Below are 57,671 nucleotides of genomic sequence, written 5' to 3' on the forward strand. Positions count from 1 at the left end.
AGCACGATAAGGTCAACAACAGTGACTACTTGGCTTTTTTACGCGCGTTATGACCGGCTTGCGCTTTGGCGAATACCGCCAATTGCTCTTCACCCCAAGCTTGTGCAGCTTGTTCAGACTCAAACCCTGTTTCACTTTTTGAAACGTGAGTTTTACGTGATGTCACTTGGCGAGTGATTGTCGCACTCCACTGTGACTCTTGTTGAGTAACATGCAACGCATATTTTTTATTGGCATTCATAAATTGTTTCCTCAGACCAAGCGACCCTAATGATTGGGCCCTTCGCAAAAAAGTGCGCTATTAGAGCTTAAAAAAGCATCGCTGGCTAGTAGTTTTTTCGCTAAAAACACATTTCGCCAAAAATAAAAAAGCGCAGCGAATTCACGCTACGCTTTTGACTCGATTAATCAGGCTTAGCCGATGTTCTTACGAGCGTTTTGGAACATACGCATCCAAGCGCCGTTTTCACCCCAACCTTCTGGTGCCCATGAGTTGGCAACCGTGCGGAATACACGCTCAGGGTGTGGCATCATAATGGTCACACGACCGTCTTGTGTGGTAAGACCGGTAATCGCATTTGGTGAACCGTTCGGGTTGTTCGGGTATTGCTGTGTTGGGTTACCGTGGTTATCAACGTAACGTACTGCAATCGTACCAGACGCTTCAATCGCTGCTAGGTGGTCTGCATCACGTACTTCAACGCGACCTTCGCCGTGAGAAACCGCGATAGGCATACGTGAGCCTGCCATACCATCAAAGAACACAGAATCCGATTTCTGTACTTCCACTAAGCTAGAGCGTGCTTCAAAACGCTCAGATTCGTTGCGAACAAAACGTGGCCACAAATCAGCGCCAGGGATCAGCTCTTTCAGGTTCGATAGCATCTGACAGCCGTTACATACACCAAGAGAGAAGGTATCGTCACGGTTGAAGAAGCTTTGGAACTGCTCACGTGCTTGTGGGTTGAATAGGATAGACTTCGCCCAACCTTCACCAGCACCTAGTACGTCACCGTAAGAGAAGCCGCCACACGCCACAAGACCTTGGTATTCATCCAACGCTGCCTGACCCGTTAGGATGTCGCTCATGTGGATGTCGGTCGCTTCAAAGCCAGCACGGTCAAATGCCGCTGCCATTTCAACGTGAGAGTTGACGCCCTGCTCACGCAAGATAGCCATTTTCGGCTTCGCACCTTTTGCGATGTAAGGCGCAGCAACATCTTCGTTGACATCAAAGCTTAGATTAACGTTCAGACCTGGATCAGAGTTGTCTTTCTTCGCTTCAAACTCTTGGTCAGCACAGGCAGGGTTATCACGTAGACTTTGCATCTTATGTGTGGTCTCAGCCCAGATAGTACGAAGTTCTGTACGAGAGCGCTCAAGGATAACCGTCTCACCCGCGGTGATAACAAAGCTGTCTGTTGCTTCTACTGAACCAATAACGTGAGAACATGCCTCTAGGCCGTTGGCTGCTAGGACTGCTTTCACTGCGTCTAAGTCATCGTTCTTCACCTGAACAACCGCACCGAGCTCTTCGTTAAATAGCGCGGCAAGCGCATCGTCGCCTAGGTTTGCGATGTCCGCTTTCACGCCACAGTGACCCGCAAAGGCCATCTCTGCCAAGGTCACGAACAGACCGCCATCCCCTTTATCGTGGTAAGCCACCAGCTTGTCATCACGAACTAGCGTTTGCATGGCGTCAAAGAAGCCTTTTAGCTGCTCTGCGTTATCCACGTCCGCAGGCTTATCACCCAGTTGTTTGTAAACCTGTGCGAGTGCTGTCGCGCCTAGACGGTTCTTACCGTTACCAAGGTCAACGAGAACCAGTGACGTCTCGCCTTTGTCAGTATGTAGCTGAGGCGTTACTGTCTTACGAACATCTTCAACACGACCAAATGCGGTGATCACCAATGAAAGTGGTGAGGTCACCTCTTTGCTTTCACCATTATCTTCCCATTTAGTCTTCATCGACATGGAATCTTTACCCACCGGGATAGTAAGACCTAGCGCTGGACATAGCTCTTCCCCGACGGCTTTCACTGCTTCGTAAAGACCGGCATCTTCACCTGGGTGACCTGCTGGAGACATCCAGTTCGCTGACAGTTTAATGCGCTTGATATCACCGATATCTGTCGCTGCAATGTTTGTTAGAGACTCACCTACTGCTAGACGTGCTGATGCACCAAAGTCGAGAAGAGCCACTGGTGTGCGCTCACCCATAGACATCGCTTCACCGTGGTAAGAGTCGTAGCTTGCTGCGGTTACCGCGCAGTTTGCCACTGGAACCTGCCAAGGACCAACCATCTGGTCACGCGCAACAAGACCAGTTACCGAGCGGTCACCGATAGTGATCAGGAAGGTTTTCTCTGCCACTGTTGGTAGGCGTAGAACGCGATCAACCGCTTCGTTAATTTCGATGCCATCGCGTTCAATCGCTGGGCTATCGACTTTAAGTGTTTTCGCATCACGGTGCATCTTCGGCGTTTTACCCAACAAGATGTCCATTGGCATATCGATTGGCGTGTTGTCGAAGTGAGAATCTTCTAGTGTTAGATGACGCTCTTCAGTAGCCACACCGACCACCGCGTAAGGCGCACGTTCACGCTTACAGATGGCATCGAATACTTCCATATTCTCTGGCGCCACTGCCATTACGTAACGCTCTTGAGATTCGTTACACCAGATCTCAAGTGGGCTCATGCTCAGCTCGTCGTTTGGTACGTCGCGTAGCTGGAATAAACCACCACGTTCGCCATCATCACACAGCTCTGGTAGTGCATTTGAGATACCGCCTGCACCCACATCGTGGATAAACGCGATTGGGTTGCTCTCACCAAGCTGCCAACAACGGTCGATCACTTCCTGACAACGACGCTCCATCTCTGGGTTTTCACGCTGTACAGAAGCAAAGTCAAGATCTTCCGCAGACTGACCTGACGCCATTGAAGAGGCCGCACCACCGCCAAGACCAATGTTCATCGCAGGACCACCCAGTACGATGAGTTTTGCACCCACAGGGATCTCTTTCTTCTGAACGTGCTCGTCACGGATATTACCCATACCACCAGCAATCATGATTGGCTTGTGGTAACCACGGATCTCTTCACCCGCATGAGAGGTCACTTTCTCTTCGTAAGTACGGAAGTAACCCAGTAGGTTTGGACGACCAAATTCGTTGTTGAACGCCGCGCCACCTAGAGGGCCTTCTAGCATGATATCAAGGGCGTTAACGATACGACCTGGCTTACCAAAATCGGTTTCCCATGGCTGTTCAAAACCTGGAATACGTAGGTTAGAGGTAGTAAAACCAACCAGACCGGCTTTAGGCTTGCCGCCAATACCCGTTGCACCTTCGTCACGAATCTCACCACCAGAACCGGTAGACGCACCTGGCCAAGGCGAGATAGCGGTTGGGTGGTTGTGCGTCTCAACCTTCATTAGGATGTGCGCGTCTTCGTGGTGGTAGGTGTATTGACGAGTATCAGGTTCTGGGAAGAAACGACCTACTTTTGAACCCGTCATGACTGCTGCGTTATCTTTGTAAGCAGACAAAACATGATCAGGTGTCGTTTCAAATGTGTTCTTGATCATCTTAAACAGCGACTTCTCTTGATCAACACCGTCGATCGTCCAGTCTGCGTTAAAGATTTTATGACGACAGTGCTCTGAGTTTGCTTGAGCAAACATCATCAGTTCGATGTCGTTCGGGTTGCGACCCAGTTTAGTGAAGTTTTCTACTAGGTAGTCAATTTCATCTTCCGCCAGTGCCAAGCCCAAGGAAACGTTTGCCTCTTCAAGCGCAAGACGACCGCCCGCAAGAATATCAACGTGAGCAACAGGCTTAGGTTCAGCAACGCTAAACAGTGCAGAGGCAGCATCAAGCTGAGTAAATACGGATTCCATCATGCGGTCATGGATGAGTGCTTTCACCGCATCCACTTGTGCGTCGTTTAACGCCACCGATGATTCAATGTAGTATGCCGTACCACGCTCTAGACGCTTAACGCTTGAAAGGCCACAGTTATGGGCAATGTCGGTGGATTTAGAAGACCAAGGAGAGATGGTGCCCGGACGAGGAGTCACAAGCAACAAAAGACCTTCAGGTGCGTGCTCTTCGATCGTTGGGCCGTAGGTCAACAACTTTTCTAGCTTTGCTAGTTCAGCGTCAGACAGATCTGCGGTAAGGTCAGCAAAGTGCATAAACTCAGCGTAAATACCTGTCACAGGCAGGTCTTGTTCACGACAAAGTTCTACTAGTTTGTTAACACGAAACTCAGAAAGAGCTGGGGAGCCACGCAAAATTCTCATGTGCTTAGGTCTCTTATGCAATTGATTAAGATGATATTGGAATAAATTCAATACGTTATAAAAAACAGTTCAAACCTATGCCAATCGCACCTCTGCGTTTGCGAGCGCATTATATAGCAATTGGTTTTGTGATGTAACACCAAACGCAACCGTTTGCGTCATTTTTTTTCATCGGCATACCGCCAGCACAATCGCCGCAAAGCCTTTCTTTCCTGTCCCGTCCACAAGCTCACCCTGTACGGAAGAGCATGAGCCATCATGGCCGGTGAACATGATGATTTTTTGAACTCTGCGGCTTCGCCGTCGATAGTTTCTTGCCTTGTGATGACACTTTGATATAAATGCCCTACTGGAAGTATGAGACTCTCTTTAATGAACAAGTATGACTTTAGCCCGCTGAAAGCCTTGTGCGCGCTGCTTTTTTCTGCGCTTTTTTTGACGGGATGCCAAATTGAATCTAAGCCGAAAAGCGAATTAGACCAAATTCGCGAACGTGGAGTGCTTCGCGTTGGCACCCTCAATAACCAGCTCTCCTATTATATTGGTCCTGATGGCCCGGCAGGCCTTGATTACGAAATCGCCCGTGAATTTGCCAACGAGCTTGGTGTGCAATTGGAAATGAAACCGGCCTATCGCATTTCGAGCCTCTACCCAGCGCTGGAAAAGGGTGAGATCGATATTATCGCGGCGGGCCTCAGTCAATCACCTGAGCGCATGAGCCGATTTCGCCCTGCCCCCGCCTATTATTACGTCAGTCAACAACTGGTGTATCGCAAAGGGCAGTGGCGACCACGAAATCTAGAGCAGTTGATTGAGCGACAGGCCGAGCTCATTGAAGAGAACGACGGCAAGCCCGTTTTAAGTATTGTCAGTGACTCTCACTTCAATACGACGTTAGGAGAGATTCAAATCGACTACCCGGAGTTTACCTATAAGGTCGACGCCAATGTCGATGTCAATGACCTGCTCAAGCAAGTCTCTGATGGTGAACTGCTATTTACCGTCGCAGACTCGGTCGAGATCTCGCTATCACAGCGGATTTATCCCGATGTGGCACTGGCGTTTGAGCTGACCGAAGATCAGCCCATCTCCTGGTTCTTACGACGCAGCCAAGACGAAAGCCTCTACGCCTTGCTGATCGAGTTCTTTGGTCATCTACAACAATCCGGGCATCTCGCCTCACTGGAAGAGAAATACATCGGCCATATCGACAGCTTTGATTACGTCGATACCCGCGCCTTTATCCGCGCGTTGGATTCCACGCTACCGACGTGGTCGCCACTGTTTAAGAAATACTCCGATGAATTTGATTGGCGATTGGTCGCAGCACTGGCTTATCAAGAATCACACTGGAACCCTCGCGCTAAATCACCAACTGGGGTTCGTGGCATGATGATGCTGACGCTGCCGACGGCCAAAAGTGTAGGTGTGACCAACCGACTCGATCCCGAGCAATCGGTCAGAGGTGGTGTTGAGTACTTGCGGCGCATGGTGGCGCGCATTCCAGACACCATCGAAAGCCACGAGAAAATTTGGTTTGCGTTGGCGTCGTACAATGTCGGCTATGGTCATGTAATGGACGCCCGCCGCCTGACGAAAAAACAAGGCGGTAATCCCGATGCCTGGTCAGATGTCAAAGACAGACTGCCCCTGCTTCGCCTTAAGAAATACTACAGTACCACTCGCTATGGCTACGCGCGAGGTGATGAAGCACGCAACTATGTGGAGAATATTCGTCGCTACTATCAGAGCATTATTGGTCACGTTGAACAGAAGGAGTCCAGCATTGAGGACTTGACCGTTGACGATCTGGTGGTGATCGAACTGCCAGATGAAGAAGAGCCGGAAGGCGAGGCCGTCATCGAACAAGAAATCGAAAGCGCCTCTTCCGCTGACAGCCATCTCGATCAATAATAAGCCGAGCACAGAGCTTAGCGTCGCGAACTCTCGCGCGCTAAGCCCATTTCTATCCTGTGCCTAATCACTCACGTAACATTCTTAAAACGGTAACATTGGACGGTTATAAGAATCGACACCTAGGACAAAGTATCCTTAGGTGACACATGAGTGTCTGTCGTTAACATTAGCTAGGAGGTTGTTTTATGCGTCGACGTAAACTGCAGTCAAAACGCCTTAACAAGACTGTATCAGCGAATCGCCGAAAGCGAATGATCAGCAACAACAAGAAGAAAGTCATCGCACGTCACCGTGCATTTATGCAACTCATTTGTGCATAAACCCTACAGAGCAAACATCTTACTTAAGATGTTTGCTTAAAAGCTCCCCCACCTACTCCATCGACTCTGACGCATCGTCATGTTTTAACGCTCGCTTGGCCGCTTTTTTCTCTTTTCTACGTCGGCGAAAAAAGGCCTGAAGCTGCTCTCGGCACTCCGACTCCAACAATCCATGCTCGACGTCTGCGTAATGGTACGCTGCTTGATGTTCAAACAAGTTTAATACCGTACCTGCAGCCCCCGCTTTTAAGTCCGGTGCGCCAAACACAATCCGTTTAACGCGGCTGTGAAGCAGGGCTCCTGCACACATAGGGCAAGGCTCTAGCGTGACATATAACGTGGTGTCTAATAAGCGGTAGTTGCCAAGCTGTTGCCCTGCTTGGCGCAACACTTGAATCTCCGCATGTGCGGTTGCATCGTGTTGACCAATCGACTGATTCCATCCTGTCGCGATAACCTTCCCCTCCTTGACCAGCACCGCGCCAACGGGGACTTCACCTTGCTGTTCAGCCAGTTTGGCTTGTTCCATCGCAAGACGCATAAAGTGTTCATCTTGGGGGGTAAATGTGTCGGTAGACAATGGAGAATCCTCGATAGTGATGAAGAGGCTTGATCCTAGTGGTTTGTGGGTGAAATGGGAAGTGGGTTGTGGGTTGTGGGTTGTGGGTTGTGGGTTGTGGGTTGTGGGTTGTGGGTTGTGGGTTGTGGGTTGTGGGTTGTGGAAAAGAATACGCCAGCGGGATCGCTGGCGTAAATATTTAATTTAGGAGACTTGGCTTATAGTGAGACCAAGTCGCCGCGCTTACATCACGTAAGTGTAAGGCGCTTGAATACCAAGAGGAATGCCAACAGCCCAGTACGCTAGCAAGAAGATAGACCAGCCAATCAGCATCGCAATCGAGAATGGCATCATCAACGATGCTAGAGTACCGATACCCGTCGACTTCACGTAGCGTTGACAGTACACCACCACCAATGGGAAGAAGACCATCAACGGTGAAATGATGTTAGACACTGAGTCACCAACACGGTACGCCGCTTGAGACAGCTCAGGAGAGATGCCTACAGCCATCAACATTGGCACAAGAATTGGACCAATCAATGCCCATTTCGCCGACGCAGAGCCAATCAACAAGTTCACAGCGGCTGTCAGTAGAATCATACCAATAATGGTCGCTTCACCCGGCAGGTTCATCGCTTTCAGGCCTTCTGCACCGTACAACGCCAACATAGTACCGATGTTCGATTGTGCGAAAGCAGAAAGGAATTGAGCACAGAAGAACGACATCACAATGTACGCGCCCATGGTCGCCATGGTGTCGGACATCGCTTTAATAACGTCGTTACTGGTCTTAAACGTACCGGCAACCTTACCGTAAACGTAACCAGGGATGATAAACAAAATAAAGATCAGTGGCACGATAGACTTCATCAGCGGCGCTGAGAACGCAGTAATTTCACCCTCTGGTGAGCGCAGTGCAGAAGACTCCGGAATAATCGCTGCAATCAGCAGTGCAATACCCGCCATCATCGACCAACCGGCATAACGAAACGCTTTCGATTCCAGCTCTGTAAATGAACCGAGATCCGGGGCTTTCTCCGCATCGTCATCAATCGGTGTTTTTGCTAGGCGAGGCTCGATGATTTTCTCTGTCACGTACCAACCAATCGCAACAATGATCACTGATGAAAGCCCAGTGAAGAAGATGTTGGCCAGTGGGTTGACGACGTATTGAGGATCAAGCACCTGTGCGGCAGTTTGAGTGAAACCCGCTAACAGAGGGTCAATACCAGAAGGGATAAAGTTAGCAGAGAAACCACCTGACACACCCGCAAAAGCAGCAGCGATACCCGCAAGTGGGTGACGGCCAGCGGCATGGAAAATAATACCACCGAGAGGAATAACCAAAACATAACCCGCGTCTGCCGCCGTATGCGACACGATGGCAACCAGAATCAGCATTGGCGTCAGAAGTTTTGCTGGCGTGAAGTTCAGCATCTTCTTAAGACCTGTGGTGATGAAACCAGAAGAGTCAGCCACACCCACACCCAACATCGCCACAAGCACGATACCTAAAGGTGCGAATCCGGTGAAAGTCGTCACCATATTCGCGAGGAAACTGGCTAATGCCTCCCCCGTCAACAGGTTGTTGATCGCCAATGCCTCACCTGTACGAGGATTGATCAGATCAAATGACACATTAGACAACAGCGCTGATGCTGCCCAAGTGATCACCAATGCCCAAAAGAATAAGATCGCCGGATCAGGAATTTTGTTGCCTGCGCGCTCGATAAAGTTTAAAAAGCGATCCATCCCACTCGGCTTAGCAGGTGGCGCTGAATTGATTGCTTGGTTACTCATGGTAACTCCATAGTTTGATGTTGTTGCCCTAGACCTTGTTATATTTTTTGACGGTCTATTATCAGCCAAGCATTCTATAAAACCCGCTTACAAAAAGCACAAGATTCTAAGGTTTTTTCCATAATTGGAGACATGTTTTGCAAAAACGTCAAAGACGTGCAACACAAACACCACAAAAAACCCACCAAATACCTCACAACTCGTTCACCAATTAGAAATTTATTTGGATTACCTATCAATTAACACCACCTATCCATGAGGGCTATTTAGTCATTAGTAAACTCACTGTAGCTTGACATCATAGTGGTCACGGATAGGGTTTGAGCGGCATCCAACCTATCTCGCCATTCGGTTGTCACTGTGATGGTTTTCAATGCGTTGGATAAGGTTGCAGTCGGCTCACTGGTTTGCCAACGCACGGTAAATGGAGCGTATGTGATCGCGTCACTGCCACTGGTTATGCTCGTAAAATCGGCGGGAGGTATGCTAGACAACGCCGCTGATGCGCCGCGACTGCGAAACCACTCCAACTGACTTTCTGCGATATTCAGTGCTTGAATACTCTTGACGGCAAAATCAGAGCGCTGCTCAACGTATGCTTGCAGCTTGATCAGTGACAACGAGGCGACACCAATCAAAATAAACGCAATCATTACTTCCACCAAACTAAAACCACGCTGGCTATTTTGCATACCAACCTCCATTGTTCCACATTAGGGTTTTCGGCCGTTGGTAGAGACTATTGGCTGACGAGTAGTCGAGGTCGTACGAGCCATTGAGCACCACTTCACCATTGGGTGAATCGAAATGCATCCCCCCTTTTGGGTGAAACGCGCCATTGTCGAAGTAGACGGTGTGGGTGGAGAGCAGGCTTTCTATGGCGCTAAAAAAGCTCACTTCAGACCAGTAGCTCGCCAAATTCTCATCGGTAAAGGCGGGACTGGTACGATCCACCATATGAAAAAACGAGCCGGAGTAACTGGCTGAACCCGTTGACGCAAATATGCCATTGGCGACGACCAGTGAACGCGGCCCTGTGACAGTGAGCGGCGCACTGAGGACGCAGTGGCCTTCTACCCACACTTTGTCATAACTGGCAAAAGCATCCGCCAGTTGTTGATGGCAAGTCTGACCGTCCGAGACTTCGGGATTCGTGATGACGTAGTAATCCGCTTTAATATTTGAGATGTTTGACGTCGTTTTGGTGACACCAAAATAGTTATAAAACGGGTCAAGATCGTCGTCTTTGAGATAATCCTGCGCAAAGAGGTCTGGGTCATCGGTGGTATTACCCCCTTCAGTGGTCGAGGTTTTGTAGCTACTGGCACAGTCACCGGAGAACCCAGGATAAGGGCCATTTGGCATAGGGTCTTCGGTGCTCAATGAAGCACCTGTGGGTGACTCAAACGTCACACGGTGTTTATAGCGAATCGCAACGCACTCATATTCGCCTTCTCCATTCGGCTTTTTAGGCGCATCGGCTGCGATCGCCGCACTGCCACGGATACGCAGATCTGCGGTGGTTTGAATCGCGCCAAGCCCCGTCATGCTGCCCCAATAAAACGACTTTTTAAGTTCGTGAGTTGGGCCTTGTGACTCAATCACATAATCGGACGCGGTTAAAGCGCGCAGGTACAAGTCATCGAGCGCTAACGTCTCTTTACAAATTGAATCGAGCAACCCATGCCCCGGCGCCGTCAAATCGGGCACGAGGTTGGGGCTTCCTTTTAAATAGGCATAGACGCACTCCATTCCACCTTCTGCTCGCCAATGAGCTTGTCTAGCTTTGACTTCATTGTGTGAGCGCTTGATCTGGTAAAAGACATGTCGATAAGAAGCCAACACCATCACCAGTGCGATCACCAACAAAATCGATGTGACGAATAGAGTCACCACCCCACGCTGTTTGTACCTACTCATTGCCAATTCCTCTGCAAAGTCACCGAAGAAGTGTCGAACGTCACGCTCGTGTCACCCACCAACTGCGCGCGCAATATGACATTGACCTGTTGGCTGCGTGTCGAGCCTCCTTGAATCGTCTCTGTGTTGACGGTTAACGCGGTGAGGGAAATCTGTTTTGGATCAAAAACGTTGTAACAGTTTCCATGCAGTCCAGAGTCAGTTGCGTCACTGACAGAAAGTGGCACTGGCGTGTGTTTCTCACAGATTTTGAGCGAGTGGCCGAGCGTCCCGGATGAACTTGGCTCACGCTTGTAGACCACGTTGCGAAACGCACTCGCGCCAGACGAGGCAACGCGGTACACATACCCCACCAACTCCGGTGAAGACTGGGTATGAATGACACCCGAAGCGCCTGACAACTGGTGATAGGTATCCGTGAGACCGTCATAGCCTGCGCGCTGCATGTCCTCTTTCATTTGTGCCATCGCAGTCGATAGGTTTTGGGCTAACAGCAACGCTTTGCCTCGCTCGGTTGCCACCGCTTGGCTGCGAATAAACACGCTGCCCACCAGCATGATGGCAATCAATCCAAGGGCCGATGCGATCAGCAACTCGACCAATGACGCACCGCGCTGAAAATTGCCCCTCGGTTTAGCATTGCGCATAGCCATAATGACCGCCTCCTACTGCGCATATCATCACTCGGCTTGCACCATAAGCACTTTTCAGTTTCAAGTTCTGATTGGTGGTATTGACAATATAAAACTCCAAATTGCCATCTTTCACTTTGCCACGCACACCATCGAATTTTATTTGATCAGAGGTATAGTTAGAAAGGATCACCACATCTCGAAAGCTTGCGCCATCAAGGTAAAGAATGGGCGCTCCTCCCGAGGTGTCGGAGTCTGTGAGTATCAGTCGCCACTGACCGGGCAAGCTTGGAGTGACAGAGGATTCAATGTGAGCCCACAGATCTTGGTTGCGCCACACTGCTTCCGACTTCGCTTGAACAAGAAAGTGCTCTAGCTCACCCGCGACGCGCTTCATTTGATTGCTTGCACTCATGGTTTGAAAACTCGGCGCGGCCACCGTAAGCACAATTCCGAGCACCACTATCGTGCAGAGCAGCTCAAGCAAGGTAAAGCCGCGAGTCATTTCCCATTTCATTATGTAAACCATCGCATATGCCATTTTTATCTTGCGCACATGCTATCAGCCCATAAAAATAGTTTATAAATCAAAGAGGAAGCATTAGAAATGATTCGAAAAAATCGCTGCAACAACCGAAAAAATCACTTACATGGCATGACATTGCTCGAATTACTCATCGCAGTTGCGATCGTGACGATATTGGCCATGATTGCCTATCCCGCGATGCAGAGCTATGGCTTAAAAGCGCATCGCACTACAGCATTAGCCGATTTGAGCCGCATCCAACTCGCGCTTGAGAAAGGTTACGATGGCAGCTACCTCACCTTGGCATCATCGATTATGTCAGGGTCGAGCTGTACGGTGTGCGAGTCCGACACAGCACGTTACTCACTCAGCATTGTCGCGAGCGCCGCCTCCTATACGATTACGGCAACGCCCAGTGGCGCACAAGCGAGCGATGCATGTGGCGGTGCAACTTACACCGCGCTGACACTCAATCAGTTGGGTCTGCGCTCACCCGCTAGCTGCTGGAAATAAGGGCAATGTTTGCAACTCAAAGGCATAAAGAGCACAGAATGGCGTTGCGTGCTTGAACTCTTTGGCTTTCGCCCATATGTTGCCTATAGACATCGCCACTACGAACATCATCTACCAGCAAGGAATGATCACATGCAATCACCCTATATCGTTGAATTAAATGAGCATAACTTTCGACAAGTATTGGAAGGCTCAATGCAAACGCCGGTGTTAATTCACTTTTGGGCATCGATGAGCCAAGAGAGTGCGCAAATCATTCCGCAACTTCAGTCGCTAACCCAGGAGTACAACGGCGCCTTTACCTTAGCGCTCCTCAATTGCGAACAAGAGCAAATGATCGCCTCGCAATTTGGCGTGCAAGCGCTCCCGACCATTGCCCTGTTTATGAATGGTCAAGCCGTCGACGGCTTAGGTGGCCCGCAGGGTATTGAAGCGATTCAAGCCATGCTGAGCAAGCATTTGCCAAGCCAAGAAGAGTTGGCGCTCAGTGAAGCGCTGACTCTGATTGAACAAAAGCAGTACACTCAAGCACTGCCGATTCTTCAAAGTCTTGGTGAAGAGTGGCAACAAAAAGGTGAGGTGAAACTCGCCATCGCAGACTGCTTACTCGAGACCCAAGCGTTTGATGAGGCAAAAGCCATGCTGAGCCATATTCCGCTTGAGTATCAGGATAACTACTACAAAGGCTTAGTCGCAAAATTTGAGTTGTATGAGCAATCCGCCAACAGCCCAGAGATTCAATCTCTCGAAGCCGACTTAGCGAATGACCCAGGCAACGCCAAATTGGCATCCGAATTGGCACTTTGCTACCACCAAGTTAAGCGCGATGAAGAAGCCCTTGCGCTACTTTGGACATTTCTTAAGAAAGACCTCAACACCGAAGGCGGTGATCTGAAAAAGATCTTTATGGATATCCTGTCGGCATTAGGCCAAGGAAACGCGATCGCCAGTCAGTACCGCCGCCAATTGTATTCGGTGTTGTATTGATTTTTGATTTTTGATTTTTGATTTTTATAAAAAGCATCGAAAAATCGCACCTATAAGGTGCGATTTTATTTTGAGTTGCGATTTAGAGGCCAACTAAATGAGACAGTATCTGTTTTCTTTCTTCACTGTTAGATTTGTTATACCAATACCCTAACATCTGAACAGGTTGACTCGCCGACTCAGGCATCACTATTGTATTGTCTTTTCTGCCTCTCAAGGCAATATCAGTAAACTGTTCGATTTCTTCTTGATTTGCTTGTTCTAGCCAATATTTGAACATATTCGGCTCGGTGTTTTCATTAGCGTGAGCATCAACTTTGATATTGGCAGCACTGCTGACTTCTGTAACGGCTAAGGTTGACGTCAATAAATCCGGGTAATACTCAGCATTAAACTTTGCTAGTTCTTTTTCATAGTCTCTTTTGATTCCACCAAGATTCGGTAACTCGGCGACCTCATGCGCTAATTGGTTGCCCTTCTTATCAGAGATAATAAAACTAGGACTTTTATCAAAGCGTTGCGCTTGTTCAACTCTCACAACTTTTGAGCCAGGTTCGATAAATAGGACAGCATTTTCTGAACTAAACGTTAGCACAAACGTTTTAGAGTTGAATTTCTCCTTTTCTCCCAGTTTCTCAACCAATTTCGACATTCTAAGAACGACTTGGTTCTTACCATCAGGAAGCGAGAACGACGACTTTGAAAAAAAAGAATAAGGAATTTCTTCGCCTGCAACCATGACAGGGTTGATATCCGAGTGAAAATCCACAGTGACCTCAGCCCTAGGAGCAAATGAAGCAACCATAGACCCAACAACCAACAACGCTTTCATTACTTTCATTTTTATCTCCTTAGTAAAAAGAGCATTCTAGACAGAATGCTCTTCAAACGATGGTTAAAGACTGTACTCAAAACAACTTGAGATTAGAAGTAGTATTCCATACCTAACAGGATTCGGTGCGCCCAGTCACCACCATCGAATTCATAGTTGCGTGAGTCGATGTACCAGTATGAACTAGGTAGCAAGTAACCAAATCTCGCAGTAATTGCTTGGTCAGCAGTATCTGTGGTGCCATCTGCATCATCTGTTGCCGCGTAGCCAGCTTTTAAAACGTACTTACTATCAATAACATATTGAGCTGTCGCTGAGTATGCATTCTGACCTACACTTCCCACTTCCATAGCTTTATATGCACCAGTTAGTGTCAAGTCACCCAAAAATAGCGAGCCACCAACAATTGCGTAATTGCGACTTTCAACGGTCTCTCTTTGATTTTCTCCACCGTTATCACGCCATGCCACCCACTCAGGGTTCAGGATAACGTTGTCATTACCGTCAACAGTAAACTTCTCCGGCTCACCAACACCTTGTTCGTAAGAACCTTGATGGTAGTAACCTGCGTGAACACTAAACTTCTCTGTTGAGTAAGAGGTACCGATGCTTGAAACCATTTGGTCGGTATCTTTGGTCATTCCACTTAACGTAGCTTGGAAGTTAAACCCACCAAAATTTGCGGAATCAAAGCGAAGAACGCTGTCCGCGCGATCTTGATAACCACCATCAATGTCATTGTTCCAGTCGAAGACGTTACCTAAACCAGGGTTTGAGTGTGGCCAGTCAACGTAGTTGTATGCTGCCACGAGCTGACGACCATACTTGAATTGACCAACACCTTCAAAATCAAGACCAAGATAAGTATCACGAGCACCTAAGCCTCCAGTGTTCGTACCGTTATTAGCATTCCCACCTTCGATCTGCCAGATAAAGTTTGGCGCAATGTCATCAAACTCAACAACACCACGGAAACCAATACGAGATTCGATTTCTGTACCAATGCTCGTCGTATCACCAGCATCGATTAAAGTAATGTTACCCGCAGCTTGACCGTAAAACTGAACGGCATCACCCGCAAGTTGAATCGCTGCATTTGCAGATCCTGACATCGCTACAGCAGCAACTGCAGCACCTACGAGTGAACGTTTAAACATTTTGTCCATGGAAAAACTCCTAAAAATGGATATAGCTGTCTTTTGTTTTCTCACCTTAAGTTGGCCGCCGAAGGGAGAAATCATTTCCTATGTTGAAAACCCTCTGCAAACCTTTCGCATCCGATTTTCTATTCCTGCATACACACTGTGTATCCATGAACTCAGGCTAACTTCGCGACTAAAAATATCCAAATGGAACTTAATTTTTTTCTAAAAAAATATGAGCAATAGCAAAGTTCCATTAATAGACAAGATCCACCTCTCATTTTTTGTTTTTTCAGTCGAAATTAATAAAACCAAATAAAATCAACAAGTTAAATAAAAAACAACATCAATAGGCGTGAGATCACTCGCAAATTATCTTCATTGTAAGATTCGAACATAAGACTATGAACAAGATCACTGACTAATTATTGCGATTATTGAAGTCGGCGGAAGGTAGATAATACGAGACAAACAAAAAGCCCTTAGCGAAATCACTAAGGGCTTCAATAAAGAGGTGCTTGGCTGTGCGAGGTTATTTCATCAAATCAAGTAAGTCTTGTTCTGTTTTGATCTCGATACCTAAATCTTGTGCTTTGGCGAGCTTAGATCCTGCGTTTTCACCAGCAAACAGAATATCGGTATTTTTAGACACACTGCCGGTCACTTTCGCGCCTAACGTTTGCAGTGCCGCTTTTGCATCACTGCGTGTCAACTGAGAAAGTGACCCAGTTAGCACAACGGTTTTACCGGCCAGAGGCGCGGGCGCATCCTCGTCACGTTCAGCGATATCCGGCCAATGTATCCCTTGCGCTAACAAATCCTCGACCACTTGCTGATTTTTCTCCTCAGAGAAGAACGCCAAGATGTGACTCGCGACAATATGGCCAATATCTGGGACTTCTATCAGCTGTTCCAAGGTGGCTTCGCTGATCGCGGGTAGCGTTTTAAAATGCATCGCTAGGTTCGCAGCCGTCGCTTCCCCCACTTCTCTAATCCCCAGTGAATAGAGGAATCTTGGTAATGTGGTGGATTTCGATTTTTGCAGTGCGTCGACCACGTTTTGCGCTGATTTAGGCCCCATGCGATCCAGCACTGTCAGTACACCAGCAGAGAGCTTGAACAGATCAGCAGGCGTTGTCACCATCTCTTTGTCAACCAACTGCTCAATCACCTTGACGCCAAGTCCATCGACGTCCAAAGCCTTACGTGAGACAAAATGCTTCAAGGCTTCTTTGCGCTGCGCCTGGCATACCAATCCGCCACTACAGCGCGTTACCGCTTCGCCTTCCACGCGCTCAACATGGGAGTGACACACAGGGCAAGCACTCGGAAACTCGATCACTTTTGCATCAAGAGGGCGGCTAGCTTCGACCACAGAGACGATTTGTGGAATCACATCCCCAGCGCGGCGAACCACCACCTGATCACCAATCATGACACCAAGACGCGCGATCTCATCGGCATTGTGCAGAGTAGCGTTGCTCACCGTCACGCCACCAACAAATACAGGTTCAAGCTTTGCGACGGGTGTTATCGCGCCCGTTCGCCCGACTTGGAACTCAACGTCATTGAGCACCGTGATCTCTTCTTGCGCCGGGAACTTGTAGGCGATCGCCCAACGCGGCGCACGTGCGACAAAACCGAGTTTCTGCTGAAGCGCCACATCATCGACCTTGATCACCACACCGTCGATTTCATACAGCAAGGTTTGGCGGCGAGTGAGAATGTCATGATAGTAAGCTTTCACCTCTTCCATGCTCTCTACCAAACGCACCTCAGGGCACATGGGTAGGCCCCACTCCTTGAGTTGAATAAAGCGCTGGTAGTGACTTGAAGACAGGGTCGCACCTTGCACCACACCGACACTGTAGGCATAGAAACTAAGAGGGCGGGTCGCGGTGATTTTAGAGTCCAACTGGCGTAAACTGCCTGCCGCCGCGTTACGCGGATTGACAAACACTTTCTCCCCTTTGGCTTTCGCCTGCTCATTGAACTGCTCAAAACCAGCGGTAGGCATGAACACCTCACCACGAACTTCAATACGCGCAGGCCAACCTTCACCACGCAGTTTAAGTGGAATCGCTTTGATGGTGCGAACGTTGTCGGTGATGTTTTCCCCCGTCGCACCGTCGCCCCGCGTCGCTGCTTGGGTTAGCACGCCATTTTCATACAACAAACTGACTGCTAAGCCATCCAATTTTGGTTCACAGCAAAACGCAGCCACGCTCTGGCCCGCCAGTCTATCTGTCATGCGTTTGTAGAAACTATCTAACTCGCTGTCATCAAACGCATTGTCGAGCGACAACATTGGGATCTCGTGAGTCACAGGCTCAAACTGAGATAAGGCCATGCCCCCTACCCGAGCGCTCGGCGAATCGGGTGTTCGCAAATGAGGGTGCTGTTGCTCTAGCTCTATAAGCTCACGCATCATACGATCGTATTCTGCATCGGGGATTTCCGGGCTATCTTCTACGTAGTACTTAATGCCATGATGATGAAGCGCACTACGAAGGGCCTCAATTTTCTGTTCGATTTCTTGGGACATCAGTCTCTCTGCTCTATATCTTGGCCACTTGCAGGGCCTTTGCCTTTGATCTTAATCCAATATGAATCAGTGACTCTAAAGCAAATAAGGTAAAACGAAAAAGGCTCCGCATCAGGAGCCTTTATGGTAGCACGCTTTGTTTTGCTGACTAGGGTTGCTGTGCGAGCTTAAACGCCTTGATTTGAGCGCGATACGCATCAAGTCGGTTCGGCGTCATGAGATTACGCGCATCATCCAGCACGTTGGCACCTAAATCATCGGCAATTTGCTGCGCGGTTTTCAGCATCAACTTGAAGTTTTGTTCACCATCACCGTAGCACGGCAATGTCATAAAGAATGAGATCCCTTTAGTGGTGAATGTTGCAGGATCATCATGCTTGAGTGTGCCAGGGTGCATCATGTTGGCAACGCTAAACAGCACTTTGCCGGTACCAGAGAGATCCGCATGACGATGGAAAATGTCCATTTCACCGTAAATCAGCCCATTTTGCTGCATGCTATCAAACAGCTTGGTACCCACAAATGGCGTCTCTCCAGCGCAATGCACATTGATGACAATCACCTGCATCTCATCTTCGTCATCACTATCATCAATCTCGGTCGGCGCGGATTCTGTGGTGGAGACAGAGCTCACATCACGGGGCTCTTGAGGGTTTGCAGACATAGAGGGAATGTCTAGTTCTTCCGATGACGCTTGACGGGGAGTATCTTGCAGCGGAGTGGTTTGAGACTCCTCTACCAAATCGTCTTTCCACTCACTAAAGGTTGGCTCATCTCGAGTGGAATCGCTTGAAAACGTTGAGTCACTGATGGATGCGTCGAGAAGCGGGTCACTTAGCAGAGGATCATCCATTGTCTCACCGGAGTCTGAAGCAAATTTATTGCTGGTGTTGCGACTGGTCTTAGTCACACGCACAATCTCAAAATCATCTTCGGGAGCAAAAGAGCGCTCGGGTACGGATTCGTCTTGCTCTGGCGTCGACAGTTTTCCAATTGGCTTGTTGCCAAATTTTGTTTTGCCTTCTTTTTTGCTTGTCCATAATCCGTGGAACAGCAGCGCGGCAATGGCCAAAGCGCCCACAATGATCAGTACAAATCGCAATTCCTGCATCTTTCACTCTCAATCATTCAGCTGCTAAATCAGCCAAACTGGTTTCAAATAATCTGATTTGAGTTACTCTACCAAAACTCTCATAGGTTTTAGAACAACTTAATGTTAGAAGTTCCCATAATGATGTGATTTTGAACACGCTTTTCCTTGTTAACACACCATAAAACCCTGTTAGGCACATTTTCATGAACAACACTCAACAGTCAAAAACCGGATTTGGTTATTTTTTCCACGGTTTGCAACTCACTCTGCAACCCGGCATTCGTCAGTTTGTCCTTTTACCTCTCCTCGCCAACATTATTTTGGTCGGAAGCGCGCTCTTTTATCTCTTCTCTCATCTGGATAGTTGGATTGCAGAGTGGATTGGTCAGCTACCCGATTTCCTCTCTTGGTTGAGTTATCTTCTGTGGCCGTTACTGGTGCTCACGATTTTGGCGACCTTCTCCTACTTCTTTAGCACCTTAGCGAACTTTATCGCAGCGCCGTTCAATGGCCTGCTCGCGGAAAAGGTGGAAGAGCACCTAACGGGGCAAAAGATCAGTGACGATGGCATGCTCAGCGTTATCAAGGATGTGCCGCGTGTATTGGCACGAGAATGGCGCAAACTGCTCTACGTTCTGCCCAAAGCCATTGGATTGTTTATTTTGCTGCTCATTCCAGCCTTAGGCCAGACGCTCGGCCCCATTCTGTGGTTTGTGTTTACCGCTTGGATGCTGGCGATTCAGTACTGCGATTATCCGTTCGATAATCACAAGGTGCCGTTTAATGACATGCGACACAATTTGAAACAAAAACAAAGCAAAGCCTATACCTTTGGTGCGCTGGTCTCCGTGTTCACCACCATTCCTATTTTGAACCTGATCGTTATGCCTGTCGCGGTGTGCGGTGCGACATCGATGTGGGTGACCGAGTTCAAAGCAAGAAACTGAGTTTATCAAGTTCATATCATATAACTTTTTAATCCTTTTCTAGTTTTTTACCCTGACCTAATCTCTATCGGGTCAAACTTAAATAGAACATGATTGGTGGCGTGACAAACACGCTGCCAATATTTCGATGAAGGACTACATCATGAGCAAAATCTACGAAGATAATTCACTGACTATTGGTAATACCCCTCTTGTTCGCCTTAACAAAGTGAGCAACGGCAAAGTCTTGGCTAAAATCGAAGCGCGTAACCCAAGCTTCAGTGTTAAGTGTCGTATCGGCGCGAACATGATTTGGGAAGCTGAGAAAGCAGGCAAGCTAAAGCCGGGCGTTGAACTTGTTGAACCAACCAGTGGTAATACCGGTGTTGCTCTTGCCTTCGTCGCGGCGGCGCGTGGTTACAAATTAACCCTAACGATGCCTGAGTCGATGAGCCTAGAGCGTCGTAAACTGCTGAAAGCCCTAGGTGCGAACCTAGAGCTAACTGAAGCAGCGAAAGGCATGAAAGGTGCAATCAACAAAGCTGAAGAGATTGTGGCGAGCAACCCTGACAAGTACCTGCTTCTTCAGCAGTTCAACAACCCAGCGAACCCACAGATTCACGAAAAAACCACTGGTCCAGAAATCTGGGACGCGACAGACGGTGAAATCGATGTCTTCGTTGCAGGCGTAGGTACCGGCGGTACCATCACAGGTACAAGCCGCTACATCAAAGGCGAAAAAGGTAAAAACATTGTTTCCGTAGCGGTAGAGCCAGCGGAATCGCCTGTGATTGCACAAGCGCTCGCGGGTGAAGAAATCAAACCAGCACCACACAAAATCCAAGGCATTGGCGCTGGCTTTATTCCAGGCAACCTCGATTTAGCGTTGATTGACCGCGTGGAAGCCGTGACTTCTGAAGAAGCAATTGAGATGGCTCGTCGTCTTATGGAAGAGGAAGGTATCCTTGCGGGTATCTCGTCAGGCGCGGCAGTGGTTGCAGCAAACCGCCTTGCTCAACTTCCTGAATTTGAAGGCAAAACCATCGTTACTGTATTGCCAAGCTCGGGTGAGCGTTACCTAAGCTCAGCGCTATTTGCAGGCATCTTCACCGAGAAAGAGAACCAACAGTAATATGTGGTGAAATCAATTTTTCGTCTAAAAAAGCCCCGTTCAGGGGCTTTTTTGTTGATCCTGGCTCCACCTTTGGTAATATCGGGATGTTTTATTTCTAGCATCAAAATAAAACATTAAAACGATTTTATAGTTGCGGCGAAAAACAGCAAAGACTGACCACGCGGCACCTAGTATACAATTAGTATCAGTTCTGACACGAAAACAACGTCTGTCGCCTAGCGCAACCGTTTAATCCGAGTTAAGCTGTTTCTAATTAATAAACTATCTAAAAATAAATCAATTGGGGTATACAACATGTACGAGAAGCAAGTAGAAATCACAGCAGAAAACGGTCTTCACACTCGTCCAGCTGCACAGTTCGTGAAAGAAGCAAAAGCATTTGACGCGGACATCACTGTGACTTCTAACGGTAAAAGTGCAAGCGCTAAGAGCCTATTTAAGCTACAAACTCTAGGCCTAGTGAAAGGTACTGTAGTCACTATCTCTGCTGAAGGCCCACAGGCTCAGAAAGCAGTTGACCACCTAGTTGCTCTAATGGACCAACTACACTAATCGGTCTGCTATTGATTAAAGCCATTTTGCCAACGCAAAATGGCTTTATACCAATTTGATCCGGTCGATGAACAGGCCACCTCGTTTGCGCCGAACTATCCCATCATATTGGAAATAGCACCAAGATTAAGCTACACATAAACGTTAGCGCACCCATTTCTCCCGTTTAAAAGTTGACCAATTTAAGGTAAGGCTATGATTTCAGGCATCCTAGCATCTCCAGGTATTGCTATCGGTAAAGCACTACTCCTTCAAGAAGATGAAATTGTCCTAAACACTCACACTATTTCTGACGATCAAGTCGACGCTGAAGTAAAACGTTTCTTTGAAGCACGTGACAAATCAGCGGCTCAGCTTGAAACCATCAAGCAGAAAGCACTAGAAACCTTCGGTGAAGAAAAAGAAGCGATCTTTGAAGGTCACATCATGCTTCTTGAAGACGAAGAGCTAGAAGAAGAAATCCTAGCGCTGATCAAAAATGACAAGATGCATGCAGACAATGCCATTCACACTGTGATTGAAGAGCAAGCTGCAGCACTTGAATCTTTAGACGACGAATACCTCAAAGAGCGTGCGACAGATATCCGTGATATCGGTACACGTTTTGTGAAAAACGCGCTGGGCATCAATATTGTCTCTCTTAGCGATATTGACCAAGAAGTCATCCTAGTTGCGTACGATCTGACTCCATCAGAAACAGCACAGATCAACCTTAACTACGTACTGGGTTTTGCTTGTGATATCGGTGGTCGTACTTCTCACACTTCAATCATGGCACGTTCACTTGAATTGCCAGCGATCGTGGGCACCAACGACATTACCAAGAAAGTGAAGAACGGCGACATGCTGATTCTTGACGCAATGAACAACAAGATTGTCGTCAACCCATCTGACGCTGAGCTAGAAGAAGCGAAAGCCGTTAAAACCGCATTCCTTGCTGAAAAAGAAGAGCTAGCAAAACTGAAAGATCTTCACGCTGAAACTCTAGATGGTCACCGCGTCGAAGTGTGCGGCAACATCGGTACAGTGAAAGACTGTGATGGCGTACTGCGCAATGGCGGTGAAGGCGTTGGTCTGTACCGAACTGAGTTCTTGTTCATGGACCGCGATGCGCTACCAACAGAAGAAGAGCAGTACCAAGCGTACAAAGAAGTGGCAGAAGCGATGAACGGCGAAGCCGTTATCATCCGTACTATGGATATCGGTGGCGACAAAGACCTACCGTACATGGATCTCCCACAAGAGATGAACCCATTCTTGGGTTGGCGCGCTGTACGTATCAGCCTAGACCGTCGTGAAATCCTACGCGACCAGCTGCGTGGCATCCTACGTGCATCTGCACACGGTAAGCTGCGCATCATGTTCCCAATGATCATCTCTGTAGAAGAGATTCGTGAACTGAAAGCGGCGATTGAAGAATACAAAGCAGAGCTTCGTGCAGAAGGTCTGGCATTTGATGAAGAGATCGAAATCGGTGTCATGGTGGAAACACCAGCAGCGGCAGCGATTGCACCACACCTTGCAAAAGAAGTGGCCTTCTTCTCAATCGGTACCAACGATCTTACCCAGTACACACTCGCGGTAGACCGTGGTAACGAAATGATTTCTCACCTATACAACCCACTGTCACCAGCGGTTCTTACGGTCATCAAGCAAGTCATTGATGCATCGCACGCGGAAGGCAAATGGACAGGTATGTGTGGTGAGCTAGCGGGCGATGAGCGCGCAACGCTACTATTATTAGGTATGGGGCTGGATGAGTTCTCAATGAGCGGCATCTCTATTCCTAAAGTGAAGAAAGTGATTCGTAACTCAAACTACGCGGAAGTGAAAGCAATGGCGGAAGAGGCACTGTCTCTACCAACAGCGGCTGAAATTGAAGCGGTAGTTGATAAGTTCATCGCTGAAAAATCACTATAACCGGCTAATACCAATCTCCGATCTGGGGGGAGCCTTGTTGCCTAATCAGGCGTTTGTAATGAACGAATCTGTTTAGGTAAGAAGGAGATAGACGACTAAAAATAGTCGTCTATCTCGTGAGATTGGTATACTATAATTCGACAGAATTAAATTAAACGTTAGGAGCATGACACAATGGGTCTGTTTGACAAACTTAAGAAGCTAGTATCAGATGACAGCGCTGACGCTGGTGCAATCGAGATCATCGCGCCACTTTCTGGTGAAATCGTAAATATCGAAGACGTGCCTGATGTGGTTTTCGCTGAGAAAATCGTTGGCGACGGTATTGCAATCAAACCAGCAGGCGACAAAATGGTTGCTCCTGTAAACGGTACTATCGGTAAGATCTTCGAAACAAACCACGCGTTTTCTATCGAGTCTGACGATGGTGTTGAGCTTTTTGTTCACTTCGGTATCGATACCGTTGAACTGAAAGGCGAAGGCTTCAAGCGTATCGCTGAAGAAGGTCAAACAGTGAAAGCTGGTGACACTATCATTGAGTTCGATCTAGCACTTCTAGAAGAAAAAGCAAAATCAACGCTAACACCTGTTGTTATTTCTAACATGGATGAAATCAAAGAGTTGAACAAACTGTCTGGTTCTGTCACTGTTGGTGAAACACCTGTTCTACGTGTGACTAAGTAATTAGCGTCACGAGAATAACAAAACGCAGCTTTACGCTGCGTTTTTTGTTTTCTGCGCTAGAGTGAAGCGTCCATACCCAACGCATAACGCAATACTTGATGTTTGATGGGACCAGAGTGTTCTGCCACTTTCAGCGCCGCATTTCTTATCCACTTAAGCGGTACCTTGTCATTGCTAAACCCTTTATAAAACAGATCCATCCCGGTTTGCATCAGCAAATTATCAGGTCGACGACGACGTTCATATTGCGCTAAGTGCGACAAAAGAATCTCTTCATGATCGCGCGTCACGTTCAGCAAAGCCTCCACATCTTTAAAGCCGAGATTCACCCCCTGCCCTGCCAGTGGATTGATGGTGTGCGCGGCATCCCCAACCAGGACGCAGTGGGGCGTATAGTAGCGCTGTGCATGGCGGCGAGTTAACGGGAATGAGCCAGACTGGATCACCTCAATACCGCCAAGCTCAGCAGGAAAATGAGTCTTTATTTCGCTGGCAAGTTGAAGCGGCGTCATCGCCTTTAACTGACGAATACGCTTTGGTGTGTCGTACCAGACCAGAGAGGCTTGATGACCACATAGAGGTAAAAATGAGCGCGGTCCCGACGGCGTAAATTGCTGCCAAGTGATGTCTTGTTGAGGGAGATCGGTTTTGACATTAATCAGCATGCAATGCTGCCTGTAGTCCCAAGCAGTGATGCCAATGCCTGCACTCTGTCTGACGCGAGAATGAGCACCATCGGCCCCGACAATCAGCCCGGCTTCGATAACCTCACCGTCTGATAGCGTCACTTGATTCACTGGGCCATATTCGATGTGCTCGACCGTCACGGGGCAGCGCAACGCCAGATTCGGCCATGCAGAGAACTGCGACCAGAGCCCCAATTGAATGATGCGGTTCTCAACGATGTAGCCCAATTGATCACAAGCGACATCGTCACTGTGAAAGCGGGTCCGGCATTCGGGATGCTCCCACGTTTCTAGACGTTTGTAAGGACAGGCGCGCATCGACTGAATGGCTTGCCATGCCCCTAGCGATTCAAGCAGGGCAACCGAATGATTCGATATCGCGGAGACGCGGACATCCATCGCTTGTTGCGGTGCGTACGGTGTCGGTGCCTTCCCTTCGATCACCACGACACGTCGACCTTGCTCCGCAAACCCGAGCGCGACAGCTGCGCCTACCATTCCTCCGCCAATCACGGCCACATCATACTTGTTCATAGTTTGTACTTCATCGTATTGATTCAAAGGCTATTTTCGATTGTACGGTTTGAGTGCCAATTTGTAACTAAAAACCTTGATGGGGATACGGGCAAACCCTTGTAACCACTAGGCTAGAATTGCTTCTGGTCACTCGCCATTGAAAGCAGTACAATACGCCGCTTAACGCCGCACAAGCGGTGAAAAATCGGCCAATTGAGTCACTCAATACCTTGGCCAACTGGAACCAATGGGCGATTTGCTCCCTTAATTTAAACTAACGATCGAGCGAACAACATGAGTAAGAAACTGCTAATAAAAACCTGGGGCTGTCAGATGAACGAGTACGATTCATCAAAAATGGCCGATCTCCTGAATGCCGCAAACGGCTATGAACTCACAGAAGAACCAGACGAAGCAGACGTGTTGCTACTGAACACCTGTTCTATCCGTGAGAAGGCGCAAGAAAAGGTCTTCCACCAGCTCGGCCGTTGGAAAACGTTGAAAGATAAAAAGCCAGATGTGGTGATTGGCGTTGGTGGCTGTGTTGCCACTCAAGAAGGCGACCACATCCGTGAGCGTGCTCCTTACGTTGACGTCATTTTTGGCCCGCAAACTCTGCATCGCTTGCCAGAAATGATCAAGCAGTCGCAATCCGATGATGCGCCAGTGATGGACATCTCCTTCCCAGAAATTGAGAAATTTGACCGTCTGCCTGAGCCTCGCGCTGAAGGGGCAACGGCGTTCGTCTCTATCATGGAAGGTTGCTCGAAATACTGTACCTACTGCGTGGTGCCATACACCCGTGGTGAAGAAGTCAGCCGTCCTATGGATGACGTGCTGTTTGAAATCGCCCAGTTAGCGGAGCAAGGCGTACGTGAAGTCAACTTGCTTGGCCAAAACGTAAACGCCTATCGTGGCCCTACTCATGATGGTGAGATTTGCAGCTTCGCTGAATTGCTCCGTCTGGTCGCGTCGATCGATGGCATTGATCGCATCCGCTTTACAACCAGCCACCCGCTCGAGTTCACCGATGACATTATCGCGGTTTATGAAGACACGCCAGAGCTTGTTAGCTTCTTGCACCTACCCGTGCAAAGCGGCAGCGATCGTATCTTGACGATGATGAAGCGCCCGCACACTGCTATCGAGTACAAATCGATCATTCGCAAGCTACGTAAAGCGCGTCCTGACATTCAAATCAGTTCAGATTTCATTGTCGGCTTCCCAGGTGAAACAGACAAAGACTTCCAAGACACCATGAAGCTGATTAAAGATGTCGACTTCGACATGAGCTTTAGCTTTATCTTCTCACCACGTCCTGGTACACCAGCGGCGGACTACCCGTGTGATATCTCCGAGCAAGAGAAGAAAGAGCGCCTCTACGAATTGCAGCAAGTGATCAACAGTCAAGCGATGCGCTATTCGCGTTTGATGCTTGGCACTGAGCAACGTGTGCTAGTTGAAGGGCCATCGAAAAAGAATCTAATGGAGCTTCGCGCTCGTACAGAGAACAACCGAGTGGTGAACTTCGAAGGCAACGCCGAACTGATCGGTCAGTTTGTTGATGTTAAGATCACTGACGTGTTTGCCAACTCGCTACGTGGTGAAATCATCCGCACAGAGAAAGAGATGGATCTGCGCAGCGTCATTTCACCGACACAGATGATGGCAAAAACCAAACGCGAAGATGAGCTAGGTGTAGCAACCTTTACGCCTTAGTCTTGAAAATGCCTAACTAAGTAGCCATCTTAGTAATAGGAACTGTCGCCATTGGAAGCCCGGTCTCAATCGGGCTTTCTTAAATGGCCAATTATGTGAGGCAACTTTGAGCAATAAAATCGTTACGCTAGAAATCGATCTAGAACCTTCAGATAACCGCCGACTCGCCAGTCTATGCGGTCCATTCGATGACAACATCAAACACCTTGAGCGACGTTTAGGGGTAGAGATCAGCTACCGAGGCAACTTTTTTACCATCGTAGGTAAGCCTCATACTGCCGCGGCAGCGCTTGAAATCGTCAAAACACTCTACGTCAACACGGCGCCAGTACGTGGCACCATTCCTGATATTGAGCCTGACGAAATCCATCTTGCGATCAAAGAAACGGGCGTCCTTGAGCAAAATCTTGAGTCGAATATTGAGCATGGCAAAGAAGTCTTCATCAAAACGAAGAAGGGCGTAATCAAACCACGTACGCCAAACCAAGCCCAGTATCTCGTCAACATGGTGACGCACGACATCAGCTTTGGTATTGGCCCTGCCGGTACGGGTAAAACCTACCTTGCGGTCGCCGCTGCAGTCGACGCATTAGAGCGCCAAGAAATTCGCCGTATTCTACTCACGCGTCCTGCGGTCGAAGCCGGTGAAAAGCTCGGTTTCCTGCCGGGTGATTTGAGCCAAAAAGTCGACCCTTATCTGCGCCCACTTTACGATGCGCTGTTTGAGATGCTCGGTTTTGAGAAGGTCGAGAAACTGATTGAACGTAATGTCATTGAAGTGGCGCCGCTTGCGTACATGCGCGGCCGAACCTTGAATGATGCGTTTATCATTCTCGACGAAAGCCAGAACACCACAGTCGAACAGATGAAAATGTTTTTGACTCGTATCGGCTTTAACTCACGGGCTGTGATCACCGGTGATGTCACGCAAATCGACTTACCACGCGGCGCGAAGTCTGGCCTGCGTCATGCGATTGAAGTGCTCAGTGACGTTGAGGAGATCAGCTTTAACTTCTTCCAGTCTGATGACGTGGTTCGCCACCCTGTCGTCGCTCGTATCGTCAACGCCTATGAAAAATGGGAAGCGCAAGATCAAAAAGAGCGCAAAGAGTATGAAAAGCGTCGCCGTGAAGAGCGCGAAGCGAAACTGCTCGAAACTCAGGTCGCGTCTGCGCCACAGGCGCACATTACCCCTTCGACTGAGAGTAAAGAGTCATGAGTATCGAACTCGATCTGCAACTCGCGGTCGAACAAGAAACGGGTCTACCGACATTCGAGCAGTTTAGCCAATGGCTAAACGCCGCGGTCACCCTTTTTCAACCGGATGCGGAAGTGACGATTCGCATCGTAGATAGTGAAGAGAGCCAACAGCTCAATCACGAATATCGCGGCAAAAACAAGCCAACCAATGTGTTGTCTTTTCCTTTCGAAGCACCACCGGGTATCGAGATGGATTTGCTGGGCGACCTGATTATCTGTCGCCAAGTGGTTGAACAAGAAGCCAATGAACAAGGTAAACCCTTGATGGCACATTGGGCGCATATGGTTGTACATGGTAGCTTGCATCTGCTAGGTTATGATCATATTGAGGATGACGAAGCCGAAGAAATGGAGTCACTGGAAATTGAAATTCTAGACAAAATGGGCATCGCCAATCCTTATGAAATGGAAGATTGAGTGTCGGCTTTCGGCACTCAGCATCGTCACTCGACGCTCAATCACCTCCATGAGCGCGAGTGCCATGTGAGCTACCACACTTTGGTAGCGTGACTAAAATGAGAAACAATGAACGACGACAATTCTCCCTCTGCCTTAGAAGGTAAGAAAGAAAAATCTGAAGGTCCGAGTAGAAAGTCCTTCTTCGGACGCCTGGGCCAAATCTTCCAGGGCGACCCAAAAGATCGCCAAGAGTTAGTGGAAGTATTCCGCGACTCGGAAGTAAACGACGTAATTGACCATGACACCCGCGACATGCTCGAAGGTGTCATGGAGATTTCCGAGATGCGAGTGCGTGATATCATGCTGCCTCGCTCTCAGATGGTCACTATTGACCGCAATGACGATTTGGATGCGCTAGTGATGCTGATTACCGATGCGCAGCACTCTCGCTACCCTGTCATTAGTGAAGACAAAGACCACGTTGAAGGCATCCTACTAGCGAAGGACTTATTAAAATACTTAGGCTCTGACAGCTCGCCATTTAACATTGAGGAAGTGATCCGCCCTGCGGTGGTTGTTCCTGAAAGTAAACGCGTTGACCGACTCCTTAAAGAGTTTCGTGAAGAGCGTTACCACATGGCGATTGTCGTCGACGAATTCGGTGGTGTGTCTGGATTGGTGACGATCGAAGACATCTTGGAAGAGATCGTCGGTGAAATCGAAGATGAATTCGACGATGAGGAAGAGATCGATATCCGCAAGTTAAGCAAACACACCTTTGCGGTGAAGGCGCTGACAACGATCGAAACCTTTAACACCACATTCGGCACTTCTTTCAGCGATGAGGAAGTCGATACTGTAGGAGGCTTAGTCATGACGGCGTTCGGTCACTTGCCTTCACGAGGGGAAGTGCTGGAAATCGACAACTACAGCTTTAAAGTCACCGCCGCGGACAACCGCCGCGTACTGCAACTTCAAGTGACTATCCCAGAAGAAGACGCTCAACCTGAGCCTACTCAAGAGTAGTATTAGAGATCACATCCATGATGAATCCCCTCATTCATCGCCTAAAACGGCCGTTCGCGGCCGTTTTTGTTGGCGCCGCAACCACGTTTGCTTTTGCACCTTATCAACTGTGGCCCTTAGCGATTATCAGCCCTGCACTGCTGCTGCTTCTCATCCACCAGCAGTCGAGTAAACGCAGTTTTGCGATTGGTTATGCTTGGGGACTTGGTCAATTTGCCACCGGCATCAGCTGGGTGCATGTCAGTATTGATACCTTCGGCGGCATGCCCAAAATCGCCAGTCTGTTTTTAATGGCGCTGTTGGTCGGCTATCTCGCTCTCTATTCGGCACTCGCCTGTTACCTGATAAATAAGTGGTTTCCTGCACTCTCAAGGCGCCGCTATTTCTTTGCCTTTCCGGCTCTTTGGCTGATTATGGATTGGTTACGAGGCTGGGTAATGACTGGCTTTCCATGGTTGTGGCTCGGCTACAGTCAAATCGATAGCCCGCTTGCCCAGTTCGCCCCGCTAGGTGGCGTTGAGCTGATTACCCTTTTGTGTGTGTTAAGCGCGAGTGCCCTAGCCTTTGCGTGGCTTCGCCGCCAATGGTCAATCCTGTGGGTTCCCCTTGTCATTCTCGCAACAGGCTTCGGTCTGCGCAGTGCACAGTGGGTAACGCCAAATCCAGATAGCAGCACTCGTTTTGCGTTGATTCAGGGCAACATTGACCAAGCAATCAAATGGGTTCCGAGTCAACGTTGGCCGACCATGATGAAGTACACCGATTTGACCCGTGAAAACTGGAATGCCGATATCATCATCTGGCCAGAAGCGGCGATTCCTGCGTTTGAATTTGAAATCGCCTCTTTTCTCTCCAACTTAGACTCAGCGGCGAAGATGAACGACAGCGCCGTGATCACCGGCGTTGTCAATATGGGTGAGCAGCGTCAGTTCTTCAATAGCATCTTGACCTTAGGTAAGTCTGGGCGTGATGAGTACCGTTATGATCTCAGCGATCGCTACCACAAGCATCATCTTCTACCCTTTGGTGAGTTCGTGCCTTTTGAGGAGATACTACGCCCACTGGCTCCTTTTTTTAATCTGCCGATGTCTTCTTTCAGTGGCGGCGCGTTTATCCAACCCAACGTGTACGCCAACGGTCGCCATTTCGCGCCCGCGCTCTGTTATGAGATCATCTTTAACGACCAAGTAAGGCAAAACGTGAACGATGAGACCGACTTCATTTTGACTCTCTCCAATGACGCCTGGTTTGGTCACTCGATTGGCCCGCTGCAACACATGGAAATCGCACGAATGCGTGCGTTAGAACTGGGTAAGCCTGTGATTCGTTCGACCAATAATGGCGTCACGGCGGTAACAGACTATCAAGGAAAGATCACCGCGCAAATCCCGCAGTTTGAAACCGCAGTGCTCACTACACAAGTGGGTTCCACCACAGGGCAAACGCCGTATCATCAATGGGGTACGTGGCCATTGTATTGCTGGGCGGCATTGAGTCTGTTGGGGGCATTTCTGTCTTCAAGACGGGGCGAACGCCCCATCACTCAGTAAAACAACCACGCGGTTAAGGTTGTAGCGCTTGCCGCGTAAAGCCTTTGCAACCGCATTTAGTACAAGCAATGATAGTAGTGGGGTGGTTGTATTCGGTTTTGTGGCCACAATCGTCACAGACCAACACCCCAAGCCCTATCACCTCACCGGCCTGATAAAGTCCTTGGTGCTCCAAGTCTGTAAATAGCTCCACCCACTCCACTTTGGTTCGATCGGTTATCTCAAGCAAGCCTTGCCAAATCGAGTCTGCAATCATCAGATAGAAAGGGCTGCTTTTCGAGCGGTCATAGTTGTCGGCAAACTCCTTCAAGTCTGATTTGACATAGGCGGAAACCAGCGCCAATTCGTCTTTAGTTAAATCGTTCGCCGCCTCGACCACCTTACCTGATGTCTCTAGCACATGGTTGACTTCTTCCGGGCTATGTTTGAGGGCTTCGAGAACATCCTCAAACATCTCCTCATAACCGGCTTTCTGTTTTGCCATGGTGACCTCCTTAGGAATAATCCAGAATTTCCGCTATTGTTGTGCACCTCTCCTTTAGGTATTCTATGACGATCTATTTATGTCTGTTCGAACTGAACTCACAATTTCCAAGATAACCGGATATCATCGATGCAAGAGCAATACAACCCGCAAGATATTGAACAGAAAGTTCAAAAGCACTGGGATGACAACAAGACCTTTGTTGTAAGTGAAGACCCAAATAAAGAAAAATTCTACTGTCTGTCTATGTTCCCTTACCCAAGTGGTCGTCTACACATGGGTCACGTGCGTAACTACACCATCGGTGATGTGGTCTCTCGTTTCCAACGTCTGCAAGGCAAAAACGTCATGCAGCCTATCGGTTGGGATGCATTTGGTCTTCCGGCTGAAAACGCGGCGGTGAAAAACAACACGGCACCAGCGCCTTGGACTTACGAAAACATCGAATACATGAAGAACCAGCTTAAGCTTCTTGGCTTCGGTTATGACTGGAACCGTGAGTTCGCGACATGTACGCCAGAGTACTACCGTTGGGAACAAGAGTTCTTCACTAAGCTTTATCAAAAAGGCCTCGTTTACAAGAAGACCTCTTCTGTTAACTGGTGTCCAAACGACCAAACCGTTCTTGCCAACGAGCAGGTTGAAGATGGCTGCTGCTGGCGTTGTGACACGCCTGTAGAGCAAAAAGAAATTCCACAGTGGTTCATCAAGATCACTGAATACGCTCAAGAGCTACTAGACGATCTCGACAATCTAGACGGCTGGCCTGAAATGGTGAAAACCATGCAGCGCAACTGGATCGGTCGCTCTGAAGGTGTTGAACTCAAATTTAAAGTCAAGGGTCAACAAGACCTAGAAGTCTACACAACACGCCCTGACACACTCATGGGTGTGACGTACGTGGGCATCGCGGCAGGTCACCCTCTTGCTGCTCTGGCGGCTCAAACCAACCCAGAGCTTGCTGCGTTTATCGATGAGTGTAAGAACAACAAAGTCGCGGAAGCGGAACTGGCGACCATGGAGAAGAAAGGTATGGCGACGGGCCTTACTGCTATTCATCCATTGAACGGTCGTGAAGTGCCAATCTTTGTGGCGAACTTCGTCCTGATGGATTACGGTACAGGTGCAGTTATGGCGGTACCGGCGCACGACCAACGTGACTACGAGTTTGCGACCAAATACGGTCTCGATATCGTACCGGTTATCAAACCCGTTGATGGCAGTGAGCTCGACATCTCTGAAGCGGCCTACACAGAAAAAGGCGTACTGTTCGATTCTGGTGAATTCGACGGTCTAGAATTCCAAGCGGCATTCGACGCAATCGCAGCGAAACTAGAAGCTGAAGGCAAAGGGACTAAAACTGTTAACTTCCGTCTGCGTGACTGGGGTGTATCTCGTCAGCGTTACTGGGGCGCACCAATCCCAATGGTCACCACGGAAGATGGCGAAGTTCACCCTGTCCCTGCTGACCAACTGCCAGTCATTCTTCCAGAAGACGTGGTCATGGACGGCGTAACAAGCCCAATCAAAGCCGACAAAGAGTGGGCGAAGACCACATTCAATGGCGAACCTGCGCTGCGTGAGACAGACACCTTCGATACCTTTATGGAATCATCTTGGTACTACGCGCGTTACTGTTCACCACAAGCGGACGACATCCTTGATCCTGAAAAAGCCAACTACTGGCTACCAGTTGATCAATACGTTGGTGGTATCGAGCACGCGTGTATGCACCTTCTCTACTCTCGCTTCTTCCACAAACTCCTGCGTGATGCTGGTTACGTCACCTCTGACGAGCCGTTCAAGCAACTGCTATGTCAAGGCATGGTACTGGCAGACGCCTTCTACTTTGAGAACGAAAAAGGTGGTAAAGAGTGGGTAGCGCCGACCGATGTGGCTGTCGAACGTGACGGTAAAGGTCGCATTATTTCAGCCAAAGACAACGCGGGCCGTGATGTGACGCACTCAGGCATGATTAAGATGTCTAAATCGAAAAATAACGGCATTGACCCACAAGAGATGGTCGACAAGTACGGCGCTGACACTGTACGTCTATTTATGATGTTTGCCTCGCCAGCCGATATGACATTGGAATGGCAAGAGTCTGGTGTAGAAGGCGCGAACCGCTTCCTGAAACGCGTGTGGAAACTGGTCAATGAGCACACATCAAAAGGCGCAGCTGAAGCAGTGGATGCGTCTTCCTTGTCGGGTGACCAAAAAGCATTGCGTCGTGATGTCCACAAAACCATTGCTAAAGTGACCGATGATGTTGCACGTCGTCAAACTTTCAATACCGCTATTGCGGCGATCATGGAGCTGATGAACAAGCTATCAAAAGCGCCACAAGACTCAGCGCAAGATCGTGCGATTTTGGATGAAGCACTGAAAGCCGTGGTCGTAATGCTTTACCCTATCACTCCGCACATCTGTTTTGAAATGGGCAATGCGCTCAACATCACAGACATCGACAACACGGCTTGGCCACAACATGACGAGAAAGCACTGGTTGAAGACGAGAAACTGATCGTCGTTCAGGTCAACGGTAAACTACGTGCCAAACTCACTGTGGCGGCCAATGCCAGCAAAGAAGAAGTGGAAGCACTCGGTTTAGGTGATGAGAACGTCACCAAGTTCACAGAAGGCTTGACGATTCGTAAAGTGATTTACGTCCCGGGCAAACTTCTCAACATCGTGGCGAACTAATCCCATTAGTTCGAGTCTTAAGCAGGGCCTAGTGCCCTGCTTAACTTCGATGAGCGTTTTATTTTTGACAGAGCGCTCACCGAAGTTATCCAACCACTGTGGTCTATAACACTTTCGTTCATACTATTAGTATTCTCAACCAAAGAGCCGTTCACTCATGCGTCTATTTTCAATCTCATCCGTTAAGCTAACCAGCGCACTGTTGGTTGCCTCGCTTCTTGCTGGTTGTGGTTTCCACTTACGTGGTGATTACTCGGTCCCAGAGGAGCTCGATAAGATGTCATTGACCAGTTACGACAAATACAGCACCTTTACCCGCATGATGAAAGCGCAGCTACGCATGAGTGAAATCGAGATCGTGCCACCGGCGGAAAACATCGCCAATTTGCACCTGATCAGTGAAGGCGTTGGCGAGCGCACCCTCTCGCTTTACCAAAACACGCGTGCGGCGGAGAAAGAGCTCACCTTCCGTGCCTCCTATCGCGTTACCGTGCCCGATCTTGGCACCAAAACCTTCTCTACGAGCGTCACCCGTAGCTACCTGGATAACCCGCTGTCAGCGCTAGCGAAATCGGTTGAACGCGACATGATCGAAGATGAGATGCGCAAACTCGCAGCCACCCAAATCATTCGCCAAATGGCACGCCTTAAAGCCGATATCGAAGCCAACGAAATCGAGCTAGAGAACGAAGAACAAGTACAACTCAAAGCGCAAGAAGAGCAATATCGCGTCAAGACCTTTTACAGCGATGATGCGCCCGCTCCGGTCACTGAGTAATCCCGAGTTCGTTATCGCGCATGAGAATTTTTGCAGATAGGTTAGCTCAGCACCTAAACCACCAACTTGATCCGCTGTTTTTGATATTCGGCAGCGAGCCGCTGCTGATTCAAGAGTCTCGCCAAGCCATACACGCCAAAGCCCGTGAAGCGGGTTTTGAAGAGCGTCACCGCTATACGGTCGACAGCCGCTTTGACTGGGCGCCCGTCTATGATGCGTGCCAAGCGATGAGCCTATTCAGCGCCCGGCAAGTGATCGAGCTGGAACTTCCAGAGTCGGGTGTCAATGCCGCAATGGCCAAAGAACTACTGGCCATTGCCGAGCTTCTTCACAGCGATCTGTTGTTGATCATCATCGGCACCAAACTGACCAAAGCCCAAGAAAACGCCAAGTGGTTTAAGACGCTCAACCAACAGGGATGCTGGGTCAGCTGCGTCACGCCTGATTTAGCCAGATTGCCCCAATTTGTCCAAACTCGCTGCCGCGCCCTAGGCTTGCAGCCGGATGCCGAAGCGACCAAGATGCTTGCTCAGTGGCACGAGGGAAACCTCTTCGCTCTGACGCAAAGCCTAGAGAAACTTGCTCTGCTCTACCCCGATGGCAAGCTGACCTTAGTACGACTTGAAGAGTCGCTGAGCCGTCACAATCACTTCACTGCATTTCATTGGATTGATGCCCTGCTGGCAGGCAAGGCCAATCGCGCCGATCGTATTTTGCGCCAGCTTGAAGCGGAAGACGTCGAGGCTGTGATCCTTGTCCGCACGGTTCAAAAAGAGCTTGAGCAACTACTGGCGATGAAATCTCTGATGCAAACCCTGCCATTGGCGCAAGTGCTGGAACGCTACAAAGTTTGGTCCTCCAAACGTCCGCTCTATTCTAGCGCTTTGCAAAGGTTGGATACTGCGCGCCTTATGCGCCTCCTGCAACTGCTGGCCCAGATTGAACTGACTGCCAAAACGCAATATGAGCAGAGCCCTTGGCCACAAATACATCAACTGAGTCTGGAAATTTGCTTGCCACAAGTGCACATTTGAAATGCGTGGTATACTTCGGCCCCAACAGAATAGGCCGTGCAGAACCCTGTCATCGCCGCTAGCCATACGCTCATCCAAACAAGAGAGGAACAACACTTGCAACTAGAACAGCTTAACGAGTTTCTTGTCGACAAAGCCGACGACATGAAAGCGCAAAACATCACTGTGCTCGACGTACAAGGAAAATCTAGCATTACCGATTTTATGATTGTCTGCACAGGCACGTCGAAGCGTCATGTCTCGTCCATCGCTGATCACGTTGCAAAAGAGTCCAAACTGGCCGGCCTAGTGCCACTCGGTATTGATGGCCAAGATCTAGGTGAATGGGTGGTGCTGGATATGGGTTCAACCATTGTTCACGTCATGCAAGAAGAGCAGCGCGAGCTTTACCAACTGGAAAAACTCTGGAGCTGATCGATGAAACTTCAACTCATCGCAGTCGGCACCAAAATGCCCAAATGGGTAGAAGAGGGATTTCAAGAGTACCGCCGCCGTTTCCCTCACGATATGCCTTTAGAGTTGGTGGAAATTCCAGCAGTAAAACGAGGTAAAAACGCCGACATTGCAAGGATTTTGCAAAAAGAGGGCGAAGCCATGCTCGCCGCCGTGCCAAAAGGCAGCCGAATTGTTACTCTCGATATTCCTGGTAAAAAATGGGACACACCCCAACTTGCAGAACAACTGGAGAGTTGGAAGTTAGATGGTCGTGACGTATCGATTTTGATCGGTGGCCCAGAAGGCTTAGCCCCTGCGTGCAAAGCCGCCGCGGATCAAAGCTGGTCACTGTCCGCGTTAACCTTGCCTCACCCTCTGGTACGCATTGTGATGGCAGAAAGCCTGTACCGAGCGTGGAGCATTACCGCCAACCACCCATATCATCGAGAATAACCAATAGATGTTGCGAAAGCGTAGCCAAATTAGGGATTATCAGGAAGAAGCGCGGCTATTCAAAGGCCGTGCTATTGTCGCTTTCTTAGGCATTGTTGTCATGATGGGGCTACTGGTTGGTAACCTCTACAACATCCAAATCAATCAATACCAAGATTACAAAACTCGATCTAACGACAACCGCATCAAAGTGGTGCCGATCGCCCCCAATCGTGGTTTGATCTATGACAGAAACGGCAAGCTGCTGGCAGAAAACCGCCCAGTATTTAGCCTCGAGATCACCCCAGAGCAAATCGACGATATGGAAGATACCCTGAGTCGATTACAAAGCATCGTCACCATCACAGACGATCAGATTGAACGCTTTGAGCGCGAGCGTCGTCAAACTCGCCGCTTCAAATCAGTGCCGATTCTTACTCAGCTCACTCAAGAACAAGTGGCTAAGTTTTCCGTGCATCAGCACAAGTTTCCTGGTGTCGCCGTGAACGCGGCGCTCAAACGTCACTACCCTTATGGAGAAGTGCTCACTCACGTGATTGGCTACGTCTCTCGAATCAACGATCGTGATATGCAGCGTTTGATACGTGAAGAGAAAGACGCCAATTACCAAGCCACTCGTGACATCGGTAAACTCGGCATCGAGCGCTACTATGAGGACGTACTGCATGGTATTGCCGGCTACCAAGAGGTGGAAGTCAACAGCCGTGGGCGCGTAATTCGTACTTTGAAATACGTGCCACCTGAGCCCGGCAAAGACATCGTGCTCAACCTTGATATCGACTTGCAGCTCTACATCCACGAGTTACTCGCTGACCGACGTGGCAGTGCCGTGGTGCTTGATCCACACGACAATGGCGTGCTCGCTATGGTCTCAAGCCCAAGTTACGATCCTAATGCCTTCGTGCATGGTATTTCAGGCAAAAATTACAACGCGCTATTGACCGATAAGAATCGTCCGTTGGTCAACCGCGCGACGCTGGGTATCTACCCGCCAGCATCTACCATCAAACCATTTATGGCTGTCGCGGCGCTGCAAGAGGGTGTCGTCACCCCCTACACCACCCGCAACGATCCTGGCTACTGGAAGATACCCAATTCGAAGACGAAACCTTTTCGTGACTGGTTGCGTTGGGGACATGGCCGCGTGAACATCGTGCAATCGATAGAAGAATCCGTCGATACGTTCTTCTACCAAATCGCTTACGACATGGGTATAGATCGCATCTCTCAATGGATGATGATGTTCGGCTTTGGCGACTATACCGGCATCGATATTCACGAAGAGAGCAAAGCGAACATGCCAACCAGGGAATGGAAAATGGCACGGCATCGCGTGCCTTGGTATCAAGGGGATACGATTCCTGTTGGTATCGGTCAAGGCTACTGGACCGCAACGCCTATGCAAATTGCCAAGGCGACGTCTGTGCTGGTTAACCGTGGAAAAGTCATCGCCCCGCACCTATTGCGTGCCACCATTGACAATGGTGAGGAGTTTGCAAAACGTCAACTGGCCGACATCGACACCTACCCACCCATCACCGGCGTGAAGGACAAATTTTGGGAGATGTCGATTGAAGGGATGCGTTTGGTAAACCACGGTAAGAAAGGCACCGCGCGACGCGCCTTTACCAACACAGAGTACGTCAGTGGGGGTAAATCCGGTACCGCGCAGGTGTTTGGGCTTGCAGAAGATCAAGAGTACAACGCAGAAGAGCTGGCCGAGCACCTGCGAGATCATGCCTTATTCACTGGCTTTGCGCCACTGGAGGATCCTGAAGTGATTGTTACCATAGTGCTAGAGAATGCCGGCGGCGGCTCATCACAAGGGGGACCTGTGGTCCGTAGCGTGTTTGATCATGTTCTCGTTGAGAAAAAACAGGAGGCGGCACAATAATGGATTTCAATCCAGCCACCGGTCAAAACCGGGCGCTCTTTGAGCGCTTTCACCTCGATCTGCCTTTGCTACTTGGTCTACTCGTCTTAATGGGTTTTGGCTTAGTGGTAATGTACAGCGCCAGTGGTCAAAACCTGGCAATGATGGACCGCCAAGCGATGCGCATGGCGCTGTCACTGGGTGTGATGTTGCTGCTCGCTCAAGTGCCGCCCAGAACCTATGAAGCCTTAGCGCCTGTCATGTTTATCGGTGGCGTCATCCTTTTGTTTGGCGTACTGTTTTTTGGCGAGGCCTCTAAAGGCGCGCAGCGCTGGCTCAACTTGGGCTTTGTGCGTTTTCAGCCCTCAGAGTTACTGAAATTGGCGGTGCCGCTGATGGTGGCCCGCTATATCGGTAAACGCGCCCTGCCACCGAGTTTTCAAACCTTGGTTGCATCACTGGTGATGGTGTTCGTGCCAACGATTTTGATCGCTAAACAGCCCGACCTTGGCACCTCGATTCTCATCGCAGCATCGGGGATTTTCGTGATTTTCCTTGCCGGGATCAGTTGGCGCATTATTTTCGCCGCGCTGTGCGCCGTTGGTGGTTTTTTACCGATCTTGTGGTTTTTCCTCATGCGCGAGTATCAGAAAGTTCGCGTGCGCACCCTATTCAATCCAGAATCCGATCCACTTGGCGCTGGCTATCACATAATCCAAAGTAAAATAGCCATCGGCTCAGGCGGAATTAACGGTAAAGGGTGGTTACAAGGTACTCAATCTCAGCTAGAGTTCTTACCCGAGCGCCACACCGACTTTATTTTTGCGGTGATCGCCGAAGAGTGGGGATTGATCGGCATCTTAGTACTGCTCAGTCTCTATCTGTTTATTATTGGTCGAGGTCTGTTTTTAGCGAGTAAAGCCCAAACCGCCTTTGGTCGTATGATGGCAGGCAGTATCGTTTTAAGCTTCTTCGTCTATGTATTTGTCAATATTGGTATGGTGAGTGGCATTTTGCCCGTGGTTGGCGTGCCGTTACCGTTAATCAGCTATGGTGGCACCTCGATGGTGACGCTCATGGCGGGTTTTGGCATATTGATGTCGATCCATACCCATAGAAAAGCATTTTCAAAGGCAACCTAATCATGGCCATTACGCACCCTATTTTCGTCATGTTGGCATCGCTCCTGGTGCTTGCAGGCTGTTCATCCTCCAAACGCTACAGCATCGAGGATGACGTCGCGCCATCGAAACCAATTTCTGTCGACCATATTGAGGATGCACACCCGCAATATGAGCCCTACAGCTTAGGCGGCAATAAAAGTTATACCCTGCGCGGCCAAAGTTATTCGATCATCAAAGAGCCCGAAGGCTTTAAGCAAAAGGGACAAGCCTCTTGGTACGGCAAAAAGTTTCATGGTCATCTCACCTCCAATGGTGAGGTGTACGATATGTACTCAATGACGGCGGCCCATAAAACCTTGCCTCTGCCGAGCTACGTCAAAGTGACCAATTTAGACAATGGCAAAACCACCATCGTCCGCGTCAATGACCGTGGACCGTTTCATCAGGGACGAATTATCGACCTCAGTTACGCGGCGGCGGTCAAACTAGACGTGGTGAAAACGGGTGTGGCCAATGTGGAGATCGAAGTGATCACCTCAGAAAAGCCGGACTCAGAGCTGAAGAAAAAAAGTCAGCCCAGTTATGTTGTCCAGGTCGCCTCTTCACAACATGAAGATCGCGTGCGAACTTTAGCGCAAGATCTGAGTCAAAAACTGTCGGTGAAAAGCCACGTCACCTCGGGCGATAAAATTCACCGTGTCTTTTTAGGTCCTTTTAAAGACTACTTGCTCACAGAGCAAACATTAGAACAAGTGAAAGAGCTGGGTTACTCCAGCGCCTTTATTCGCAACCAGTAGTCCTCAACCCAGTGTGTGGTCGTCCTTGCACTGGTTTGAGTGATTGTTTCTGTTAACATATGGACAGTGAAAAATAATTCTGACTTTGATATGAAAAAAACAACGCTAACTCAATCTGTTTTTGTCTCTTCCGTTGCACTTTGTGCAACCCTCGCGAATTCAGCGATTGCCTCGCCGATTGTTGTGCCTGACGCGCCGCAAATTGCCGCTAAGGGCTACGTGTTGATGGATTACCATTCAGGCAAAATCCTTGCTGAGAAAGAGATGAATACCAAGCTTTCACCGGCAAGCCTGACCAAGATGATGACCAGCTATGTGATTGGTCAAGAACTTGAACGTGGCAACATCAACCTCAATGATGACGTCACCATCAGCGAAAACGCCTGGGCGAAGAACTTCCCTGAGTCATCAAAAATGTTCATCGAAGTCGGCACCACAGTCAAAGTGGAAGACCTGAACCGTGGCATCATTATTCAATCGGGCAACGACGCCTGTGTCGCGATGGCCGAGCACATTGCAGGTTCTGAGGATGCATTTGTAGACTTGATGAACGCTTGGGCAAACTCACTGGGCATGGACAACACGCATTTCGCTAACGTTCACGGCCTCGATAACCCAAATCTCTACTCCACACCGTATGACATGGCGCTATTGGGCCAAGCCCTAATCCGTGATGTTCCGGAAGAGTACCGCATCTACTCAGAGAAGAGCTACACCTACAACGGCATTACTCAGTACAACCGAAACGGCTTGCTGTGGGATAAAAGTATGAGCGTGGACGGCATTAAAACCGGCCATACCAGCAACGCAGGCTACAGCCTCGTGAGCTCTGCGACCGAAGGAAAAATGCGACTTGTCGCTGTAGTGATGGGCACACAAAGTGCCAATGCGCGCAAATCGGAGAGCAAAAAGCTATTGAGCTACGGTTTCCGCTTCTTTGAAACCGTCGCGCCGCACCAGGCTGGGGAAACCTTTGTCGAAGAGAAGATTTGGATGGGCGACAAAGACACCGTGAAGCTCGGTCTCGATCAAGACACCTTTGTGACTCTACCTCGTGGTCAAGCGAAAGAGCTGAAAGCCAGCTTTGTCCTTGAAAAAGAGCTTGAAGCCCCCATTAACAAGGGTGACGTCGTTGGTAAGCTATACTATCAACTTGAAGGCGAAGATGTGGCTGAATACCCACTGCTGGCACTGGAAAGTGTCGAGCAAGGCAGTTTGTTCAGCCGCATGTGGGACTACATAGTGATGCTTTTTAAAAGCTTCCTATAAAGGCTAACCCTACTGTCATGCTTAAAGCCGCCAAGGGCGGCTTTTCTATTTTTATCACTGCAGTCTAATGTGCCCGCGGTCGGTACGCCAACCGCCTAACGTGGCCGTTAATTAGGCTCGGTTGAGGTTTGATGATTTTCGCAGTACTATGCACCGCTGCAAAAATCGACAGTCCAGTTTGGAGTAACAATATGCTGACTATTAATTCGGATGCAAAGCTAAAGGATTTACTCGAGTTCCCTTGCTCATTTACCTACAAAGTCATGGGCCACGCTAAACCTGAGCTACCAGAGAAAGTACTGGAAGTCATCCAGCGTCATGCTCCTGGTGACTACAGCCCAAGTGTGAAACCGAGCGCCAAAGGCAACTACCACTCGGTTTCCGTCAACATCACCGCCACCTCAATTGAACAGGTCGAAACCCTGTACAAAGAACTGGGTGAGATCGACATTGTTCGCATGGTTCTGTAATTATTTTTGATTTATTAAAATTTTTTTGAAAGCAGCGCAAGCTGCTTTCTTTTTAAATATCAGATAGATAATTATTCTAACCAAACTGATAGGTTAAAAATGTGTGGCTAGGTTGTAGTGCCTTTAGCAGAAGCAGTTTATAATCTTTCGACTTTATTAATGGATAACGGGCACAGCTATGCACAACCAGTTGGTGGTCAGACGACTAGGAAGACAAGATTACGAGCCGATTTGGCGCGCAATGCATGACTTCACTGACAGCCGAAACGACGACACCCAAGATGAAGTGTGGCTGGTTGAACACAATCCTGTGTTTACTCAAGGACAAGCGGGAAAAGCAGAGCACTTGCTCAGTACCGGTGATATTCCTGTGGTGCAAAGCGATCGTGGCGGGCAAGTGACCTACCATGGCCCTGGTCAGTTAGTGGCGTATTTTCTGATTAACCTACGGCGCAAAAAACTCGGCGTGCGTGATTTGGTCACACATATCGAAAACCTCGTTATCCAAACGCTCAAAGCGTACAACATTGAATCCAACGCGCGCCCTGATGCACCTGGCGTGTATGTCGACGGACGTAAAATCTGTTCGTTGGGACTGCGAATCCGCAAAGGCTGCTCGTTTCATGGCCTAGCGCTCAATGTCGATATGGATTTGTCACCTTTCCTGCGCATTAACCCCTGTGGCTATGCCGGAATGGAAATGGTGCAGGTTCGTCAGCTAAACACAGCGGCCTCTCTCCCTAACGTTGAAGAGTCGCTGATAAAAGAGCTCGTTACTTTACTTGGTTATGATCAAGTTGAATTTAGCACCACACGAGTAACGCCATAAAAAGTAAAGAGAAGTAAAGAGAAGCATGAGTAAACCGATTCAAATGGAAAAAGGCGTTAAGTATCGCGACGCTGACAAAATGGCCCTGATCCCTGTCAAGAACATGCCGACTGAGCAGAAGGAAGTCCTGCGTAAGCCTGAGTGGATGAAGATCAAGCTGCCTTCAGACAGTCAACGAATTCAAGACATCAAGTCAGCGATGCGCAAAAACAACCTGCACTCCGTTTGTGAAGAAGCCTCGTGTCCAAACCTGGCCGAGTGTTTTAACCACGGCACCGCCACCTTTATGATTCTTGGCGCGATTTGTACTCGCCGCTGTCCATTCTGCGATGTGGCCCACGGTCGACCTCTCGCGCCAGAAGCCGAAGAACCGAAAAAATTAGCGAAAACCATCGCCGACATGAAACTCAAATACGTGGTGATCACCTCGGTGGATCGCGATGATCTGCGTGATGGTGGTGCTCAGCACTTTGCCGATTGTAACCGCGAGATTCGCGCACTCAATCCGCACATTCGTATTGAAACCTTAGTGCCGGATTTCCGTGGCCGCATGGATGTCGCGCTGGATCTACTCAAAGACAATCCACCCGATGTTTTCAACCATAACCTTGAAACCGCGCCACGTCTGTACCGTAAAGCGCGCCCGGGTGCGAATTACAAGTGGTCACTTGAGCTGCTACGCAAGTTTAAAGAGCAGCATCCAGATGTCCCGACTAAGTCAGGCTTGATGATGGGATTGGGTGAAACCAAAGAAGAGATCGTCGAAGTACTTAAAGATTTACGTGCGCACGGCGTGACCATGCTCACGCTAGGTCAGTACCTTGCACCAAGCCGCCACCACTTACCAGTGGAACGTTACGTGCCACCATCAGAGTTTGATGAGTTGAAAGAGATCGCTCTAGAGCTTGGCTTTACTCACGCAGCGTGTGGTCCTTTTGTTCGCTCTTCCTACCATGCCGACCTTCAAGCGCAAGGCATTGAAGTCAGCTAACAAAGCGTAAAACCCATCGAATTTATCTAGGCTGGCCGATAGGTCAGCCTTTTTATTAGTCCAACTTATTGCCTCAAATAATCACCCCGAAGCTTGAATGCCTTAGAGAGATTCTCTAAGCTAATGAAAAGATTATGAATCAAAGGGAATACAATGAAACTGACTGCACTTAGCATGGCCGCGATTGCCGTTGTCACAATCACCTCTGGCTGCGCTTCCAATACCAAACAAGATAACTTTCGTGAAGCCTCCTTTGAGCTGTGCAATACCGAAGTCGATCTCTATTCAGTCAGCGATGACGGCCGTGTACGTATTATTTGTTCCGACGGGTCTAAATTTGCGTTAGACAGCGAGAACACGCTGGAAACCATGCGCGACATCAACATTGATTACTGCGACGGTGAAGGGCTCGGCAAGTTCAGCGAAAGCAGCAAGTATTACTCCTTCAAGTGTAAATCTGGCACCCTGCTCAGCATCTCTAAATAACCCTTAAACGCAAAAACGCCCTTTATGTATTCACATAAAGGGCGTTTTTCTTTGTTTCGCTGAGCCGTCGCTCTGCAAAACAGGCTCGATATCGAACGGTGAGATTACGCGTAAACAGGTAGACGCTTACAGATCTCTAGCACCTTCGCTTTCGTCGCTTCAATCACTTCTTCGTTACCGATGTTATCCAGTACGTCACACATCCAGTTCGCGAGCGCTTTCGCATCTTCTTCACTGAAACCGCGGCGAGTGATCGCTGGTGTACCCACACGAATACCCGAGGTCACAAACGGGCTGCGAGGGTCATTCGGAACTGAGTTTTTGTTGACGGTGATGTTGGCTGCGCCTAGTGCCGCATCCGCATCTTTACCTGTGATGTCTTTGTCAATCAAGTCGACCAAGAACAGGTGGTTCTCTGTACCGTTAGACACGATTTTGTAACCGCGCTCTTGGAACTGAGCCACCATCGCTTTGGCATTTTTCACCACGCGACCTTGGTACGCTTTAAATTCAGGCTCCATCGCTTCTTTAAACGCCACCGCTTTACCCGCGATAACGTGCATCAGAGGACCACCTTGACCACCAGGGAAGACCGCTGAATTCAGCTTCTTGTACATCTCCTCGCCAGCGTTAGACAGGATAAGGCCACCGCGTGGACCCGCTAGGGTTTTGTGTGTCGTGGTCGTCACAACGTGCGCGTGAGGCACTGGCGTTGGGTATTCGCCCGCAGCAATCAGACCCGCAACGTGCGCCATGTCGACAAATAGGTACGCGTCCACTTTGTCTGCGATGTCACGCATGCGTTTCCAATCAACGATTTGAGAGTACGCAGAGAAACCGCCAATGATCATCTTAGGCTTGTGCTCAAGTGCTAGCGCTTCCATTTCGTCGTAGTTGATTTGGCCCGCTTCATCAATGCCGTAAGGAATGACGTTGTAGTGCTTACCAGAGAAGTTAACAGGAGAACCGTGCGTTAGGTGACCACCGTGTGCCAAGCTCATGCCCAAGACCGTATCGCCTGGGTTAAGCAGCGCCATGTAAACTGCACTGTTGGCTTGTGAACCTGAGTGAGGCTGTACGTTCGCGTATTCACAACCAAATAGCTGACAAGCACGATCAATCGCTAGCGCTTCTGCTTTATCGACGTACTCACAACCACCGTAGTAACGCTTGCCTGGGTAGCCTTCTGCATATTTGTTGGTGAGCTGAGAGCCCTGAGCTTCCATTACACGTGGGCTGGTGTAGTTTTCTGAAGCAATCAGTTCAATGTGCTCTTCCTGGCGAAGAGTTTCTTCTTGGATAGCTGCGAACAGTTCCGCATCGTAATCTGCGATGTTCATATCACGCTTTAGCATCTGTATCTCCTGACTCAGATTAAGACTTAAATTGGCAAAAAAACCGACTTACGACCCTGAGAATAACGTTTTTACGCTGACGCAAACGTTTGCATCGGGTTAATGACGCGCATTCTACATAATTTGATCTGGGTCATAAAGAGAAAAATACACTTTTTCTCATGCAGTTTTTTCATAATGTTTTACGAAGATTCTCATACGCGACATAACGTTAATCAATCACTTTGTCTGAATCCTACTCTGCTTGCACAATAAACAGAGATCTCAGCCACCGATGCTCAACCCAGTTAACGTCGATCATGAGTGTCAATTTTCTCCTTTACACCCCGTAAAACAGTGATTACATAGGTTTACCTTAAATTTCCTTCTCAAGCTACCGAAAACCTAATTTTTTCACTAGTATGCGCGCCATTATTTCCGATGAAAGTTTCAAATTGATGGAAAAACACTCACGTAAAGAAGATTGGATCGCGATTCTCACCGGGACATTTCTTGTCGCTCAAGGGGTATTCTTTCTCCAATCCGCTCAGCTACTCACTGGCGGTACAACAGGTCTCGCTCTGTTGGTCAGCCAATTCAGCACTTGGTCATTCGGTACACTCTACTTTGCCATGAACCTGCCATTTTACGCGCTCGCTTGGCAGCGGTTTGGCGCTCGGTTTGCGGTCAATAGTGCCATTTCAGGTGCTCTGGTCTCCATTTTCGCTGACCACCTCTATTTAGTGATAAAACTGGAGACCATTAATGAGATTTACTGTGCGCTCGCGGGTGGCTTGCTGATGGGGCTCGGGATGCTGATCCTATTTCGTCACCGCTCAAGCCTTGGCGGTTTCAACGTGCTCTGTTTATGGATTCAAGATCGTTTCGCCATCTCAGTGGGTAAAACTCAGTTGGCGATTGATGTGCTGATTTTAGTCGCTTCGTTCTTCTTTGTGACGCCTTACATCATTGGCTTATCGATTCTCGGCGCTTTTTTGCTCAACCTCGTGCTCGCCATGAACCACAAACCGACGCGCTACACCGTTCAATACCGTTAAAAAAAAGCCCGCGAACGTGCGGGCTGAGTCATTAATGCGCTTTACGCACCGTGACGTCTTGGCTGAGCTCTTTGTTGAGCTCCGCTTCAACATGGCCCGGTGATCGCGTGTTGGCCGAGATCAATCGATACATGGCCGGAATGACAAACAAGGTCACTAAGGTGGCAAACGCCATACCAAAGAAGATCACCGTACCGACCGCAACGCGACTTTCATAGCCAGCGCCTGTCGAGAGTATCAATGGGATAGCGCCCGCTAGCGTGGTGAACGCCGTCATCATAATCGGACGAAGACGACGCGCCGCCGCATCAACAATCGCTTGCTCAAATTCAAACCCGCGGTCTCGGAGCTGGTTCGCGAACTCGACGATCAAAATACCGTTTTTGGTCACCATACCAATCAACATGATCATGCCAATCTGGCTGTAGATGTTCATCCCCTCGCCCATAATCACCAGACCTAGGAAGCCACCAAACACGCCCATCGGCACGGTAAACATCACCACCAACGGGTTGATAAAGCTTTCAAACTGCGCCGCCAACACCAAATACGCCACCAGCAAGGCCAAACCAAACACCATCAATATGCTCGACTGATTCTCTTTGTAGTCTTTTGACTCACCCGAGTAACTGACCGAAATATCCCCAGGCAGCAGCTCTACCGCTTGCTGATCAAGAAAGTCCAGCGCCTCACCTAAGGTGTAGCCGTCCGACAGGTTGGCAGTGATGGTGATTGCTTTTTGCTTGTTGTAGTGAGACAGGCGTGTGGATGACGCCACCTCTTCAATCTTAGTCAAGGCATCGAGCGTCACTAGCTCACCACCCGAGGTACGCATGTAGATTTGGCTCAAATCCGCGGCATTGTTGAAACTGTTTTCATCACCGCGTAAATAGACGTCGTACTCTTCGCCGCGTTCCACAAAGGTGGTTTCGCTTTTGCCGCCCAACATGATCTCAAGAGTGTCTGAGATATCCTGAACGCTGATCCCAAGCTCTGCTGCGCGTTGACGGTCAACTGAGACCACCAACTCTGGTGTACGCTCAGAGTAGTTAATGTCTGCCCCTTCCATATACGGGGACGCTTCGGCGATCGCTTCAAGTTTTTCCGCCCACGTTTTTAGTTCAGAGTAATCCGAGCCACCCAGCACAAATTGCACTGGCTCGCTCGAACCGCCTCTAAAGCCTGGCATAAACGGGAATACGCGCACATCGGCGATTCCTGATAGGGCTTTACGCACCTCACCCAGCGCCTCTTGTGCGGTGATGTCACGGTCATTCCAATCTTCCAGAATCATGATAACAAAACCGGTTTGGTCACCGGCATTGCCGCCAAACGCAGGCGATTGAATACTGAACGACTTCAAGAAGCCTTGTCCAAGAAGAGGCAGCAAACGCTTTTCGATGATGTCCATGTTCGCCGCCATGCGGTTGTAACTGGTCGCATCCGCGCCACGCGCAAAAGCAAAAATGACCCCGCGGTCTTCTGAGGGGGTGAGCTGTGCGGGCACTTGTTGCATCAAGCCCCAACTGCCGCCAATACAAGCCATGATCACCAGAGGTGCGGCCCATTTCCACTTCAATGCGACACGCAGCAGAGCACGGTACGCCGATTCGAGGCGGGCAAACATGCGATCAACAAACAGATTGAAACGATTCGGTTTGACGTTGGCTTTCAAGAGATGGCTGCCAAGCACCGGAGTCAGCGTTAATGCCACCATTGACGAGAAGATCACTGACATCGCCAGCAACACGGAGAACTCGGTAAACAGAAGCCCTACCATGCCATCCATAAAGGAGATCGGCAAAAACACCATCACCAATACCAAGGTGGTGGCAATGACCGCAAAACCGACCTCACGCGTGCCTTTATACGCCGCAAGCAGTGGCTTCTCACCTTGCTCGATATGGTGGAAGATGTTTTCCACCACTACTATGGCATCATCCACCACCAGGCCAATTGACAAAATCAGCGCCATCAGCGTGATCAAGTTGATGGAAAAACCAAAATAGTACGCAGCGATAAACGAAGAAATCAGTGAAACGGGCACAGTGACGGCCGGGATCAAGGTCGCTCTCGCTTGGCCGATAAAGATGTACAACACCAAGATCACCAAACCACCCGTGATAAATAGCGTGTTGTAAACCTCGGAGATTGAACGTTCAATAAAGACTGTTGAGTCGTAGTCAATCGCCAAACGAGTGCCCGCAGGTAAAAACTGCTGAATATTGTCGACCTCTTTGTGGACCAAAGTCGCCACATCTAAGGGGTTCGCATCCGACTGCGGCACAATGCCCATGCTGACGTTAACCACACCGTCGCTTTTAAAAGTCGAGTTTTCATTCTCGGCACCAATAAAGACATCGGCGACATCTTTTAGATAGATGGGCGTATTGTCGCTGGCGCGTTTGACCACCAGGTATTCAAAATCTTCGGCCTGATTGTAGCTGCGCGCGGTACGCACTGACATGACGATCTGATCGTTACGTACCTCGCCGCCGGGGCTTTCAATGTTTTCACTGCGCAGCGCCGAGGTAATGTCCGACGTCGTTACGCCGCGTCCGGCCATAAGCTCTGGCTTGAGCTTAACGTACATCACTTTGTACAAGCCGCCGGAAATATCGACCGAGCTCACCCCTGTGATCAAGCTGAAACGGTCGAGCAGTACCCGCTCAACGTAGTCCGTCAACTGGGTGCGATCCATCTCAGACGAGCTTAGGTTTATGTAAAGTGACGCCTCACCGGAACCATTGTTCTTAAACACCACAGGATCGTCGGCTTCGTCCGGCAAAGAGCGCTGGGCGCGCGCCACCGCATCACGCACATCACTCACCCCGGTGTTGAGGTCATACCCCAACTCGAACGTGATAGTAATGCGCGACATCCCGTTGCGCGTGGTCGAGGAGATCTCATCAATACCGCTAATACCCGAGAGCTGATCTTCCAACACTGAGGTAATCTGGCTTTCAATGATGGTGGCGGACGCGCCACTGTAGCGAGTGCTGATCGACACCACAGGGTTTTCGATGTCAGGCATTTCGCGCACCGCCAGTTTGCTAAACGACACAATGCCAAACACACACAGCAGCAAGCTCAGTACGATGGCGGCAACCGGTCTTTTAACCGATACATCGGATAACAGCATCAGTTCGCCCCTTCTTGTGCTGCACGCTCAACCTGGCTTTTGAGCGGCTTACCATCCGGCCCAAGCTCACTCACGGTCACGCCATCACGCATGTTAACAATGCCCTGCACCACGATCTTCTCACCGATGTCGAGTCCTTGTTCAATCACCACTTGGTTGCCGATGCGCGCGCCGAGTAAAACTTCGGTTCGGGTGGCCTTACCCTGCTCATCGATGACGTAGACAAAACGCTTCGTACCGGAATATTCAAGCGCTTGTACTGGAATAATGGGCGCTTCAATCGGCGGAAAGTCCATCTCTGCGGAAACCAGCATGCCGGGTTTGAGCAGGTTGTCTGGGTTATCAAAGTGAATACGTACACGCAGGTTCAAGGTTTCCGCATTGATGCGCGAATCGATACCGATTACCTCGCCTTCAAACACGCGACCTTGCCATGCCGCGTTGGTCGCTTTGACCTTCATACCACGTGAAATCTGCGATAAATAGCGCTCTGGCACTTGAAGGTCTAACTGCATCACGGTGAGGTCGTCGAGCGTCAGCAGCTCTGAGCCAACGCTGACCAATTTGCCGCGACTGAAATCAATAAAGCCAACCGTACCGGAAAAAGGAGCACTAATATGGAGGTCATTCAGATTGGCATTGGCGGCGTCGAGGCGCGCTTTGGCAATATCGACGCTCGCTTTTTGCGCGTCGATTTCGGTTTGCGTAATGGCGTTACGTGACACCAAACGCTCAAATTCTTTGAGTTTACGCTGCTCATCTTTGAGGTAAGCCTGCGCTTCCACCACCGCTGCGCGTGCTTTATCGTCATCAAGCTTAACAAGCAGTTGCCCTTGCTGAACTTCTTGATTCGCCAGCACCGCAATGGTGTCCACTTTGCCGGCCACTTCTGAGGCGATAGTGACCGATTGATCCGCTTTCAGTTTGCCGACCAGAGAAAGAGATTGCGATACTTGATGAATATCCACAGGCTCAGTGATCACACTGATACTCGGACCACGCCCGAACGCGACGGATGTGTTGGCCAACATCGATAATGACAACAGACTTACAAAAATTTTCTTTTTCATGATGATAGTTCAGTCCAATTAAACCCAACTTATTCTAGCGCTTTATACGTAGATACAACGTCAAGTAATGTAAAGAGTGAGAAATAAACAGTAAGAGAAGCGCGACTTTTGTGTCCTTTATGGTGAATAAATCCCGTCTTTGCCCAAAAAGGCACCATTCAGTTCAAAATGCTAAGAAAAGGCTTTACAGCTTGGGCGAGTTTGCTATGATTCGCTCCGCACTTGATTGATGGGTTGGGAAATCATCCGTTAAGTATAAAAATTCCTGGAGGGGTTCCCGAGTGGCCAAAGGGAGCAGACTGTAAATCTGCCGGCACTGCCTTCGATGGTTCGAATCCGTCCCCCTCCACCATATTCGCTCTAACGAGCACGCTTGATTGATGAGTTGGGAAATCATCGGTTAAGGATAAAAACACCCTGGAGGGGTTCCCGAGTGGCCAAAGGGAGCAGACTGTAAATCTGCCGGCACTGCCTTCGATGGTTCGAATCCGTCCCCCTCCACCATATTCGCTCTAACGAGCACGCTTGATTGATGAGTTGGGAAATCATCGGTTAAGGATAAAAACACCCTGGAGGGGTTCCCGAGTGGCCAAAGGGAGCAGACTGTAAATCTGCCGGCACTGCCTTCGATGGTTCGAATCCGTCCCCCTCCACCATATTCGCTCTAACGAGCACGCTTGATTGATGAGTTGAGAAATCATCGGTTAAGGATAAAAAAAACCTGGAGGGGTTCCCGAGTGGCCAAAGGGAGCAGACTGTAAATCTGCCGGCACTGCCTTCGATGGTTCGAATCCGTCCCCCTCCACCATATTGACGAAAGCCAGCTCATTGAGCTGGCTTTTTTGCATCTATACTTCTGCGCTCCTATACTTCTTCGTTCCTATAATGTCGCGTTCCTTTCCAAACACCGCTGCTTTTTTCTCACTTCGCATTTAGCCGATAGAAAAATGCCCTGACAAGCAGGGCAAAAAGCGGGGGGTAACGCTCGGTTTGGGTTATCTCTCGCTCTACGCTTCGCTGAGAATAATCCGCGTTTCGTATGGCCTTAATACCTGATGACGAGTGACGGGCTGTGAGCAATCGGCTGAATGATCGGCATAATTGCCAAGAAGATAACGCGCCTTGTCGAGCTCGAATGCATCGGGTAACTCGCACTGCGTTTCTTCACCATAGTAGTTGTTCAGACAAATCAGCGTTTGATTGCCATTACGGCGTTGATAACCAAACACGGAAGTGTGGGTAGGATAGAGGTCAAGGTAATCCCCGTCGGTGATCACCGCGATCGCTTTACGCAGTTGAATCAAGCGTTGATAGAAGTAGAACACAGAGTTTTTGTCGGCGACAGCTTGCTCGGCGTTAATTTCTTGGTAGTTGCTGGCGATATCGAGCCAAGGTTGGCCCTTGGAAAATCCTGCATTACGCTCACCATTCCATTGCATTGGCGTGCGAGAGTTGTCACGCGATTTTTGCGCCAAGATGGCTAACATGGCTTGCTCGCTCAGTCCTTGTTGGTTGACCATGATGTCGTACATGTTGATGCTCTCCACATCTCGGTACTGAGAGATCGAGTCATAGTTGGGATTGGTCATGCCAATCTCTTCCCCTTGGTATATGTAAGGGGTGCCCTGCATCATATGGATGGAGGCCGCCAACATCTTTGCCGACTCGACTCGATAGCGGCGATCGTCGCCCAAGCGGCTCACGATACGCGGCTGATCATGATTACACCAAAAGAGCGCGCCCCACCCTTGGCCATTCAGCCCGGTTTGCCAGTGGTTGAATATTTGCTTTAGAGCGAGAAAATCAAACGGTGCATGACTCCACTTCTCACCATTGGGGTAGTCCACTTTGAGATGATGGAAATTAAACACCATCGACAACTCACGGCCATCGAGTGACGAGTACTGCTGACAATGTTCCAGTGTGGTGGACGACATCTCCCCCACTGTCACACTGCCATATTGCTGAAAGACGGCGTCGCTGATCTCTTGCAGATAAGTGTGTACTTTGGGGCCATCGGTGTAAAAGCGGCGGCCATCGCCACACTCATCATTGGGGAAGTCTTGCTGCTTGGAAATCAAATTAATCACATCCAAACGGAAACCATCGACCCCTTTTTTGGCCCAAAAACTGATGATCTCTTTCACTTCAGCGCGCACTTGCGGATTTTCCCAGTTGAGATCCGCTTGCTCCTTCGCAAAGAGATGCAGGTAATACTGCCCTGTTGGCTCATCTAACTCCCATGCGCTGCCGCCAAATTTGGATTGCCAGTTATTAGGCACTTGTCCGTCAACCGGATCTCTCCAGATATAGTAGTCTCGGTACGGGCTGTGTTTATCGCCAAGGGCAGATTGAAACCACGCATGCTCTGTTGACGTGTGGTTCACAACAATATCCATGATGATTCGAATCCCACGCTGATGGGCCTTGGCGAGCAACGCATCAAAGTCCGCCATGGTGCCAAATTCGAGATTGATCGCGTAGTAGTCAGAAATATCGTAACCATTATCGACCATAGGTGATTGGTAAACCGGTGTTAACCAGATGGCGTCAACCCCAAGGTGTTTGAGGTAATCCAGCTTAGCGATGATCCCTTGGAGATCACCGGTGCCTTTCGCCCCGCTATCACAAAAACTTTTTGGATAGATTTGATAAATGGTGGCAGTTTTCCACCAATTGGCCTCTTGAGTTGTTCGTGTCATATCACGCCTAAAATTTCAGTAACAAAGAAGGGGCGCTGAGAATAAGGAGCGGCCAAGGCCGCTCCGTCAGCGTTATGCGTTCGCAGGCTCAAGTTCGCCTTTAGATTGCGCACGTTTATAGAAGAAGAGTGTCAGCATGGCAGGCAGAGCAATGGCCACCAACATCGCCATCGCGTAAACGCTCCAATACTGGGGCTGGATAGAGAGAATACCCGGCAAGCCGCCGACCCCAATACCGTTCGCCATGACGCCAGCACTGCCACAAATCGCCGCCGCGACCGCACTGCCAATCATCGCGCTTAGCATAGGGAACTTGTACTTTAAGTTGATGCCGTACATAGCAGGCTCAGTCACCCCTAGGTAGGCAGAAATGGCAGCAGGTACAGAGATGTCACGCTCTCCGTGTTTTTTGCTGATCAGGATGATGCCCACTACCGCTGATGCTTGAGCGATATTCGATAGTGCAATCAGCGGCCAAATCGGTGTGCCACCTAATTCTTGCATCAGTTGCAGGTCAACCGCATTGGTGGTGTGGTGGATACCGGTGATCACCAAAGGCGCGTACAAGAAGCCGAATATCATCGAGCCAATCACCGCAAAGTCGCCGGTCATGGCAGCCTTAGCTGCAAACGCGACACCGTTACCCAACACGCGGCCAAATGGACCAATTAAGGAGTGCGCCAACACGACAGAGAGAATGATGGAGACAAACGGCACCACAACAAGGTAGAGGTAGGAGGGTACGATGCGCTTTAAGTTAGTCTCAATCAACGCCAAGGCGACCCCAGCCAACATCGCGGGGATCACCTGCGCTTGATACCCGACCTTTTCAATCACAAATAGGCCAAAATCCCACGCTTCGGGCACTTGTTTACCGATCAAATACGCGTTCATGAGTTGAGGTGAGACTAAGGTTACCCCGAGCGTGATGCCCAGAATCGGCGTACCACCCAGTTTTTTCACCGTTGACCAACACACACCCACCGGTAGGAAGAAGAAAATCGCTTCGCCAATCAACCACAGGAAGCTGTGCACCGTGGCCCAAAACTGGCTGATTTGCGTTAATGTTTGGCCATCAAACATCCGGATGTCGCCAATCACATTGCGGAAACCTAAAATCAGACCACCGGTGATGATCGCAGGCAGCAGCGGAACAAAGATTTCCGCAAGATGGGAAATGCCGCGCTCAAGCAGGTTCATGTTCTGTCTTGCCGCGAGTTTGGCTTCCTCTTTCGACGCAGCAGATTGACCGGATAGCTCAATCAACACTTTGTAGACTTCATCGACTTCCGTGCCAATCACTACCTGAAACTGCCCGGCATTGGTGAAGCAACCTTTTACCATTGGCAACGCTTCAAGGGCTTTTTCATCGGCTTTACCGGTGTCGTTTAACACAAAGCGTAGCCGCGTCAAACAGTGACTTACACTGGCGATGTTGTCACGTCCACCGACTCGCTCAATCAGACGTTCGACGTCTTGCTTGGCTATCTTACTCATTTCCATGTCCACCCTAATTGGATTCTATTGATGTTAGTCTGCGATTGCAGACATTCAAACTGACTCTGTTTGATTGTTATTATATCCATGGGAACATTCCCATTTATTCGGCATTATAATCCCAAAAAGCGCATGATATTAAAATGGGAACAGTCCCATAAATTGAAAATGATCACACTAAATCAGAAATTGCCAACGGATTCAGATAGTTAAATTTGGATGGGTTGTTGAGTGATGTGAACCTGATCTGAACTACCATTGATCTTATTGATCAATACGTTAGCCGCTTTTTCACCCGCTTGAGCGTAACCAGGGTCGATACTAAAGACATTCGGAAATAGGAAAGAGAGCAGCTCGCTGCCGCCTACGCCTGTCACGTTGACAGAGTCACGACCGAGCTCTTGCAAACGCTTGATAACGCCAAGTGCTAAGGTGTCACTGGCACACACAATCGCGTCGGTGCGCTCTGACAATACCTTATCCACCAACGCATAAGCACTGTCGTGACTGAGCTGACCGGTTTGATAGCAAGGAGCGATCTGGTTGTGCTTACACCAGCTCAAGTAGGCGTCCAAACGCAGTTTACCTGTGGTTTTATCACTGGGATCGACGCCGATAAACGCAATATTTCGGCATGCACGTTGATGGAGGTGATTGAGCGCGTGCGTGATGACGCCTTGGTTGTCGTAGTTGATCGAAGAGACAACGTCCGTCTCCATCGCGATCACCACACAGCGCGCCTGCCACTGCGCTAGACGCGCGACGTCCAAATCACTAAAACCAAAGACGATAACGCCATCCACATTGCGTCTTTTCAACACCTCTAAGTGTTCATTGGTCATCTGGCGATCAAACTGGCTCTCCATGATCACCACGTCGTAGCCTTGTTGATACAAGACGGCAAGCATACTGCTCACTGCCCTGTTTTCTGAAGGGGAGTCAAGACGAGAGATGATCACCCCAACGACTTTTTGTCGCCCACCACGCATCGATTGCGCCGATTTGGACGGCACATAACCCGACTCCTGAATCACTCGCTCCACTTTGGCGCGGGTTTCCGGTTTGACTTTCGGGTCATTGGTCAGCACACGTGAGACGGTCGACTTTCCGACGCCAGACAGCTTGGCAATATCAACAATGGTGAGTTTTTTGCTCATGTTCCTACGTCATTAAAAGCCATGCCAAGGCGAAGGCCTTGGCTATTGAGGTGCAGTAACTTGGATTTAATCAGTGACACATTGGGTAAAGCGCTGATCTTGATAGTTCAAACGCGCTTCGTTACCTTTAATGGCCAAATTGACAGCCGGCGTCACTTCTTGGCCATCGTCCATTAACGCGTAGCGGCTGCCCGAACCTGAGGGTAGCTGAGTTAGACGCAGCGATTTGCCCTCTACTTTAACCAGTGCGGTCTCTTCACCAGAAAGGTAAGCGGCTGAAAACTGCTTGCCCTCATCACACTGGTAGGTATGGAACTTTACTGGCGCGCTCGCCTGCTCGCTTTGCGCGCAGCCCAACATCAATCCCGCGACTGCCCACAAGGCTAAATGCTTGTTCATACTCGACTCCTTGAGTGTTTGTGCCCATGACTGCTTGTTGCCCATCAATGGTTTTATTGGTTAACGGTATTTGTTAGTTAACGGTATTTGTTAGATAGTGCGGCACATCGGCAAGA

49 protein-coding genes and 4 tRNA genes (1 of these 53 only partly in view) are annotated in these 57,671 nt (G+C 49.3%); 31 read left to right on the top strand and 22 right to left on the bottom strand.

Features of this window, described 5'->3' with window-relative positions; translation table 11 throughout:
* Positions 1-25 precede the first annotated feature (25 nt).
* Positions 26-241, bottom strand: coding sequence for a DUF3622 domain-containing protein (locus AC6R1A_RS10105; protein ID WP_334555173.1), 216 nt, complete (start codon positions 239-241; stop codon positions 26-28).
* Between the two features lie 173 nt (positions 242-414).
* Positions 415-4,308, bottom strand: a complete 3,894-nt coding sequence (gene purL / locus AC6R1A_RS10110; protein ID WP_500633887.1) for a phosphoribosylformylglycinamidine synthase — start codon at positions 4,306-4,308, stop codon at positions 415-417.
* Between the two features lie 372 nt (positions 4,309-4,680).
* Here purL and mltF point away from each other — a divergent pair, with 372 nt between their 5' ends.
* On the top strand, positions 4,681-6,222 hold the full coding sequence (mltF, locus tag AC6R1A_RS10115; protein WP_500633888.1) for a membrane-bound lytic murein transglycosylase MltF: 1,542 nt from the start codon (positions 4,681-4,683) through the stop codon (positions 6,220-6,222).
* Positions 6,223-6,597: 375 nt separating this feature from the next.
* Here mltF and tadA read toward each other — a convergent pair whose 3' ends face one another.
* From tadA to AC6R1A_RS10145, 6 genes are all read right to left on the bottom strand, one after another.
* Entirely contained in the window at positions 6,598-7,125 is a 528-nt protein-coding gene (tadA, locus tag AC6R1A_RS10120) for a tRNA adenosine(34) deaminase TadA (protein WP_500630671.1), read from the bottom strand.
* Between the two features lie 222 nt (positions 7,126-7,347).
* Complete coding sequence (locus tag AC6R1A_RS10125; RefSeq protein WP_500633889.1) at positions 7,348-8,907, bottom strand: AbgT family transporter; 1,560 nt, start codon at positions 8,905-8,907, stop codon at positions 7,348-7,350.
* Between the two features lie 266 nt (positions 8,908-9,173).
* On the bottom strand, positions 9,174-9,599 hold the full coding sequence (locus AC6R1A_RS10130) for a type IV pilus modification PilV family protein (protein WP_500633890.1): 426 nt from the start codon (positions 9,597-9,599) through the stop codon (positions 9,174-9,176).
* Positions 9,589-10,827 carry a hypothetical protein gene (locus AC6R1A_RS10135; protein ID WP_500633891.1) on the bottom strand — a complete coding sequence of 413 codons (1,239 nt, stop codon included), beginning with the start codon at positions 10,825-10,827 and terminating at the stop codon, positions 9,589-9,591. Before AC6R1A_RS10135 ends, AC6R1A_RS10130 begins: the two co-directional genes overlap by 11 nt.
* A complete protein-coding gene (locus AC6R1A_RS10140; protein ID WP_500633892.1) occupies positions 10,824-11,480 on the bottom strand; it encodes a pilus assembly protein PilW in 657 nt (218 codons plus the stop codon). Before AC6R1A_RS10140 ends, AC6R1A_RS10135 begins: the two co-directional genes overlap by 4 nt.
* Positions 11,461-11,964 (bottom strand): GspH/FimT family pseudopilin, encoded by a 504-nt coding sequence (locus AC6R1A_RS10145; protein ID WP_500630699.1) that lies wholly within the window; start codon positions 11,962-11,964, stop codon positions 11,461-11,463. The genes AC6R1A_RS10140 and AC6R1A_RS10145 overlap by 20 nt, the downstream gene beginning before the upstream one ends.
* 102 nt (positions 11,965-12,066) lie before the next feature.
* Here AC6R1A_RS10145 and AC6R1A_RS10150 point away from each other — a divergent pair, with 102 nt between their 5' ends.
* Both AC6R1A_RS10150 and AC6R1A_RS10155 read left to right on the top strand, forming a co-directional pair.
* A complete protein-coding gene (locus tag AC6R1A_RS10150; RefSeq protein ID WP_500630675.1) occupies positions 12,067-12,498 on the top strand; it encodes a type IV pilin protein in 432 nt (143 codons plus the stop codon).
* 132 nt (positions 12,499-12,630) lie between these two features.
* Positions 12,631-13,485, top strand: coding sequence for a co-chaperone YbbN (locus AC6R1A_RS10155; protein ID WP_500633893.1), 855 nt, complete (start codon positions 12,631-12,633; stop codon positions 13,483-13,485).
* Between the two features lie 82 nt (positions 13,486-13,567).
* Here AC6R1A_RS10155 and AC6R1A_RS10160 read toward each other — a convergent pair whose 3' ends face one another.
* The 4 genes from AC6R1A_RS10160 to zipA form a co-directional block, all read right to left on the bottom strand.
* A complete protein-coding gene (locus AC6R1A_RS10160) occupies positions 13,568-14,326 on the bottom strand; it encodes a DUF2057 family protein (RefSeq protein WP_500630677.1) in 759 nt (252 codons plus the stop codon).
* Positions 14,327-14,409: 83 nt separating this feature from the next.
* The gene (locus tag AC6R1A_RS10165) at positions 14,410-15,483 is read right to left on the bottom strand and encodes a porin (RefSeq protein WP_500630678.1); all 1,074 of its coding nucleotides are present in this window, start codon (positions 15,481-15,483) and stop codon (positions 14,410-14,412) included.
* A gap of 508 nt (positions 15,484-15,991) precedes the next feature.
* Positions 15,992-18,004: an NAD-dependent DNA ligase LigA gene (ligA, locus tag AC6R1A_RS10170; protein ID WP_500633894.1), complete on the bottom strand. Its 2,013-nt coding sequence runs from the start codon at positions 18,002-18,004 to the stop codon at positions 15,992-15,994.
* 148 nt (positions 18,005-18,152) lie between these two features.
* Positions 18,153-19,115 carry a cell division protein ZipA gene (zipA, locus tag AC6R1A_RS10175; protein ID WP_500633895.1) on the bottom strand — a complete coding sequence of 321 codons (963 nt, stop codon included), beginning with the start codon at positions 19,113-19,115 and terminating at the stop codon, positions 18,153-18,155.
* 185 nt (positions 19,116-19,300) lie between these two features.
* Here zipA and cysZ point away from each other — a divergent pair, with 185 nt between their 5' ends.
* The 5 genes from cysZ (at position 19,301) to crr (ending at position 24,314) form a co-directional block, all read left to right on the top strand.
* Entirely contained in the window at positions 19,301-20,044 is a 744-nt protein-coding gene (gene cysZ, locus AC6R1A_RS10180; protein WP_500630681.1) for a sulfate transporter CysZ, read from the top strand.
* Between the two features lie 142 nt (positions 20,045-20,186).
* On the top strand, positions 20,187-21,155 hold the full coding sequence (gene cysK, locus AC6R1A_RS10185; protein WP_500628830.1) for a cysteine synthase A: 969 nt from the start codon (positions 20,187-20,189) through the stop codon (positions 21,153-21,155).
* 297 nt (positions 21,156-21,452) lie between these two features.
* On the top strand, positions 21,453-21,710 hold the full coding sequence (locus AC6R1A_RS10190) for an HPr family phosphocarrier protein (protein WP_334555157.1): 258 nt from the start codon (positions 21,453-21,455) through the stop codon (positions 21,708-21,710).
* A gap of 195 nt (positions 21,711-21,905) precedes the next feature.
* Positions 21,906-23,630 carry a phosphoenolpyruvate-protein phosphotransferase PtsI gene (gene ptsI / locus AC6R1A_RS10195; RefSeq protein WP_500633896.1) on the top strand — a complete coding sequence of 575 codons (1,725 nt, stop codon included), beginning with the start codon at positions 21,906-21,908 and terminating at the stop codon, positions 23,628-23,630.
* Positions 23,631-23,804: 174 nt separating this feature from the next.
* Positions 23,805-24,314: a PTS glucose transporter subunit IIA gene (gene crr, locus AC6R1A_RS10200; RefSeq protein ID WP_334555155.1), complete on the top strand. Its 510-nt coding sequence runs from the start codon at positions 23,805-23,807 to the stop codon at positions 24,312-24,314.
* Between the two features lie 56 nt (positions 24,315-24,370).
* Here the strand turns inward: crr and AC6R1A_RS10205 are convergent, their stop codons facing one another.
* Positions 24,371-25,534, bottom strand: a complete 1,164-nt coding sequence (locus AC6R1A_RS10205; RefSeq protein WP_500633897.1) for a 2-octaprenyl-3-methyl-6-methoxy-1,4-benzoquinol hydroxylase — start codon at positions 25,532-25,534, stop codon at positions 24,371-24,373.
* Between the two features lie 276 nt (positions 25,535-25,810).
* On the opposite strand from AC6R1A_RS10205, the gene miaB reads away from it, so the two are divergent.
* From miaB to lnt, 5 genes are all read left to right on the top strand, one after another.
* A complete protein-coding gene (gene miaB, locus AC6R1A_RS10210) occupies positions 25,811-27,235 on the top strand; it encodes a tRNA (N6-isopentenyl adenosine(37)-C2)-methylthiotransferase MiaB (protein ID WP_500633898.1) in 1,425 nt (474 codons plus the stop codon).
* A 106-nt stretch (positions 27,236-27,341) separates the two neighbouring features.
* Positions 27,342-28,454, top strand: coding sequence for a PhoH family protein (locus AC6R1A_RS10215; RefSeq protein WP_500633899.1), 1,113 nt, complete (start codon positions 27,342-27,344; stop codon positions 28,452-28,454).
* Positions 28,451-28,912 (top strand): rRNA maturation RNase YbeY, encoded by a 462-nt coding sequence (gene ybeY, locus AC6R1A_RS10220; RefSeq protein ID WP_500633900.1) that lies wholly within the window; start codon positions 28,451-28,453, stop codon positions 28,910-28,912. The genes AC6R1A_RS10215 and ybeY overlap by 4 nt, the downstream gene beginning before the upstream one ends.
* Positions 28,913-29,020: 108 nt before the next feature.
* A complete protein-coding gene (gene corC / locus AC6R1A_RS10225) occupies positions 29,021-29,920 on the top strand; it encodes a CNNM family magnesium/cobalt transport protein CorC (RefSeq protein ID WP_334555150.1) in 900 nt (299 codons plus the stop codon).
* Between the two features lie 17 nt (positions 29,921-29,937).
* A complete protein-coding gene (gene lnt, locus AC6R1A_RS10230; protein WP_500633901.1) occupies positions 29,938-31,470 on the top strand; it encodes an apolipoprotein N-acyltransferase in 1,533 nt (510 codons plus the stop codon).
* 13 nt (positions 31,471-31,483) lie between these two features.
* On the opposite strand, the gene AC6R1A_RS10235 is transcribed toward lnt, so the two are convergent.
* Positions 31,484-31,954 carry a zinc ribbon-containing protein gene (locus AC6R1A_RS10235; RefSeq protein ID WP_487903195.1) on the bottom strand — a complete coding sequence of 157 codons (471 nt, stop codon included), beginning with the start codon at positions 31,952-31,954 and terminating at the stop codon, positions 31,484-31,486.
* A gap of 129 nt (positions 31,955-32,083) precedes the next feature.
* Between AC6R1A_RS10235 and leuS the strand changes: the two genes are divergently transcribed.
* The 13 genes from leuS (at position 32,084) to AC6R1A_RS10300 (ending at position 45,196) form a co-directional block, all read left to right on the top strand.
* On the top strand, positions 32,084-34,657 hold the full coding sequence (gene leuS / locus AC6R1A_RS10240) for a leucine--tRNA ligase (RefSeq protein ID WP_500633902.1): 2,574 nt from the start codon (positions 32,084-32,086) through the stop codon (positions 34,655-34,657).
* A 157-nt stretch (positions 34,658-34,814) separates the two neighbouring features.
* Positions 34,815-35,435: an LPS-assembly lipoprotein LptE gene (locus tag AC6R1A_RS10245; protein WP_334555146.1), complete on the top strand. Its 621-nt coding sequence runs from the start codon at positions 34,815-34,817 to the stop codon at positions 35,433-35,435.
* A 20-nt stretch (positions 35,436-35,455) separates the two neighbouring features.
* On the top strand, positions 35,456-36,469 hold the full coding sequence (gene holA, locus AC6R1A_RS10250; RefSeq protein ID WP_487903192.1) for a DNA polymerase III subunit delta: 1,014 nt from the start codon (positions 35,456-35,458) through the stop codon (positions 36,467-36,469).
* A 96-nt stretch (positions 36,470-36,565) separates the two neighbouring features.
* The gene (gene rsfS, locus AC6R1A_RS10255; RefSeq protein WP_334555144.1) at positions 36,566-36,883 is read left to right on the top strand and encodes a ribosome silencing factor; all 318 of its coding nucleotides are present in this window, start codon (positions 36,566-36,568) and stop codon (positions 36,881-36,883) included.
* Between the two features lie 3 nt (positions 36,884-36,886).
* A complete protein-coding gene (rlmH, locus tag AC6R1A_RS10260) occupies positions 36,887-37,357 on the top strand; it encodes a 23S rRNA (pseudouridine(1915)-N(3))-methyltransferase RlmH (protein WP_500633903.1) in 471 nt (156 codons plus the stop codon).
* 7 nt (positions 37,358-37,364) lie between these two features.
* The gene (gene mrdA, locus AC6R1A_RS10265) at positions 37,365-39,251 is read left to right on the top strand and encodes a penicillin-binding protein 2 (RefSeq protein WP_500633904.1); all 1,887 of its coding nucleotides are present in this window, start codon (positions 37,365-37,367) and stop codon (positions 39,249-39,251) included.
* Positions 39,251-40,372, top strand: a complete 1,122-nt coding sequence (rodA, locus tag AC6R1A_RS10270) for a rod shape-determining protein RodA (protein WP_500630692.1) — start codon at positions 39,251-39,253, stop codon at positions 40,370-40,372. The genes mrdA and rodA overlap by 1 nt, the downstream gene beginning before the upstream one ends.
* 2 nt (positions 40,373-40,374) lie before the next feature.
* Positions 40,375-41,151 carry a septal ring lytic transglycosylase RlpA family protein gene (locus tag AC6R1A_RS10275; protein WP_334555140.1) on the top strand — a complete coding sequence of 259 codons (777 nt, stop codon included), beginning with the start codon at positions 40,375-40,377 and terminating at the stop codon, positions 41,149-41,151.
* A 90-nt stretch (positions 41,152-41,241) separates the two neighbouring features.
* Positions 41,242-42,420 (top strand): serine hydrolase, encoded by a 1,179-nt coding sequence (locus AC6R1A_RS10280; protein WP_500626577.1) that lies wholly within the window; start codon positions 41,242-41,244, stop codon positions 42,418-42,420.
* Positions 42,421-42,611: 191 nt separating this feature from the next.
* Positions 42,612-42,890 (top strand): DUF493 family protein YbeD, encoded by a 279-nt coding sequence (gene ybeD, locus AC6R1A_RS10285; RefSeq protein WP_334555138.1) that lies wholly within the window; start codon positions 42,612-42,614, stop codon positions 42,888-42,890.
* Between the two features lie 178 nt (positions 42,891-43,068).
* The gene (gene lipB, locus AC6R1A_RS10290) at positions 43,069-43,719 is read left to right on the top strand and encodes a lipoyl(octanoyl) transferase LipB (RefSeq protein ID WP_500633905.1); all 651 of its coding nucleotides are present in this window, start codon (positions 43,069-43,071) and stop codon (positions 43,717-43,719) included.
* Positions 43,720-43,744: 25 nt separating this feature from the next.
* Complete coding sequence (gene lipA / locus AC6R1A_RS10295) at positions 43,745-44,710, top strand: lipoyl synthase (RefSeq protein WP_334555136.1); 966 nt, start codon at positions 43,745-43,747, stop codon at positions 44,708-44,710.
* Positions 44,711-44,884: 174 nt separating this feature from the next.
* The gene (locus AC6R1A_RS10300) at positions 44,885-45,196 is read left to right on the top strand and encodes a hypothetical protein (protein ID WP_487903210.1); all 312 of its coding nucleotides are present in this window, start codon (positions 44,885-44,887) and stop codon (positions 45,194-45,196) included.
* Between the two features lie 104 nt (positions 45,197-45,300).
* Here the strand turns inward: AC6R1A_RS10300 and glyA are convergent, their stop codons facing one another.
* On the bottom strand, positions 45,301-46,551 hold the full coding sequence (gene glyA, locus AC6R1A_RS10305) for a serine hydroxymethyltransferase (RefSeq protein ID WP_487903188.1): 1,251 nt from the start codon (positions 46,549-46,551) through the stop codon (positions 45,301-45,303).
* Between the two features lie 437 nt (positions 46,552-46,988).
* Between glyA and AC6R1A_RS10310 the strand changes: the two genes are divergently transcribed.
* On the top strand, positions 46,989-47,588 hold the full coding sequence (locus tag AC6R1A_RS10310; protein WP_487903187.1) for a DUF6198 family protein: 600 nt from the start codon (positions 46,989-46,991) through the stop codon (positions 47,586-47,588).
* A 31-nt stretch (positions 47,589-47,619) separates the two neighbouring features.
* On the opposite strand, the gene vexH is transcribed toward AC6R1A_RS10310, so the two are convergent.
* Both vexH and AC6R1A_RS10320 read right to left on the bottom strand, forming a co-directional pair.
* The gene (gene vexH, locus AC6R1A_RS10315) at positions 47,620-50,730 is read right to left on the bottom strand and encodes a vibriobactin export RND transporter permease subunit VexH (RefSeq protein WP_500633906.1); all 3,111 of its coding nucleotides are present in this window, start codon (positions 50,728-50,730) and stop codon (positions 47,620-47,622) included.
* Positions 50,730-51,800, bottom strand: coding sequence for an efflux RND transporter periplasmic adaptor subunit (locus AC6R1A_RS10320; RefSeq protein WP_500633907.1), 1,071 nt, complete (start codon positions 51,798-51,800; stop codon positions 50,730-50,732). The genes vexH and AC6R1A_RS10320 overlap by 1 nt, the downstream gene beginning before the upstream one ends.
* A gap of 267 nt (positions 51,801-52,067) precedes the next feature.
* Between AC6R1A_RS10320 and AC6R1A_RS10325 the strand changes: the two genes are divergently transcribed.
* The 4 genes from AC6R1A_RS10325 to AC6R1A_RS10340 all read left to right on the top strand — a co-directional run bounded on the left by AC6R1A_RS10325 (position 52,068) and on the right by AC6R1A_RS10340 (position 52,608).
* Positions 52,068-52,152, top strand: a tRNA-Tyr gene (locus AC6R1A_RS10325).
* A gap of 67 nt (positions 52,153-52,219) precedes the next feature.
* Positions 52,220-52,304, top strand: a tRNA-Tyr gene (locus AC6R1A_RS10330).
* 67 nt (positions 52,305-52,371) lie between these two features.
* A tRNA-Tyr gene (locus tag AC6R1A_RS10335) sits at positions 52,372-52,456 on the top strand.
* A gap of 67 nt (positions 52,457-52,523) precedes the next feature.
* Positions 52,524-52,608 (top strand) — tRNA-Tyr (locus tag AC6R1A_RS10340).
* A 199-nt stretch (positions 52,609-52,807) separates the two neighbouring features.
* Here the strand turns inward: AC6R1A_RS10340 and treC are convergent.
* The 5 genes from treC to gmhB all read right to left on the bottom strand — a co-directional run.
* Positions 52,808-54,502, bottom strand: coding sequence for an alpha,alpha-phosphotrehalase (gene treC, locus AC6R1A_RS10345; protein ID WP_500633908.1), 1,695 nt, complete (start codon positions 54,500-54,502; stop codon positions 52,808-52,810).
* A 72-nt stretch (positions 54,503-54,574) separates the two neighbouring features.
* Complete coding sequence (treB, locus tag AC6R1A_RS10350; RefSeq protein WP_334554527.1) at positions 54,575-55,999, bottom strand: PTS trehalose transporter subunit IIBC; 1,425 nt, start codon at positions 55,997-55,999, stop codon at positions 54,575-54,577.
* Between the two features lie 209 nt (positions 56,000-56,208).
* Positions 56,209-57,156 (bottom strand): trehalose operon repressor TreR, encoded by a 948-nt coding sequence (gene treR / locus AC6R1A_RS10355; RefSeq protein WP_500631713.1) that lies wholly within the window; start codon positions 57,154-57,156, stop codon positions 56,209-56,211.
* Positions 57,157-57,222: 66 nt separating this feature from the next.
* The gene (locus AC6R1A_RS10360) at positions 57,223-57,555 is read right to left on the bottom strand and encodes an MliC family protein (protein WP_500633909.1); all 333 of its coding nucleotides are present in this window, start codon (positions 57,553-57,555) and stop codon (positions 57,223-57,225) included.
* Positions 57,556-57,628: 73 nt separating this feature from the next.
* On the bottom strand, positions 57,629-57,671 hold the final stretch of the coding sequence (gmhB, locus tag AC6R1A_RS10365) for a D-glycero-beta-D-manno-heptose 1,7-bisphosphate 7-phosphatase (protein ID WP_500626569.1). 509 nt of this gene lie beyond the right edge of the window; the window shows 43 of its 552 coding nt (coding positions 510-552); its start codon lies beyond the right edge, outside the window; its stop codon occupies positions 57,629-57,631.

It is taken from the genome of Vibrio sp. R10-SG3-ISO3 (genome assembly GCF_059834225.1).

Excerpts from the sequence above, each read along its gene's own strand:
- mltF (WP_500633888.1), top strand. The coding sequence starts at position 4,681 with ATGAACAAGTATGACTTTAGCCCGCTGAAAGCCTTGTGCGCGCTGCTT.
- lipB (WP_500633905.1), top strand. The coding sequence starts at position 43,069 with ATGCACAACCAGTTGGTGGTCAGACGACTAGGAAGACAAGATTACGAG.
- AC6R1A_RS10275 (WP_334555140.1), top strand. The coding sequence starts at position 40,375 with ATGGCCATTACGCACCCTATTTTCGTCATGTTGGCATCGCTCCTGGTG.
- rodA (WP_500630692.1), top strand. The coding sequence starts at position 39,251 with ATGGATTTCAATCCAGCCACCGGTCAAAACCGGGCGCTCTTTGAGCGC.
- crr (WP_334555155.1), top strand. The coding sequence starts at position 23,805 with ATGGGTCTGTTTGACAAACTTAAGAAGCTAGTATCAGATGACAGCGCT.
- ptsI (WP_500633896.1), top strand. The coding sequence starts at position 21,906 with ATGATTTCAGGCATCCTAGCATCTCCAGGTATTGCTATCGGTAAAGCA.
- lnt (WP_500633901.1), top strand. The coding sequence starts at position 29,938 with ATGATGAATCCCCTCATTCATCGCCTAAAACGGCCGTTCGCGGCCGTT.
- AC6R1A_RS10150 (WP_500630675.1), top strand. The coding sequence starts at position 12,067 with ATGATTCGAAAAAATCGCTGCAACAACCGAAAAAATCACTTACATGGC.
- zipA (WP_500633895.1), bottom strand. The coding sequence starts at position 19,115 with ATGCAGGAATTGCGATTTGTACTGATCATTGTGGGCGCTTTGGCCATT.
- AC6R1A_RS10105 (WP_334555173.1), bottom strand. The coding sequence starts at position 241 with ATGAATGCCAATAAAAAATATGCGTTGCATGTTACTCAACAAGAGTCA.
- AC6R1A_RS10165 (WP_500630678.1), bottom strand. The coding sequence starts at position 15,483 with ATGGACAAAATGTTTAAACGTTCACTCGTAGGTGCTGCAGTTGCTGCT.
- vexH (WP_500633906.1), bottom strand. The coding sequence starts at position 50,730 with ATGCTGTTATCCGATGTATCGGTTAAAAGACCGGTTGCCGCCATCGTA.
- miaB (WP_500633898.1), top strand. The coding sequence starts at position 25,811 with ATGAGTAAGAAACTGCTAATAAAAACCTGGGGCTGTCAGATGAACGAG.
- AC6R1A_RS10280 (WP_500626577.1), top strand. The coding sequence starts at position 41,242 with ATGAAAAAAACAACGCTAACTCAATCTGTTTTTGTCTCTTCCGTTGCA.
- AC6R1A_RS10160 (WP_500630677.1), bottom strand. The coding sequence starts at position 14,326 with ATGAAAGTAATGAAAGCGTTGTTGGTTGTTGGGTCTATGGTTGCTTCA.
- AC6R1A_RS10360 (WP_500633909.1), bottom strand. The coding sequence starts at position 57,555 with ATGAACAAGCATTTAGCCTTGTGGGCAGTCGCGGGATTGATGTTGGGC.
- AC6R1A_RS10300 (WP_487903210.1), top strand. The coding sequence starts at position 44,885 with ATGGCCGCGATTGCCGTTGTCACAATCACCTCTGGCTGCGCTTCCAAT.
- purL (WP_500633887.1), bottom strand. The coding sequence starts at position 4,308 with ATGAGAATTTTGCGTGGCTCCCCAGCTCTTTCTGAGTTTCGTGTTAAC.
- mrdA (WP_500633904.1), top strand. The coding sequence starts at position 37,365 with ATGTTGCGAAAGCGTAGCCAAATTAGGGATTATCAGGAAGAAGCGCGG.
- AC6R1A_RS10145 (WP_500630699.1), bottom strand. The coding sequence starts at position 11,964 with ATGACTCGCGGCTTTACCTTGCTTGAGCTGCTCTGCACGATAGTGGTG.
- AC6R1A_RS10135 (WP_500633891.1), bottom strand. The coding sequence starts at position 10,827 with ATGAGTAGGTACAAACAGCGTGGGGTGGTGACTCTATTCGTCACATCG.
- treC (WP_500633908.1), bottom strand. The coding sequence starts at position 54,502 with ATGACACGAACAACTCAAGAGGCCAATTGGTGGAAAACTGCCACCATT.
- AC6R1A_RS10310 (WP_487903187.1), top strand. The coding sequence starts at position 46,989 with ATGGAAAAACACTCACGTAAAGAAGATTGGATCGCGATTCTCACCGGG.
- ybeY (WP_500633900.1), top strand. The coding sequence starts at position 28,451 with ATGAGTATCGAACTCGATCTGCAACTCGCGGTCGAACAAGAAACGGGT.
- AC6R1A_RS10205 (WP_500633897.1), bottom strand. The coding sequence starts at position 25,534 with ATGAACAAGTATGATGTGGCCGTGATTGGCGGAGGAATGGTAGGCGCA.
- AC6R1A_RS10140 (WP_500633892.1), bottom strand. The coding sequence starts at position 11,480 with ATGGCTATGCGCAATGCTAAACCGAGGGGCAATTTTCAGCGCGGTGCG.
- glyA (WP_487903188.1), bottom strand. The coding sequence starts at position 46,551 with ATGCTAAAGCGTGATATGAACATCGCAGATTACGATGCGGAACTGTTC.
- treR (WP_500631713.1), bottom strand. The coding sequence starts at position 57,156 with ATGAGCAAAAAACTCACCATTGTTGATATTGCCAAGCTGTCTGGCGTC.
- AC6R1A_RS10320 (WP_500633907.1), bottom strand. The coding sequence starts at position 51,800 with ATGAAAAAGAAAATTTTTGTAAGTCTGTTGTCATTATCGATGTTGGCC.
- cysK (WP_500628830.1), top strand. The coding sequence starts at position 20,187 with ATGAGCAAAATCTACGAAGATAATTCACTGACTATTGGTAATACCCCT.
- lipA (WP_334555136.1), top strand. The coding sequence starts at position 43,745 with ATGAGTAAACCGATTCAAATGGAAAAAGGCGTTAAGTATCGCGACGCT.
- cysZ (WP_500630681.1), top strand. The coding sequence starts at position 19,301 with ATGAACAACACTCAACAGTCAAAAACCGGATTTGGTTATTTTTTCCAC.
- treB (WP_334554527.1), bottom strand. The coding sequence starts at position 55,999 with ATGAGTAAGATAGCCAAGCAAGACGTCGAACGTCTGATTGAGCGAGTC.
- rlmH (WP_500633903.1), top strand. The coding sequence starts at position 36,887 with ATGAAACTTCAACTCATCGCAGTCGGCACCAAAATGCCCAAATGGGTA.
- AC6R1A_RS10235 (WP_487903195.1), bottom strand. The coding sequence starts at position 31,954 with ATGGCAAAACAGAAAGCCGGTTATGAGGAGATGTTTGAGGATGTTCTC.
- AC6R1A_RS10245 (WP_334555146.1), top strand. The coding sequence starts at position 34,815 with ATGCGTCTATTTTCAATCTCATCCGTTAAGCTAACCAGCGCACTGTTG.
- ybeD (WP_334555138.1), top strand. The coding sequence starts at position 42,612 with ATGCTGACTATTAATTCGGATGCAAAGCTAAAGGATTTACTCGAGTTC.
- AC6R1A_RS10125 (WP_500633889.1), bottom strand. The coding sequence starts at position 8,907 with ATGAGTAACCAAGCAATCAATTCAGCGCCACCTGCTAAGCCGAGTGGG.
- AC6R1A_RS10130 (WP_500633890.1), bottom strand. The coding sequence starts at position 9,599 with ATGCAAAATAGCCAGCGTGGTTTTAGTTTGGTGGAAGTAATGATTGCG.
- corC (WP_334555150.1), top strand. The coding sequence starts at position 29,021 with ATGAACGACGACAATTCTCCCTCTGCCTTAGAAGGTAAGAAAGAAAAA.
- leuS (WP_500633902.1), top strand. The coding sequence starts at position 32,084 with ATGCAAGAGCAATACAACCCGCAAGATATTGAACAGAAAGTTCAAAAG.
- AC6R1A_RS10155 (WP_500633893.1), top strand. The coding sequence starts at position 12,631 with ATGCAATCACCCTATATCGTTGAATTAAATGAGCATAACTTTCGACAA.
- AC6R1A_RS10190 (WP_334555157.1), top strand. The coding sequence starts at position 21,453 with ATGTACGAGAAGCAAGTAGAAATCACAGCAGAAAACGGTCTTCACACT.
- ligA (WP_500633894.1), bottom strand. The coding sequence starts at position 18,004 with ATGTCCCAAGAAATCGAACAGAAAATTGAGGCCCTTCGTAGTGCGCTT.
- holA (WP_487903192.1), top strand. The coding sequence starts at position 35,456 with ATGAGAATTTTTGCAGATAGGTTAGCTCAGCACCTAAACCACCAACTT.